General features: G+C 69.5%; 53 protein-coding genes and 2 tRNA genes (1 of these 55 running past the window's edge). 27 read left to right on the top strand and 28 right to left on the bottom strand.

All coding sequences use genetic code 11. The annotated features are described in order from the left end of the window. The 3 genes from ACYVDG_RS16345 to ACYVDG_RS16335 all read right to left on the bottom strand — a co-directional run. A protein-coding gene (locus ACYVDG_RS16345) for a glycosyltransferase family 2 protein (protein ID WP_460752654.1) crosses the window boundary here: on the bottom strand, window positions 1-785 show its beginning. 2,602 nt of this gene lie to the left of the window's left edge; 785 of the gene's 3,387 nt are visible here — the first part of the coding sequence; its start codon is at window positions 783-785; its stop codon lies off the left edge, out of view. 301 nt (window positions 786-1,086) lie between these two features. Then, window positions 1,087-1,374: a WhiB family transcriptional regulator gene (locus ACYVDG_RS16340; protein ID WP_014908913.1), complete on the bottom strand. Its 288-nt coding sequence runs from the start codon at window positions 1,372-1,374 to the stop codon at window positions 1,087-1,089. A gap of 241 nt (window positions 1,375-1,615) precedes the next feature. Further along, window positions 1,616-3,007: an energy-coupling factor transporter transmembrane component T family protein gene (locus tag ACYVDG_RS16335; protein ID WP_460752650.1), complete on the bottom strand. Its 1,392-nt coding sequence runs from the start codon at window positions 3,005-3,007 to the stop codon at window positions 1,616-1,618. A 249-nt stretch (window positions 3,008-3,256) separates the two neighbouring features. Between ACYVDG_RS16335 and cofD the strand changes: the two genes are divergently transcribed. From cofD to ACYVDG_RS16315, 4 genes are all read left to right on the top strand, one after another. Then, window positions 3,257-4,246, top strand: coding sequence for a 2-phospho-L-lactate transferase (gene cofD, locus ACYVDG_RS16330; protein WP_460752645.1), 990 nt, complete (start codon window positions 3,257-3,259; stop codon window positions 4,244-4,246). Next, window positions 4,243-5,538, top strand: coding sequence for a coenzyme F420-0:L-glutamate ligase (locus tag ACYVDG_RS16325; RefSeq protein WP_460752642.1), 1,296 nt, complete (start codon window positions 4,243-4,245; stop codon window positions 5,536-5,538). Before cofD ends, ACYVDG_RS16325 begins: the two co-directional genes overlap by 4 nt. Window positions 5,539-5,664: 126 nt before the next feature. Then, window positions 5,665-7,257 carry a Na+/H+ antiporter gene (locus ACYVDG_RS16320; protein ID WP_460752638.1) on the top strand — a complete coding sequence of 531 codons (1,593 nt, stop codon included), beginning with the start codon at window positions 5,665-5,667 and terminating at the stop codon, window positions 7,255-7,257. A gap of 764 nt (window positions 7,258-8,021) precedes the next feature. Further along, window positions 8,022-9,038 carry a chitinase gene (locus ACYVDG_RS16315; RefSeq protein WP_460752635.1) on the top strand — a complete coding sequence of 339 codons (1,017 nt, stop codon included), beginning with the start codon at window positions 8,022-8,024 and terminating at the stop codon, window positions 9,036-9,038. Window positions 9,039-9,178: 140 nt separating this feature from the next. Here the strand turns inward: ACYVDG_RS16315 and ACYVDG_RS16310 are convergent, their stop codons facing one another. Beyond that, window positions 9,179-11,806: a bifunctional FO biosynthesis protein CofGH gene (locus ACYVDG_RS16310; RefSeq protein WP_460752632.1), complete on the bottom strand. Its 2,628-nt coding sequence runs from the start codon at window positions 11,804-11,806 to the stop codon at window positions 9,179-9,181. A 99-nt stretch (window positions 11,807-11,905) separates the two neighbouring features. On the opposite strand from ACYVDG_RS16310, the gene ACYVDG_RS16305 reads away from it, so the two are divergent. Together ACYVDG_RS16305 and ACYVDG_RS16300 are read left to right on the top strand one after the other, a co-directional pair. Next, window positions 11,906-12,847 (top strand): lysylphosphatidylglycerol synthase domain-containing protein, encoded by a 942-nt coding sequence (locus ACYVDG_RS16305; protein ID WP_460752629.1) that lies wholly within the window; start codon window positions 11,906-11,908, stop codon window positions 12,845-12,847. A gap of 67 nt (window positions 12,848-12,914) precedes the next feature. Beyond that, window positions 12,915-13,655 carry a hypothetical protein gene (locus ACYVDG_RS16300; protein WP_460752626.1) on the top strand — a complete coding sequence of 247 codons (741 nt, stop codon included), beginning with the start codon at window positions 12,915-12,917 and terminating at the stop codon, window positions 13,653-13,655. Here ACYVDG_RS16300 and ACYVDG_RS16295 read toward each other — a convergent pair. From ACYVDG_RS16295 to ACYVDG_RS16285, 3 genes are all read right to left on the bottom strand, one after another. After that, the gene (locus tag ACYVDG_RS16295; protein ID WP_460752622.1) at window positions 13,641-14,756 is read right to left on the bottom strand and encodes a glycosyltransferase family 4 protein; all 1,116 of its coding nucleotides are present in this window, start codon (window positions 14,754-14,756) and stop codon (window positions 13,641-13,643) included. The genes ACYVDG_RS16300 and ACYVDG_RS16295 overlap by 15 nt on opposite strands. Beyond that, on the bottom strand, window positions 14,753-15,673 hold the full coding sequence (locus tag ACYVDG_RS16290) for a glycosyltransferase family 2 protein (protein WP_460752619.1): 921 nt from the start codon (window positions 15,671-15,673) through the stop codon (window positions 14,753-14,755). Before ACYVDG_RS16290 ends, ACYVDG_RS16295 begins: the two co-directional genes overlap by 4 nt. A gap of 75 nt (window positions 15,674-15,748) precedes the next feature. Beyond that, window positions 15,749-17,800: a hypothetical protein gene (locus ACYVDG_RS16285; protein ID WP_460752616.1), complete on the bottom strand. Its 2,052-nt coding sequence runs from the start codon at window positions 17,798-17,800 to the stop codon at window positions 15,749-15,751. A 163-nt stretch (window positions 17,801-17,963) separates the two neighbouring features. Between ACYVDG_RS16285 and ACYVDG_RS16280 the strand changes: the two genes are divergently transcribed. Next, window positions 17,964-18,770 carry a TIGR03089 family protein gene (locus ACYVDG_RS16280; protein WP_460752613.1) on the top strand — a complete coding sequence of 269 codons (807 nt, stop codon included), beginning with the start codon at window positions 17,964-17,966 and terminating at the stop codon, window positions 18,768-18,770. Between the two features lie 48 nt (window positions 18,771-18,818). On the opposite strand, the gene ACYVDG_RS16275 is transcribed toward ACYVDG_RS16280, so the two are convergent. From ACYVDG_RS16275 to ACYVDG_RS16265, 3 genes are all read right to left on the bottom strand, one after another. Continuing rightward, window positions 18,819-19,040, bottom strand: a complete 222-nt coding sequence (locus ACYVDG_RS16275) for a hypothetical protein (RefSeq protein WP_460752608.1) — start codon at window positions 19,038-19,040, stop codon at window positions 18,819-18,821. 209 nt (window positions 19,041-19,249) lie between these two features. Further along, a complete protein-coding gene (locus ACYVDG_RS16270) occupies window positions 19,250-20,464 on the bottom strand; it encodes an amidohydrolase (RefSeq protein WP_460752605.1) in 1,215 nt (404 codons plus the stop codon). A 173-nt stretch (window positions 20,465-20,637) separates the two neighbouring features. Then, window positions 20,638-21,444 carry a helix-turn-helix domain-containing protein gene (locus tag ACYVDG_RS16265; RefSeq protein WP_460752602.1) on the bottom strand — a complete coding sequence of 269 codons (807 nt, stop codon included), beginning with the start codon at window positions 21,442-21,444 and terminating at the stop codon, window positions 20,638-20,640. 205 nt (window positions 21,445-21,649) lie between these two features. On the opposite strand from ACYVDG_RS16265, the gene ACYVDG_RS16260 reads away from it, so the two are divergent. Together ACYVDG_RS16260 and ACYVDG_RS16255 are read left to right on the top strand one after the other, a co-directional pair. Next, complete coding sequence (locus ACYVDG_RS16260; RefSeq protein WP_460752599.1) at window positions 21,650-22,129, top strand: PLD nuclease N-terminal domain-containing protein; 480 nt, start codon at window positions 21,650-21,652, stop codon at window positions 22,127-22,129. Window positions 22,130-22,252: 123 nt separating this feature from the next. Further along, on the top strand, window positions 22,253-22,966 hold the full coding sequence (locus ACYVDG_RS16255; RefSeq protein WP_460752596.1) for a peptidylprolyl isomerase: 714 nt from the start codon (window positions 22,253-22,255) through the stop codon (window positions 22,964-22,966). Between the two features lie 37 nt (window positions 22,967-23,003). Here the strand turns inward: ACYVDG_RS16255 and ACYVDG_RS16250 are convergent, their stop codons facing one another. Next, entirely contained in the window at window positions 23,004-24,176 is a 1,173-nt protein-coding gene (locus ACYVDG_RS16250; RefSeq protein WP_460752593.1) for a cysteine desulfurase family protein, read from the bottom strand. 84 nt (window positions 24,177-24,260) lie between these two features. Here ACYVDG_RS16250 and aroA point away from each other — a divergent pair, with 84 nt between their 5' ends. Next, entirely contained in the window at window positions 24,261-25,601 is a 1,341-nt protein-coding gene (gene aroA / locus ACYVDG_RS16245) for a 3-phosphoshikimate 1-carboxyvinyltransferase (protein ID WP_460752590.1), read from the top strand. Continuing rightward, window positions 25,598-26,629, top strand: a complete 1,032-nt coding sequence (rsgA, locus tag ACYVDG_RS16240; RefSeq protein WP_460752587.1) for a ribosome small subunit-dependent GTPase A — start codon at window positions 25,598-25,600, stop codon at window positions 26,627-26,629. Before aroA ends, rsgA begins: the two co-directional genes overlap by 4 nt. Before the next feature lie 106 nt (window positions 26,630-26,735). On the opposite strand, the gene ACYVDG_RS16235 is transcribed toward rsgA, so the two are convergent. The 3 genes from ACYVDG_RS16235 to ACYVDG_RS16225 form a co-directional block, all read right to left on the bottom strand. Next, window positions 26,736-27,134, bottom strand: a complete 399-nt coding sequence (locus tag ACYVDG_RS16235) for a hypothetical protein (protein WP_460752583.1) — start codon at window positions 27,132-27,134, stop codon at window positions 26,736-26,738. 41 nt (window positions 27,135-27,175) lie between these two features. Next, window positions 27,176-27,478, bottom strand: a complete 303-nt coding sequence (locus ACYVDG_RS16230; protein WP_460752834.1) for a DUF2087 domain-containing protein — start codon at window positions 27,476-27,478, stop codon at window positions 27,176-27,178. A gap of 67 nt (window positions 27,479-27,545) precedes the next feature. Then, on the bottom strand, window positions 27,546-28,154 hold the full coding sequence (locus tag ACYVDG_RS16225; RefSeq protein WP_460752580.1) for a TetR family transcriptional regulator: 609 nt from the start codon (window positions 28,152-28,154) through the stop codon (window positions 27,546-27,548). Window positions 28,155-28,541: 387 nt separating this feature from the next. Here ACYVDG_RS16225 and tnpB point away from each other — a divergent pair, with 387 nt between their 5' ends. From tnpB to ACYVDG_RS16195, 6 genes are all read left to right on the top strand, one after another. Then, window positions 28,542-30,104, top strand: coding sequence for an IS607 family element RNA-guided endonuclease TnpB (gene tnpB, locus ACYVDG_RS16220; RefSeq protein ID WP_460752577.1), 1,563 nt, complete (start codon window positions 28,542-28,544; stop codon window positions 30,102-30,104). A 28-nt stretch (window positions 30,105-30,132) separates the two neighbouring features. Continuing rightward, the gene (gene hisN / locus ACYVDG_RS16215; protein ID WP_460752575.1) at window positions 30,133-30,939 is read left to right on the top strand and encodes a histidinol-phosphatase; all 807 of its coding nucleotides are present in this window, start codon (window positions 30,133-30,135) and stop codon (window positions 30,937-30,939) included. Between the two features lie 117 nt (window positions 30,940-31,056). After that, window positions 31,057-31,602 (top strand): hypothetical protein, encoded by a 546-nt coding sequence (locus tag ACYVDG_RS16210; RefSeq protein WP_460752572.1) that lies wholly within the window; start codon window positions 31,057-31,059, stop codon window positions 31,600-31,602. Window positions 31,603-31,834: 232 nt separating this feature from the next. Next, on the top strand, window positions 31,835-33,076 hold the full coding sequence (locus tag ACYVDG_RS16205) for an ABC transporter permease (RefSeq protein ID WP_460752569.1): 1,242 nt from the start codon (window positions 31,835-31,837) through the stop codon (window positions 33,074-33,076). 10 nt (window positions 33,077-33,086) lie between these two features. After that, window positions 33,087-34,157, top strand: a complete 1,071-nt coding sequence (locus ACYVDG_RS16200) for an HlyD family efflux transporter periplasmic adaptor subunit (protein WP_460752566.1) — start codon at window positions 33,087-33,089, stop codon at window positions 34,155-34,157. Beyond that, the gene (locus ACYVDG_RS16195) at window positions 34,158-34,877 is read left to right on the top strand and encodes an ABC transporter ATP-binding protein (protein WP_460752563.1); all 720 of its coding nucleotides are present in this window, start codon (window positions 34,158-34,160) and stop codon (window positions 34,875-34,877) included. Window positions 34,878-34,998: 121 nt separating this feature from the next. Here ACYVDG_RS16195 and ACYVDG_RS16190 read toward each other — a convergent pair. The 3 genes from ACYVDG_RS16190 to ACYVDG_RS16180 all read right to left on the bottom strand — a co-directional run bounded on the left by ACYVDG_RS16190 (window position 34,999) and on the right by ACYVDG_RS16180 (window position 38,626). Continuing rightward, window positions 34,999-35,075 (bottom strand) — tRNA-Met (locus tag ACYVDG_RS16190). Between the two features lie 262 nt (window positions 35,076-35,337). Next, window positions 35,338-35,414, bottom strand: a tRNA-Met gene (locus tag ACYVDG_RS16185). Between the two features lie 218 nt (window positions 35,415-35,632). Continuing rightward, on the bottom strand, window positions 35,633-38,626 hold the full coding sequence (locus ACYVDG_RS16180) for a UPF0182 family membrane protein (protein ID WP_460752559.1): 2,994 nt from the start codon (window positions 38,624-38,626) through the stop codon (window positions 35,633-35,635). Between the two features lie 254 nt (window positions 38,627-38,880). Between ACYVDG_RS16180 and ACYVDG_RS16175 the strand changes: the two genes are divergently transcribed. Then, complete coding sequence (locus ACYVDG_RS16175; RefSeq protein ID WP_460752556.1) at window positions 38,881-39,408, top strand: PPA1309 family protein; 528 nt, start codon at window positions 38,881-38,883, stop codon at window positions 39,406-39,408. A gap of 91 nt (window positions 39,409-39,499) precedes the next feature. Here the strand turns inward: ACYVDG_RS16175 and ACYVDG_RS16170 are convergent, their stop codons facing one another. The 3 genes from ACYVDG_RS16170 to ACYVDG_RS16160 form a co-directional block, all read right to left on the bottom strand. Then, a complete protein-coding gene (locus tag ACYVDG_RS16170; protein WP_460752830.1) occupies window positions 39,500-40,567 on the bottom strand; it encodes a YlbL family protein in 1,068 nt (355 codons plus the stop codon). 108 nt (window positions 40,568-40,675) lie between these two features. Beyond that, window positions 40,676-41,113: a molybdenum cofactor biosynthesis protein MoaE gene (locus ACYVDG_RS16165; RefSeq protein ID WP_460752553.1), complete on the bottom strand. Its 438-nt coding sequence runs from the start codon at window positions 41,111-41,113 to the stop codon at window positions 40,676-40,678. Window positions 41,114-41,224: 111 nt separating this feature from the next. Next, complete coding sequence (locus ACYVDG_RS16160; RefSeq protein ID WP_460752550.1) at window positions 41,225-42,295, bottom strand: NAD-dependent epimerase/dehydratase family protein; 1,071 nt, start codon at window positions 42,293-42,295, stop codon at window positions 41,225-41,227. 120 nt (window positions 42,296-42,415) lie between these two features. Here ACYVDG_RS16160 and ACYVDG_RS16155 point away from each other — a divergent pair, with 120 nt between their 5' ends. From ACYVDG_RS16155 to ACYVDG_RS16135, 5 genes are all read left to right on the top strand, one after another. Next, a complete protein-coding gene (locus tag ACYVDG_RS16155) occupies window positions 42,416-43,846 on the top strand; it encodes a zinc-dependent metalloprotease (protein ID WP_460752546.1) in 1,431 nt (476 codons plus the stop codon). Then, the gene (locus tag ACYVDG_RS16150) at window positions 43,847-44,422 is read left to right on the top strand and encodes an NUDIX hydrolase (RefSeq protein ID WP_460752543.1); all 576 of its coding nucleotides are present in this window, start codon (window positions 43,847-43,849) and stop codon (window positions 44,420-44,422) included. Further along, window positions 44,413-44,784 (top strand): hypothetical protein, encoded by a 372-nt coding sequence (locus ACYVDG_RS16145; protein ID WP_460752540.1) that lies wholly within the window; start codon window positions 44,413-44,415, stop codon window positions 44,782-44,784. The genes ACYVDG_RS16150 and ACYVDG_RS16145 overlap by 10 nt, the downstream gene beginning before the upstream one ends. Window positions 44,785-44,885: 101 nt before the next feature. After that, window positions 44,886-45,140, top strand: a complete 255-nt coding sequence (locus ACYVDG_RS16140; protein ID WP_460752536.1) for a type II toxin-antitoxin system Phd/YefM family antitoxin — start codon at window positions 44,886-44,888, stop codon at window positions 45,138-45,140. After that, entirely contained in the window at window positions 45,137-45,397 is a 261-nt protein-coding gene (locus ACYVDG_RS16135) for a Txe/YoeB family addiction module toxin (RefSeq protein ID WP_460752533.1), read from the top strand. Before ACYVDG_RS16140 ends, ACYVDG_RS16135 begins: the two co-directional genes overlap by 4 nt. 12 nt (window positions 45,398-45,409) lie before the next feature. On the opposite strand, the gene ACYVDG_RS16130 is transcribed toward ACYVDG_RS16135, so the two are convergent. The 6 genes from ACYVDG_RS16130 to ACYVDG_RS16105 form a co-directional block, all read right to left on the bottom strand. Then, window positions 45,410-45,979 carry a M48 metallopeptidase family protein gene (locus ACYVDG_RS16130; RefSeq protein ID WP_460752528.1) on the bottom strand — a complete coding sequence of 190 codons (570 nt, stop codon included), beginning with the start codon at window positions 45,977-45,979 and terminating at the stop codon, window positions 45,410-45,412. A gap of 348 nt (window positions 45,980-46,327) precedes the next feature. Continuing rightward, window positions 46,328-46,486 (bottom strand): hypothetical protein, encoded by a 159-nt coding sequence (locus ACYVDG_RS16125; protein WP_460752525.1) that lies wholly within the window; start codon window positions 46,484-46,486, stop codon window positions 46,328-46,330. A gap of 57 nt (window positions 46,487-46,543) precedes the next feature. Continuing rightward, window positions 46,544-46,822: a WhiB family transcriptional regulator gene (locus tag ACYVDG_RS16120; RefSeq protein WP_460752522.1), complete on the bottom strand. Its 279-nt coding sequence runs from the start codon at window positions 46,820-46,822 to the stop codon at window positions 46,544-46,546. 205 nt (window positions 46,823-47,027) lie between these two features. Beyond that, the gene (locus ACYVDG_RS16115; protein WP_460752519.1) at window positions 47,028-47,378 is read right to left on the bottom strand and encodes a hypothetical protein; all 351 of its coding nucleotides are present in this window, start codon (window positions 47,376-47,378) and stop codon (window positions 47,028-47,030) included. 260 nt (window positions 47,379-47,638) lie between these two features. Then, the gene (gene tesB / locus ACYVDG_RS16110) at window positions 47,639-48,529 is read right to left on the bottom strand and encodes an acyl-CoA thioesterase II (RefSeq protein ID WP_460752515.1); all 891 of its coding nucleotides are present in this window, start codon (window positions 48,527-48,529) and stop codon (window positions 47,639-47,641) included. Further along, on the bottom strand, window positions 48,522-50,630 hold the full coding sequence (locus tag ACYVDG_RS16105) for an ATP-dependent DNA helicase UvrD2 (protein ID WP_460752512.1): 2,109 nt from the start codon (window positions 50,628-50,630) through the stop codon (window positions 48,522-48,524). Before ACYVDG_RS16105 ends, tesB begins: the two co-directional genes overlap by 8 nt. A gap of 223 nt (window positions 50,631-50,853) precedes the next feature. Here ACYVDG_RS16105 and ACYVDG_RS16100 point away from each other — a divergent pair, with 223 nt between their 5' ends. Beyond that, the gene (locus ACYVDG_RS16100; protein WP_460752507.1) at window positions 50,854-51,144 is read left to right on the top strand and encodes a mycoredoxin; all 291 of its coding nucleotides are present in this window, start codon (window positions 50,854-50,856) and stop codon (window positions 51,142-51,144) included. A gap of 111 nt (window positions 51,145-51,255) precedes the next feature. Continuing rightward, window positions 51,256-51,744, top strand: a complete 489-nt coding sequence (locus ACYVDG_RS16095) for an ANTAR domain-containing response regulator (protein ID WP_460752503.1) — start codon at window positions 51,256-51,258, stop codon at window positions 51,742-51,744. A gap of 55 nt (window positions 51,745-51,799) precedes the next feature. Here the strand turns inward: ACYVDG_RS16095 and nudC are convergent, their stop codons facing one another. Together nudC and ACYVDG_RS16085 are read right to left on the bottom strand one after the other, a co-directional pair. After that, complete coding sequence (nudC, locus tag ACYVDG_RS16090) at window positions 51,800-52,750, bottom strand: NAD(+) diphosphatase (RefSeq protein ID WP_460752500.1); 951 nt, start codon at window positions 52,748-52,750, stop codon at window positions 51,800-51,802. Window positions 52,751-52,870: 120 nt separating this feature from the next. After that, window positions 52,871-54,253: a dipeptidase gene (locus ACYVDG_RS16085; RefSeq protein ID WP_460752497.1), complete on the bottom strand. Its 1,383-nt coding sequence runs from the start codon at window positions 54,251-54,253 to the stop codon at window positions 52,871-52,873. A gap of 84 nt (window positions 54,254-54,337) precedes the next feature. Here ACYVDG_RS16085 and ACYVDG_RS16080 point away from each other — a divergent pair, with 84 nt between their 5' ends. After that, the gene (locus ACYVDG_RS16080) at window positions 54,338-54,826 is read left to right on the top strand and encodes a metalloregulator ArsR/SmtB family transcription factor (RefSeq protein ID WP_460752494.1); all 489 of its coding nucleotides are present in this window, start codon (window positions 54,338-54,340) and stop codon (window positions 54,824-54,826) included. Window positions 54,827-55,004: 178 nt separating this feature from the next. Next, window positions 55,005-55,541 carry an EF-hand domain-containing protein gene (locus tag ACYVDG_RS16075; RefSeq protein ID WP_460752490.1) on the top strand — a complete coding sequence of 179 codons (537 nt, stop codon included), beginning with the start codon at window positions 55,005-55,007 and terminating at the stop codon, window positions 55,539-55,541. Window positions 55,542-56,366 lie beyond the last annotated feature (825 nt).

The following is a 56,366-nucleotide window of genomic DNA, read 5'->3' as shown; positions in this document are numbered from 1 at the left end:
ACGAACACCGCGTGCCTGCGGTCCACCCTGCGGGGGTGGTTGCGCGTGGCGGTGATCTTCCGGCGGCGGCGGGCCGAGGCCTCCGCGTGGTAGGCGATCGCCTCGGTGACCAGGCGCACCCGCAGTCCGGCCCCGCCCACGCGCCAGCAGAAGTCGATGTCGTCCCGGAAGAGCGGAAGCGCCGGGTCGAAGCCGCCGAGGCGCTCCCACACGTCGCGGCGGACCAGCATGCCCGCGCTGGACACGGCGAGGACCTGACGGGTGCCGTCGTGCTGTCCGTGGTCGAACTCCCGCTGTTCCAGGCCGGTCTCGCGCCGGCCGGCACCGTCGATGGTGACGCCGGCCTCGACGAGCAGTCGGCGGTCGAACCAGTCGCGGAGCTTGGGGCCGAGGACGGCGGTTCGCGGTTCCTTGTCGGCGGCGGCCAGCAGCTGTTCGAGGGTGTCCTTCTCCGGAGTGAGGTCGTCATGGATGAGCCAGATCCACTCCGTGGCGTCCTCGTCGAAGCCCCGCACCTCAGTGGTGGAGCGGGGCAGGTCGAGGGCGGCCTTCACCGCGTCGCCGTAGCCGGTCCGTGCGGGAAGACCGATGACGGCATCGCTCGGAAGGTGTTCGTCGAGGACGTCGGGACTGCCGTCGGAGCTGCCGGTGTCCGCGGCCACGACCCTTTGGACGGGCCGTGACTGGCCGCGGAGCGCGGACAGGGTTTCCGGCAGCCATCGTGCGCCGTCGTGGGACACGATGACCGCGGTGACGACGTGGCGGGCGGAATCCAGGTCAAGCACGGCTGTGGTGGGTTCTCTCCAAGAGAAGGGGCGGGCCCGTGTGCGGGCCCGACGTCTGGGCCGGTGCGGCCGGTGGGCGCGTGCGTGCGCCGGGCGGTCGCGGGCGCGAACGCGGGACATCACGATACGCCACCCAGCGTCATTCCGGACCTATTCGGGGCGGGGTGACCCCGGCCGACCATATCGGAGCATTCGGCGGCGGGGACAGGAGCGGCGCAATCCAGCCCAAGGGCCCTAAGGGTGCCGAACATGAAAAAAGCGCGCCCGGGCTCGCAGCCCAGGCGCGCGGCAACGCTCACTCCTAGAGCATGTCCGCCAGGAAATCGAAATCTCCCCCGGCGGCCTTCTTCAGCCTTCGGCGCTCGCGCTCGGAGAGTCCCCCCCAGATACCGAAGCGCTCATCGTGCTCCAGCGCGTACTCCAGGCACTCCGCACGCACCTCGCACGACTGGCAGACCTTCTTGGCCTCCCGTGTCGAGCCGCCCTTCTCGGGGAAGAACGCCTCCGGGTCCGTCTGCGCGCACAGGGCACGCTCCTGCCAGCCCAGATCTTCGTCCGAGCCGTGCGCCAGCGGGATGACCTCGCTCATGCGCACCTCCTGTAGCCCCCCAATAGATGTCCCCGACCCTTTTTCGTCCCCCAGGTCGGGCGGAAATCCCACATTGGAATTACACGCGTGCGCGTCACTGTGAGTCAAGCGCCATGCGTGGTAATCCACTGAATATCATGTAACGAACCGCCAACGGCAGGCCCGCGATGTCCGTTCTGTGGATTACCACGCAATTCACGTACCTTCCGGAGGTGCGGAGAGCGTGGAGCCCCGAGCGCGGTCAGCGCTGGCCGTCGCTGCCGTACCAGTTCTGCTGGTTATCGGCTCCACCCTGTCCTTGCTGGTCAGAGCCGTATCCGTACTGATTTCCGTACGCCCCACCGCTCTGGTCGGACGCCTCAGTACCAGTGTTCTCACCGGAGTTAAAGAATGGTTCAACTCCGGGCTCTGCCGGTGTGTCCTGCGTCTGCTGGGCCTGGTCCTGGTACCAACCGTGCTGAATGGCGTCCTGCGCCTGCTGGTCGGCGGCCGGCTGCTGGGCGTCGTAGGTCTGCGGCGCGTACTGGGCCGGGTCATAGGCTTGGCCGTACTGCTGGCCGTACGCGTCCTGACCGTACGCCTGCTGACCGCCGGTGCCGTACTGCTGGCCGTACGCGGCCTGCTGGCCGTAGGCGTCCTGACCGTAGGCCTGCTGGCCGTAGGCGTCCTGGCCGTAGGCCTGCTGGCCCTCGTAGCCGTACGCCTGCTGGGCACCGGTGCCGTAGGCCTGCTGCGAAGCGTCCTGGCCGTACGCGGCCTGCTGGCCGTAAGCGTCCTGACCGTACGCCTGCTGGGCACCCGTGCCGTAGGCCTGCGCCTGCTGCCCCGCGGCGTCCTGGCCGTACTGCTGGCCGTACGCGTCCTGACCGTAGGCCTGCTGACCACCGGTGCCGTACTGCTGGCCGTACGCGGCCTGCTGGCCGTAAGCGTCCTGACCGTAGGCCTGCTGGCCCTCGTAGCCGTACCCCTGCTGGGCACCCGTGCCGTAGGCCTGCGCCTGCTGCCCCGCGGCGTCCTGACCGTACGCGACCTGCTGGCCGTAGGCCTGCTGCGCCGGGTCCGCCGCCGGGTAGCCCGGCTGGGCGAACGACTGCTGGGCACCGGTCGCGGGCGGGAACTGCTGCGGGTTGTACATCTGCTGCGGCTGCGCGCGCTGGACGACCGCGGGGTCGTTGAAGATCTTGATCAGGTAGAAGCCGAAGATGCCGAGCACCGCACCCTGGGCAACTCTGCCGAGGAAGCTCGCGAACGCGAGGCCCCCGTCATTGACGTCGATGAAACCGCTGATCACGGCGATCAGCAGGAAGAGCAGCCCGACGCCGACCATGATCATCGCGGTCAGGATCACCGGGAACGCGCTGCGCCGCGCGCGCTCACTGGTGAGCACGAGGGCTACCGCGGCGATCAGCAGCAGAGTGATGTTGAAGCCGAAGAAGGACGACCCGGCCCCGGTCATGGCGCTGGCGAAGCTCCCCCCGGTGTCCGGAGCGAACCGTTCGAACTCCGGGTCGACCGATGGCCCGCTAGAGCCCACGATGACCTGGATGAGGCCGGAGAGCATGGTGACGCCCGCGGCCCCCAACAGGACCCAGGCCCCAGGCAGGCGCAGGCGTTCTAGTGTTTCGTTGTTCAAGAGAGGTTCCCCTCTGCTGCTTCGCCGTCGCGTCGGAGGAAGCTTGGCATATCGTCGGGCTGTCGGGTGAATCGGCTCAGCCGCGCCCAGGGAGGAAAAGGGGGCACCTGGCGCGGGCGCCGATGGGGTGGGATGGCGACCGCCGCCCGATGGTTCGCACACCGTTCGCATCGGCAGCGGTCACGTTGGATCGTACCCACGGCGGGGCAGACGACCCATACACGCCTCCAGCCTGCCAGACTTGGGCGCATGCGGATAGTCGTACCGGCCGGCGGTATCGGCGGCGCACGTTTCCTCCGCGGCCTCAAGGCCGCCCTCGGAACCGACGCGACCCCGGGCCCGGACCAGGCCACAGACCACCAGATCACCGTCATCGGCAACACCGGTGACGACATCACCCTCTTCGGCCTTCGGATCTGCCCCGACCTGGACACCGTGATGTACACCCTCGGCGGTGGGATCAACGAGGAACAGGGCTGGGGCAGGACCGACGAGAGCTTCACGGTCAAGGAGGAGCTCGCGGCCTACGGGATGAAACCCACCTGGTTCGGACTGGGTGACCGCGACACTGCCACGCACATCGTGCGGGCACAGATGATCGCCGCGGGCTACCCCCTCTCCGAGATCACCAAGGCACTGTGCGACCGCTGGCAGCCGGGCGTGCGGCTCAAGCCCATGACCGACGACCAGGTCGAGACGCACGTGATCGTCAACGACGAGGACGGCCGACGGGCCATCCACTTCCAGGAGTGGTGGATCAAACACCGCGCCGCGCTGCCCGCCGAGCAGATCCTCAGCATCGGCGCCGACAAGGCCAAGCCCGCCCCCGGTGTGATCCGCGCCATCCAGAACGCCGACGCCGTCATCATCCCGCCGTCCAACCCGGTAGTGAGCGTGGGCTCCATCCTCAACATCGAGGGCATCCGGGAGGCCATGGTCGACAAGACTGTGGTGGGTGTCTCACCGATCATCGGCGGTGCCCCCGTGCGCGGGATGGCCGACGCCTGCCTCAAGGCGATCGGGGTGGAGACCAGCGCCGGAGCGGTCGCCGCACACCTCGGCTCGGACCTGCTGGACGGCTGGCTGGTCGACGAGGCCGACGCCGACACCAAGGTGGACGGGATCGAGGTGCGTTCCCGGCCCCTGTACATGAGCGACGACGACACCACCGAGGCGCTCGCCCAGGCGACCCTGGACCTGGCGGTGGAGCTGTCCGAGCGCAAGGCCGAGGACCGGTGAGCGCCGGGGTGCGGGTGCGCGGGCTTGCCGGGATACCGGAAGTGGGTTCGGGCGACGACCTCGCGGCCCTGATCGCCGACGCCGTGACCGCGTCGGGCGAACCGCTGGGGGACGGGGACGTCCTGGTCGTCACCTCCAAGATCGTCAGCAAGGCCGAGGGCCGCTCCCTGCGTTCGGACCGCGAGGAAGCCATCGACGCGGAGACCGAGCGCGTGGTCGCGCGTATGGGCAGGACCCGGATCGTTCAGACCAGGCAGGGCCTGGTGATGGCGGCGGCCGGGGTCGACGCCTCCAACGTCGAACCCGGCACCGTGCTCCTGCTGCCCGAGGACTCCGACACCTCCGCGCGCGCACTGCGCGCGGGCGTGCGCGAGCGGTTGGGCGTACGCGTGGGAGTGATCGTCTCCGACACGTTCGGCCGCCCCTGGCGGGTGGGCCAGACCGATGTGGCCATCGGAGCGGCCGGACTGCGTGCGGTGGAGGACCTGCGCGGCACCGTCGACACCCACGGCAACCTCATGGAGGCCACGGTCAACGCGGTCGCCGACGAGATCGCGGGCGCGGGCGAGCTGGTCAAGGGCAAGACCGGGGGTGTCCCGGTCGCCGTGGTCTCGGGCCTGGGCGACCTGGTCACCGAGGAGGACGGGCCCGGCGCAGTAGAGCTGGTGCGCCCCGCCGACGCCGACCTGTTCCGCTACGGGTCACGCGACGTGGTCCCGGCCCGCAGGACGGTGCGCTCCTTCACCGACCGGCCGGTCGACCCGGGGCTGGTGCGGCGGGCGGTGGCCACCGCGGTGACTGCGCCCGCCCCGCACCACACGACACCGTGGCGCTTCGTCCTGGTGGAGTCGGCGGACACCCGCAAGCGGTTGCTCGACGCCATGCTCCAGGCCTGGGTGGCCGACCTGCGCGGCGACGGGTTCACCGAGGAGCAGATCGCCAAGCGGACCCGGCGCGGCGACGTACTGCGCGGTGCCCCCTACTTGGTGGTGCCGTTCCTGGTCGCCGACGGAGCCCACCCGTACCCGGACGAGCGCCGCGCCGACGCCGAGCGCTCCATGTTCCTGGTGGCGATGGGCGCCGGGGTGCAGAGCCTGTTGGTGGGCCTGGCCATGGAGGGCCTGGGCTCGGCCTGGATCTCCTCGACCATGTTCTGCGCGGACGTGGTCCGCGAGGTGCTGGACGTACCGGAGGACTGGCGCCCGATGGGCGCCGTGGCCGTGGGCTACGCCGCCGAGGCACCCAGGGACCGGGCGCCCCGGGACCCGGACGACTTCGTGGTGGTTCGGTAACCCGTACCGGGGCGCTGGGGCGGCTGCCCCGGCGGCGCGTCCTCTCCCACCGCCCGTCCCCGCCCCGGCATGCTGGGGCGGGGACGGGTTCGGGAGCACGGGGGTTCGGGAGCACGGGGGGTTCGGGTGTCCGTCGAGGAGTACGTGATCGCCACGCTGGTCGTGGTGATCGCGGTCATCGTGGGGCAATCGGTCGCCGGGCGGGTCCGGATACCCGGCGCGGTGGTCCTGGTGATGCTGGGCATGCTCCTGGGCGTCGTGCCCTGGATGCACTCGCTGTCGGTCACCCCCGAGGTCATCCTCCTGGTGTTCCTGCCACCGCTGATCTACAACGCGGCGTTCTTCTCCTCGCCCAAGGACATGCGCGATCTGATGCGGCCCATCATCGTGATGTCGGTGGGGATGACACTGGCGACCGCGTTCGGGCTGGCCGGCATCGTGTACCTCCTCATGCCGGACGTGGGCTGGCCCGCGGCGATCGCCCTAGGCGCAGCGATCGCGCCGACCGACGCTGTGGCCGCCTCTGCCATCCTCAAGCGCGCGGGGACGCCGCGCCGGGTGCTGACCATCCTGGAGGGTGAGTCCCTCATCAACGACGGGGTGGCCCTGACCCTGTTCAGCTTGGCGGTCACCGCCATGCTGCACCCGCTCACCCCCGGGGACGCCTTCCTGGAGCTGGGCAAGGTGGTCGTGGGCGGACTGCTCTACGGTGCCGTGGTCGCCGTCGCGATCGCCTGGGTGCGCGCCCGGATGCGGGACGCCTCACTCCAGCTGATGACAGCACTGATCACCCCGTTCGTGGCCTACATCCCCGCGGAGATGGCGGGGTTCTCCGGGGTACTGGCCGCCGTGGTGGCCGGTTTCTACCTGGGCACCCGCGGGGAGGGTTTGCTGCCGCCGCGAGTGCGGGTGAGCGGACAGACCATCTGGTCCACACTGGTGAGCCTGCTGGAGGCGATGCTTTTCGTTCTTCTGGGCCTGCAGTTGGACGCGGTGGTGGAGTCCGTGCGGGAGCACTTCGCCTTCCTGAACCTGTTGCTGGTGGCGCTGGCGGTGACCGCGGCCGCCATAGCGCTCCGCATGCTGCTGATGCTGCTGGTGTTCCCGGTGCAGCGCTTCCTGCCTGGGATGCGGTTGGACGTGTCCGCGTTCCGGGAGCGCGTGGCGATCGGTTGGAGCGGCATGCGCGGTGCGGTGTCCTTGGCGATCGCACTGTCGCTGCCGGCGACCTTGGACGGGGATCCGTTCACCGAGAGGGGCGCGCTCGTCTTCGTCGCCGGTGTGGTGGTGATGGGAACCCTGGTCGGGCAGGGGACGACCCTGCCGTGGCTGCTGCGCAGGCTGGGGCTGACCGACGAGGGCACGCGTCATCAGGAGTACTTGCGGGCCGAGTACGAGATGGACTGCGCTGCAGTGCGCAAGGTCGACGAGATGCTCACCGAGGGCGAGATGGACGGTAAGGCCGCGGACGCCATGCGAGAGCGGTACGCGCGGCGGATCGGCGAGCTGAAGGGGCTCCTGAACGCCGAGGACGCGAAGCTGGATCGGGCGCGCGAGGACGTGTCGAGTCGCCGGGCCAGGCTCCAACAGGTCAACCAGGCGCGCAGGGACGCGCTGATGGCGCTGTACCGGTCTGGGGAGATCGACCACGACGTGTTCAGGACCCTCACCCGGGACTTGGACATCAAAGACAGCGGGAGCGGAAAGTACGGCCTCTGAGCAGGGTTCGGAGGGTGTGAGGCGGCCGCAACACCGTTGTCTTAGGGCGGTCGCCCGGAGGCGGTCGCCCGGGGGGTGTCCGGGGGTGGTCGCCCGAGGGTGGTCGCCCGAGGGTGGTTGTCCGACGGCGGTCGGGATTGCTTCGGTGGGTTGGGCTGGCTTGTGTATCGGGGTTTCCTTGCTTGCGCAGGGGCGCAGGGTGGCGGAGTTTGCTTCGGTGGGGGTTGCCTCTCTGGGGTGGGGGTTGCCTTGGTGGCTTGGGGTGTCCTCCTTTCCCGCCGCCCGAAAGGGAACCTCAGCCAACAGGGAAAACCCACTCAACAGAACAGGTCAGGTTCGAAGAGGGGTCCAGCCAAAAAGACATCCCCCAATCCTGAAACACCCACCACCATCCCCCGGCACCATGAAGGCGCACGATCAGCCGCTGGCGTTGAAGCGTTGGCACTGCTTGCAGTTGGTACCGCTTGCAGTTGGTACCGCTTGCAGTTGGCCGCAACCGCGAACGCCGTCCCGAGACCCAGCCCTGATCCCGCACCCCAGGAGCGGCACACCCTAAGACAGCGGCGCCGGGGCGGCCGCAGGCTGCGGACCGGTGCCCGCCTGGTGCCCGTGGGGCATGAGTGGAACCGGGTGCCGAATAAAACTACAAACTTTCCTTACCATTTCCGTTGACGCGCCACCCTGGTAACTCTAAGGTCTCCTAACAATTACCGGCTCACAGAGCACCACCCTTCGTCACCCCGCTCGGCGAAAGGAGCACTCAGATGCTCAGCATCCGGAACACCAGGCTCGCCATGATCGGCGGCCTCGCTGCGGCGGCGACCATGCTGGTCTCCGCCTGCGGCTCACCCACCACCGAACCCACGCAGGCCGAAACCGTGTCCGACGCCGTCGAAGTCCAGCAGGACGGCCAGTGGCTCACCGGTTACTGGCACAACTTCGACAACGACTCCACGGTGATGCCGCTCTCCGACATCCCCAGCGAGTACAACCTGGTGGCCGTCGCCTTCGCCGACAACCACCCCGAACTCGAGGGCGGCATCACCTTCGACCTGGCCAGCGACGAGCTCGACGGGTACACCGACGAGGAGTTCCGGGACGACATCGCCGCCATCCAGGACGAGGGCCGCAAGGTGATCATCTCGGTCGGCGGCGAGATCGGGCACGTGGACGTCACCAACCCCACCGAGGCCCAGAACTTCGCCGACACTACCTACGAGCTCATGCAGGACTACGGGTTCGACGGTGTCGACATCGACCTGGAACACGGCATCGACGCCGAGCACATGACCGACGCGTTGCGCGACCTGAGCGACCAAGCCGGTTCGGACCTGATCATCGCGATGGCCCCGCAGACCATCGACTTCCAGACCCCCGACGAGGACTACTACCAACTGGCCGACAACATCTCCGACATCCTCACCATCGTGAACATGCAGTACTACAACTCCGGTTCCATGGCGGGGTGTGACGGCAACGTCTACGAACAGGGCACGAGCGACTTCGTCGCGGCCCTGGCCTGCATCCAGCTGGAGATGGACCTGGACCCGGAGCAGGTCGGCCTCGGCCTCCCGGCCGTCCCCTCCGCCGCGGGCGGCGGCTACCTGGAGCCGAGCGGCATCGTCGACGCCCTCGACTGCCTGGAGACCGGCGACAACTGCGGGGCCTTCTCCCCCGAGAGCCCGTACGGCCCGATCGGCGGCGTGATGACCTGGTCGATCAACTGGGACGCCACCAACGACTACGAGTTCGCCGACACGATCTCCGCGGCACTCGACTGACCCCACCTCCGCGGGGCCACTCCCGACCCGCGGCAAGGGGCCCGTCGCACCTCCCATCCCCGACGGGCCGCCCAAGAAGAGGGGCGGGACGCCATCCCCCGGCGTCCCGCCCCTCGCCTGTGGCGCACGCTCCGTTCGATTCAGACCACGGGGAGGTTGGGGCGCAGCACGCTGGGGGCGACGCCGTCGCTGGCCTCGGCCACTCGCTGGCGCTCCTCGGGAACCGGGCCGTACGTGGTGGTCCGCTGGCGCAGGGGACGGCCCGTGGGCCCGACGAGTGCCTTGATGTCGCTGATCGTCTTGAACGACCCCTGCCCGGAGCCGGCCATGCGGCTGATGGTCTCCTCCATGAGGGTGCCGCCCACGTCGTTGACCCCGCCGTCGAGGAGCTGTCGGAAGGTGTCCTCGTTGAGCTTGACCCAGGAGCCCTGGATGTTGTCGATGTGTCCGTGCAGCAGCAGGCGGGCCAGGGCGTGCACCGCGCGGTTCTCGCGGACGGTGGGCCCTGTGCGGGCCAGCCCGGCGAGGTAGATCGGCGAGTTGGTGTGCACGAACGGCAGCAGCACGAACTCGGTGAACCCACGCCTGCCGTTGCGCTCCATCGAACGCTCCTGGAGCGAGCGCAGGAGCTTGATGTGCGACACCCAGTGGTGCGGTGAGTCCACGTGCCCGTACATCATCGTGGACGTGGTCGGGATGCCCAGGTCGTGGGCGTTGGTGACGACGTCGATCCACTCTCTGGTGGGCAGTTTGCCCTTGGTGAGGATCCACCGGACCTCGTCGTCGAGGATCTCCGCGGCGGTCCCCGGGATGGAGCCGAGCCCGGCGTCGCGGGCCCGTGTCAGCCACTCGCGCACCGGCAGGTTGGTGCGGGCCGCCCCGTTGACCACCTCCATCGGGCTGAACGCGTGGACGTGCATGTCCGGAACGCGCTCGCGCACGGCGGAGGCGATGTCGAAGTAGGCGGTGCCGGGCAGGTCCGGATGGATTCCCCCCTGCATGCACACCTCGGTGGCCCCGGCCTTCCACGCCTCCTCGGCCCGGTCGGCGACCTGGTCCAGGGAGAGCGTGTACGCGTCGGCGTCGGTGCGGCGCTGGGCGAAGGCACAGAACCGGCAGCCGGTATAGCAGACGTTGGTGAAGTTGATGTTCCTGGTCACGACGTAGGTGATGTCGTCGCCGACGGTGTCGCGGCGGACCCGGTCAGCCAGGCCGGTAAGCGCTTCGAGGGCGTCGCCGTCGGCGTGCAGCAGCGCGAGCGCCTCGGCGTCGGTGAGCCCGGCCGGGTCGCTCTCGGCGCTGCGCAGGGCAGAGGCGATCTCGGGGTCCAGGCGCCTGGGTTCGGCGCCCTTGCGGTCCACGCCCGGGGTGAGTTCGTCCCAGTCGCCGTAGACCGCGTCGAAGTCACTGCGCCGGTCCGACGTGCGGCCCTCGGTGTCGATGTCCGTGTGCAGGTCGGTGCGGCCGGAGGAGACCAGGACCGCGTCGGGCTCCTGCCAGGGGCGGCCCACCAGCGGGGCGTCCTCGACCGCCAGGCCGGTCTCGGGGTCGGCCAGCGCGGCCACGTGCTGGGCCAGGCGCGGGTCCAGCCACGGTTCGCCGGCGCGGATGTACTCCGGGTAGACGGTGAGGCGCTCGCGCAGTGTGAACCCCTGGTCGGCGGTCCGGGCGGCGAGGTCGTCGATCTGGGGCCAGGGCCGCTCGGGGTTGACGTGGTCGGCGGTGAGCGGCGAGACCCCGCCCCAGTCGTCGATACCCGCGCGGAGCATCAGCTCGTACTCGTCCACGCCGCCCTGATCGGCTCCGATGAGGTTGGGCGGGGCCTGGATGTGCGCCTTGGGCCCCATGACGAGGCGGGTGACGGCGATGGTCGCGGCCATCATGTCGCGCTCAGCGTCGGGGCGGTGCATCATCGCGGTGTCCGGTTTGGCCCGGAAGTTCTGGACGATGACCTCCTGGATGCCGCCGTAGCGGCGGGCGACCCCGCGCATCGCGAAGATCGACTCGGCCCGGTCGGCGACCGTCTCACCGATCCCCAGGAGGATGCCGGTGGTGAAGGGGACGCTGGAGCGACCGGCGTCCTCCATCGCGCGCAGCCGCACGGCCGGGTCCTTGTCGGGGCTGCCGTAGTGGGGCTGTCCCTTCTCGGTGAACAGCCGCCGTGACGTGGTCTCCAGCATCATGCCCATGGAGGGCGAGACCGGCTTGAGGCGCTGGAAGTCCGACCAGGTCAGCACCCCGGGGTTGAGGTGCGGGAGCAGCCCGGTCTCCTCCAGGATCATGATGGCCATGGCGCGGACGTAGGACAGGGTGTCGTCGTAGCCGCGGGAGTTGAGCCACTCCTCGGCCTGCTTCCACCGGTCCTCGGGTCGGTCACCGAGCGTGATGAGGACTTCCTTGCAGCCCATGTCGGCGCCTTTTCGGGCGATGTCGAGGACCTCGTCCGGGGACAGGAAGGGGGCGTCCAGGCGGCCGGGGACGGTGGCGAACGTGCAGTAGTGGCAGCGGTCCCGGCACAGCCGGGTCAGCGGGACGAAGACTTTGCGGCTGTAGGTGATGACGCCCTCGCGCCCGGCGGCCGCCAAGCCGACGTCACGTACCCGTCCCGCGTAGTCCAGGAGGCGTTCGAGGTCCTCACCTCGGGCGTGCAGCAGCACCTCCGCTTCGGCGACGTCGAGGGTTTTCCCGTCCCGAGCGCGGGCCAGTGCCCTGCGCGTCGCGGACGCCGTCGGTGTGGGGATGGGGGCTGGGTCGTTCGCACCACTCATACCGGCCCACACTACGCGTCCGGTCCCGGCCGCCGAAGGCCGCCACCCGGGGTCGGGGCTGAGCGGACACAGGCCGGTTTCCGGGAATAAAGTGGGCGCGTGCTGACTCGGCTTCGACGCAACATGTGGGTGCGCCTGGCGCTGCTCGCGCTGGTGTGCGCGTGTGCGGGCGTGGCCCTCCACGCCAACTGGACGCAGGCACGCGACGCCGTCTCCGAACTCCCGCTGTGGGTGCTGCCCGCCACCGTCCTGGCCGGGATGCTGGGGCTGGCCGCGCAGATGCTGGCGTGGCGCTCGCTGCTCGGCGGTCTAGGCTCGCCCCTGCCTCGGGCGGTCGCGGCACGGGTGATGTTCGTCGGACAGCTCGGCAAGTACCTGCCCGGTTCGGTGTGGGCGTTCGTGGCCCAGGTGGAGCTGGCCCGGGACTGGCGGGTGCCGCGGTCGCGCGGCGCGGCCGCGACGCTGCTGGCTATCGCGGTGACGGTGGCGGTGAGCCTGGCGGTCGCCGCGGTGGCGCTGCCCCTCTCGTCCACCGATGCCGCGCGCCGCTGGTGGTGGGCGCTGGCCGCCGCGCCGCTGCTGTTGGCGTGCCTGCACCCGCGCGTGCTGGGCTGGGGGATCCGGCTGGCGGCGCGGCCCTTCGCCCGGTTCCGCGAGGTGGCTGAGGCGGGACCGTTGGCTGTCAGGGAGGGTTCGGTCGCCGCGTCAGTGGGCTGGACGTTGGTGGCCTGGGTGCCGCTGGGCCTCCACGTGTGGCTGCTGACCTGGGCGGTGGGGGGCGACGCGGTGGCTTCGGTCGGACCCGCGGTGGGCGCCTATGCCCTGGCCTGGACCCTGGGGCTGTTGGTGGTGTTCGCCCCCGCGGGGCTGGGGGTGCGCGAGGTCGTTCTGGTGGTGGCGCTGGCACCGGTGGTGGACGCGGGCGCCGCGCTGGTGGTGGCGGTGCTGTCCCGGTTGGTGATGACCGTGGCGGACGTGGGCTGGGCGGGTCTGGCGATCTTGGTGTCGAGGGCACCGGAGCCGGACTCCGAACCCGCATGAGCTCAGGACCCCAAACAAATAGGAAAGAAACCTTTCACTAAGGGCCGATCCGTTCTATGCTCGACCCGTGACTACTTGGGCCCCCCGCTTCCCACGTGTCCTGTCCGCGCTCGCCGCGTCGCTGACCCTCGTACCTCTGGTCACCGGTGCCGCCGACCAACCGCCCGAGGGCTTCCTCGAGCACCCGGACGTCGTACCCGCGACGGTCGAGTGCGATGAGGGCTCAGGCACCGTCTCGGTGGTAGGACAGGTCTTTCCGACCCTGACCCAAACCGGTGGCGGGCAGGCGGACCTCCCCCTGAACGTCGCCGCCTCCCTGCCCGGGAACGACGCAGGAGCCGGCGGCAGCGAGGCCATCGAACTCGAACTCTCCCTGGTGCCGCACCAGGACACCGTCCAGAACGTCACCGCCGACGAGATGGCGGCCGCCTCGGACCGAGCCGGGCGCTTGACCACGGAGCTCACGGGTGAGTCCGGCCACCTCGTGTCAGGGGACGACGACCCACTGCTGACCTGGGACGACTGGGATCCCCCGCTTGGCATCTACGAGGTCCACGTCGAAACCGGCGCGTTCACGCTGTCCGGGCCCGGAGACTGCGAAGTGGTGAGCCCCGGCCCCGTCAGCAGCATCCAGGTGGGCTCTGAGGACGAGTGGTCCGAGGCGGCTTCGGAGGCCGCATCCGCCGATGAGAGCGGGTTGGCCGCCTACCTGCCTTGGGCGGTCGCGGTCATGGGGGTGCTCGGCGCCCTCTGCCTGGCCGTCCCCGCCGTGCTGTACCTGCGGAAGGGGCGCTCAGCTGCCGAGTAGGCGCTCCGTGTACGCCTCCCAGTACGGCTCGGCATCCACCGGACGCGCACCGGCACGGAGCCGCTCCGGCACCCCCGGCCGGTAGAACCCGGCCAGCGCCCGGGCCAGGTCGTCTGCGTCCCCCGGTTCGCACAGCAGGCCGTCCACCCCGTCCGTGACGTGGTCGGCAAGGGTGCCCGCACGCGTGGCGACCACCGGCAGACCGTACTCGTGCGCCAGCCACACGTTCTGGGTCGCGGTGGCCGAGCGGTACGGCAGCACGAGGGCGTCGGCACCGGCGAGGAGTTCGGGGAGTTCCTCCGCGGGCACGTAGCCCTCGCGGAAGCGGACCCGGTCGGCCACGTCCAGCTCCCCCGCCAGCGCGGCCAGGTCGTTGGAACCGCCCCAGAACTCTCCGGCGACGGTCAGGGTGACGTCGTCCGGCGCCCCCTCGGCCAGTGCCCGCAACAGCACGTCCACGCCCTTGTAGGGCCGGACGATCCCGAAGAACAGCAGGTGGCGGCGTTCGGCGGTGTCCTCCTCCGAGCGCACTCCCCCGGTGTCGGGCAGGTGGGGCGGCATCTCCGCGACCACGGGTTTCCCACCGCCGAGAAGGCCTTCGGCGAGATGTCCCTGTTCCTCGGAGTGGGTCAGCACCCCGTCCACCCGGCGCAGCAGCGCGCGGACCAGGGAGACGTCGATCGCCCGGCGCTCGTGGGGCAGGACGTTGTGGCACAGCGCCACGACCCGGGGGCCGCGCCCCGCACCCCTGCTCCCCGCCCTGATTCCGGCGAGGATCCCCAGGTAGGCAGGGACTTGGACCGGAGAGAAGAGGGTGAGCACCACGAGGTCGCTGTTGCGGGCCAACCGCCGCCCCGTCCGCCACCAGCCGTCCGGCCGGTACCAGGCCAGATCGTGCCGCGCCTCGGGAAACGGTTCTCCCTCGGGCTCGGTGATGGTCTGCTCGCCCGGGTACAGGAACGCCGGGTACTGCGCACGCCACGACTCGATCCGCACACCGTGACCGAGTCCGCTCAGCCGGTGAGCGAGCTCGGTGGTGTGGCGGGCACCGCCGCCCTTGTAGGGGTGGACGGGGCCGACGAGGGTGATCCGCTGGGTCACGGGTGCTCCCTGGAACGCACGATGAGGTCGGCCAGGAGCGCTATCGCCGCGATGATCAGCCCGGTCATGAGGATCATGACGGTGTTGTTGGGCATGTAGAGCGGATTGCGGACCTGGTCGTAGACGAACTTGGCCGCACCGATCCCCAGGAGCCACAGCGCAGGCGGCATGAGGACCTTCAGCGGGTTGAAGTACATGACCATGCGCAGCACCTGGAGGATGTACCGGTAGGCGTCGCGCACGAAGTGGAACTTGGACGTGCCCGCGCGCTTGGCGTAATCGATGGGCACGTACTTCACGGGGTGCTGGTTGGAAAGGAACGCCAGCGTGATGGTGGTGACGCAGGAGAACCCGGGCGGCAGCAGGCGCATGTAGGGACGGGCGACGTCTCGGCGGAACACGCGCAGACCGGAGTTGAGGTCGGGGATCCGGGTGTTGGTGAGCCGCTCCGCGATCTTGCGGATCAGCCACTTGGCGGGCACCCGGAAGGCCTTGTGCGTACCCATCTCCTGGGTCCGGGCGCCCACGACCTGGTCGATCTCGGGGTCGGCGTCGAGCATGCCCACGAGCTCGGGGATGCGCTCGTTGGGATAGCTCATGTCCGCGTCGGTCCACACGACGTACTCGCCGCGCGCCCGCTGGCTGCCGATCCGCCGCACGGTGCCCGAACCGCCGTTGTGCCCGAAGGCCACCACGCGCATGTGCGGGAAGAGGTCTGCGACCTCGCGCAGGCGGTCGAGGGTGCCGTCGGTGGAGGAGTCGTCGACCGCGAGCAGTTCGTACGGGTAGCCGGAAGCGTCCATCGCCGAGCAGATGCGTTTGATCTCGTCGACGACGTGCTCCTCCTCGTTGTAACAGGGGAGGACGATGGTGACTCTGGGGTGGTCGGTGCTCACTTCGGCGTCTGCGTGGCTCATACAGTTCTTCTCAGCGGGGTGATCGGAGGGTGTGGGGCCGGGCGGACACGGGTCGGGGCCGCCCATCGTGCCCGGTCACTGGGGTGCGGGCAGGACTGCGGTCCACACGCTTCCGGTGAAGGTCCAGTGTCCGGTCGGGGGTTCCATGAGGGTACTCGGGTCCATTTCCGCCACGACGTGGAAGTGCCTCTCCGGTTCCTCCGAGGCGTCGGTGAACTCGGCGACGTGGTCCCATTCCGACCCCGCGAGTACCGCGTCTCGGCCGCGCTGGTGCACGGCGCTGACCACCCGGCCCACCGATTCCGGGCCGACCTCGTCCAGGGCCGCGGTCGGCACGCCGCACACGTTGCGCAGCAGGGGCATATAGCCACCGGCCATGTCGGAGTCAACCACGATGACCGAGGCATCAGGGGGTAGCGACGCGCAGAGGCGTTCGGTCTCGGCGGCCGACCCCACATCCTGCCGGTACCCCATGGCCCCCGAAGCGGCGGTGACGAGGGTGGGGCCCAGCAGGGAGACGGCGGCGCTGGCGGCGACCACCGCGGGCAGGGACCGGACGAGGGCACCTCCCCGAGCCCGGCGGGAGGCAGCCTCGCAGTAACGGGTCAGCCAGGCCACGAACCAGACGGCGAAGAGGATGAACGCCGGGATCACCAGCACGATCAGCCGTCGGCTGGCCCAAGGGTGGTCCGGGGTGATCGCCGGTCGCAGCAGGATCGTGGCGACCGTCCACACCAGCAGCATGGCGGGCAGCAGCCACTGGAAGTCGCGGCGCTGCGTGAGTCTGCGCAGGACGAGGGCCGCCCCGAGAGAGCCGAGCAGGACCGTGCCCAGCCCCACGTACCAGCCCACCCAGTACAGGCTCATGTCGTAGTAGGTGCGGCTGCCCTCGATGGGCAGGCCCTCCATCTCCTGCACGGCCGCGACCCACTGGTCGGTGAAGTCGCTCCCGTGCCCGTAGTCCGGCCACAAAAGGGGCCGCACCGCGAAACCCACCATGACCAGCAGCGTGATGAGCGCCATCGCGTTGGGGAGCCAACGCACCCGTTCCGTGTGCGGCAGGCCGTACCGCCACAGCGCAGCGGTGAGCACGACCGTGGCGAAGACGACCACGGCGCTGATGATGAGCAGGGGGTGCAGAGAGTCGGACAGGTATTCCAGGTAGGGGTACGAGTAGCCGTATCCCGCGACCAGCCCGTAGACGACACCCACACCGAGCCCGCCGAGCAGGGGCAGCGCCTGGCCGCGGCGGGCGACCAGGAGCAGCCCGATGAACCCCACCACCGGCAGCAGGTCGCGGATGGCGTCGATGCGCACCAGCACACCCAGACCGAACACGACCCCCGCCCCGGCGGCGAGCGCCTGAGGCGCCCCCCATCGCTCAGTGAGTCTCCGGCGCCTGGACAGGGCGTCGAAGGCCAGGACCAGCCCGCCGAGGAGCAGGATCTGGGCGAGTGGCTCGCTGTAGGTGAACCGGCTGACCCACTGCTGCGGCAGGCAGACCGCCAACACTAGGGCGGCCAGCGGGGCCCAGCGGGCACCGACCAGGCGCGCGGTGAGCCCGGCGAAGGTGAGGACGCCCAAGGCCCCCAGGACCGGCGTGGCCACGAGCATCCCGCCAAGGCCGCCCAGCCAGTAGCCGACCGACAGCACCAGCGGCGCCCCGGCCATGAACTGCGGCCAGATGACGTCGTCGCGTTCGTAGTAGGCGAGGCTCTGGTAGCTGAGGGCGGGGTCGTCGCCCGCGATGAGTTCGCGCTGCTGCGGGATGGGCAGGTAGCCGTTCTCCGCGATCCAGGCCGTGTACATGGCGTAGGAGGCCGGGTCCCTGCGGATGACCAGCGCTTCGGCGTGGAAAGCGATCTGCACCGCGGCGAAGGCCACCGTGATCACCAGGACCGCGATCACCGGCCACCAAGGCACGTCCTCCTCGGCGGACGGGTCCGGGACGAGGCGCGGCAGCAGGGCACAGGCCGCGACCACGGCTGGGAGCCCCAGAACCAGACCGGTCAGCGGGGTGAACTGGCCGAGAACCAGGAGGGGGAAGGCGACAAGGAGCCAGGCCGACAGGGCGATCGCGGGGAGCGCGGTCACACGGGCGAGGAGCCGTCCGGGAAGCAGGCGCATGAACGCAACTCTGGCAGCTCACCTGACGGTACGCACACCCCAGTACCCCGCGCTCAGGCCCACAACTCGGGGAACATCGCAGGTAGCGACGTACGTCCGTGCCGGGACCGACAGCCCCGGTGCACCATGCGCGACGGGCAGTATCTACTGCACACGCCCTAGCATGGGCAGCATGTCCGAATCTCCCGCGCAGCTCTGGCGCGCCCTCGTCTCCACCGATCCCTCCCGCCCGTTCGTGACCGCCTACGACGACCTCGGCGACCGGATCGAGCTGTCCCGGGCCACGCTCGACAACTGGGTGTCCAAGACCTCGAACATGCTCGTGGACGGCTTCGGCACGCAGCCCGGCGACCGCGCAGCGCTCGCTCTGCCGCCGCACTGGCAGTCGTTGGCGTGGGTGCTGTCCTGCTGGTCGGTGGGCGCCTCGGTCGTACTCGCGGCCGACGGCATCGCCCCGGACACCGAGGTGGCGGTGGTCGGCCCGGACCTCCTGGAGGCCGCCTTGGACAGCGGGGCCGAGGAGGTCGTGGGAACGTCCCTGGACCCGTTGGGCCTGCCGTTGCCCGAGGTCCCGGCCATGGTCACCGACTACACCGTCGAGGTGCGCGGGCACGGCGACCACTTCTCCCCGTACCCGGTGGACCCCGGTGAACCCGCGGTCGAGGCCGCCGGGCAGACGCTGACCGGCACCGAGGTGGTGGCGGCCGGCCGGGCCCTGGCCGAACGGTGGAACCTGAACGGGGAGGACCGGTTGGCGGTCGTGGTGGACCCTGACGCCCCGCTGACCGACCTGGGCGCGGACCTTTCGGTACTCACCGCGGCGGTCGCCTCGGGGGTCCCCCTCGTGCTGACCCCGCCGCCCGCCGAGGACGGCCTGGACGCCTTCCTCAAGCGGATGGGTACCGAGCGGGTGAGCGTCCTGTACGGAACCCGGCCCGAAGGGGAACTGCCCTTCCGCCGGGTGGGCTGAGGCACACCGCCCCCGGCCCGCACGGCCCCCTCCTTCGAGCAGGGGCGGTCACCCCGGTCCGACCGGATCCGGTTTCCGCGCCCTCTCCGTTTGGGCTCCCTCGTCGGCACCGCGGTCATCCTTGCCCGAACCGCGGTCGGCGCGGTCCCTCTCCTTGGCGTGGGCCCTGGCTTCCTTACGGGCCTGGCGGGCGACACGCTCCATGCGGGCGGCCCGCTCCATCTCGGTGCGGTAGTAGTCGGCGGCCTGGGCGGCCTGGTCCGGGTGCATGGTGTCCCCTCCGGTGCGTCCGTTACCGCCGGAGTTCCTTTCTCCGGCTGCTTACAGACTTCCGGTAAGGCACCAGCCGCCACATCGGGAGAGATCACCAGATACCGGCGCCGGGACCTGCCTTAGTGGGCCGGGTCGCGGCGCCGACGTGCCTTAGACGCGCCTCAGGCCTTCCTAGGAAGGCCATTCCTAGGAAGGCCGTGCGGGGGTCAGGACTCCCGGTAGTAGGGGTCGACCGCCTCGCCCCTGCGCTTCTCTTCGTCGTAGGTGTACACCTCGCGGCCGCCGACGAACACGCGCTGGGCACGGCTCATGATGTCGAGCGGGTCGCCCGACCACACCACCACGTCGGCGTCCAAGCCCGGCCTGAGGGAGCCCACCCGGTCGTCCAGGCCCATGATCTCAGCGGGGTTGACCGTGAGCGCACGGATGGCGGAGTCGCGGTCCATACCCTCCTTGACGCACAGGATGGCCTGGTAGACGAGGAACTCGATCGGGATGACCGGGTGGTCGGTGGTGAGCGCGACCTTGACGCCCGCGCGGTCCAGGATCCCCGGGTTGGCCAGAGTCTTGTTGCCGACCTCGACCTTGGAGCGGCTGGTCATCAGCGGTCCACTGATCACCGGGATGTCGCGGGCGGCGATCTCGTCTGCCAGCAGGTGGCCCTCGGTGCAGTGGTTGATGATCAGCCGGTACCCGAACTCGTCTGCCAGGCGGAGCGCCGTGTGCATGTCGTCTGCGCGGTGGACGTGCTGGCACCAGGGCAGCTCGCGGTCGAGGACCTTGACCAGCACCTCCAGGGTGTTGTCGCGGTCGAAGGGCTGGCCCTCCTCGAAGGCGTGGTCGCGCTTGGCCTTGTAGTCCTGGGCCTTGGTGAAGGCGTCGCGGATGACCGCGGTGACACCCTGGCGGGTCGACGGGAGCGTTTCCTTCTTCCCGTAGATCCGCTTGGGGTTCTCCCCCAGCGCGCTCTTGATGCTCACCGGCTCCCGCATGAGCCGGTCCTCCATGCTGCGCCCCCACGTCTTGATGGCCACGGTCTGACCACCGATGGGGTTACCCGAGCCGGGCTTGATCACGGAGCTGGTGACGCCCCCGGACAGGGCGTCCACAAAGCCCTGGTCGGCGGGGTTGATGGCGTCCAACGCGCGCATGCGCGCCCCGTTGGGGTCGGTCATCTCGTTGGTGTCGTCACCGGCCCAGCCGATGGTCTCCTCGTGGATGCCGATGTGGCCGTGGGCCTCGACGAAACCGGGGAGGACCCACTTGCCCGCAGCGTCGACGATCTCGGCACCCTCGGGAACGGTGACGTCCGCGGCCGGGCCGACGGCGGCGATCCGGCCGTCGGTGATGAGGACCGTCCCACCGTCGATGGGGTCTCCGTCGACGGGAACGACGTATCCGGAAGTGATAGCGATATCCATGGCGGGCAACCTAGCCCATCGGGGGACACGTTCCCAAGGTTCTCCCGCAACCGATGCCCTAACGACCTATCATCCGGTGACCCCGAGGGCAGCAATCCGCCACACAGGGTCACATCCGGGTGACCGGCTTGGTCAGCGGCCTAGGGACGACTCAGCAGCAGCTACCCGGCGGGCTAACGCGCGGTGAGGAGTTCGGACTCCGGGGCCAGGTCGACGCCGGCCTCCTCGATGGAGTCGCGCACCATCCGACAGTGGCCGACGTCCTCGCTGTCCCCCGTGAGGTCGCCGCCCTGCGCCGCGAAGGCGTAGACCATGCTGGGCCGGTCCGCGAACTCCATGATGCGGAAGGCCCCGCCGAGTCCCGGGTGATAGGGGGTCTGCTCGGGGATGACCGCGAGTCTCACGATGCCCGCCATGATGAGGTCGGCGAGGAAGTCGCGCTGACCGTTGAGGACGTCCGCGCCGCCCTGGGGGCGCAGGAGCACGGACTCGTTGAGGACGACCCGGAGAGCGGGCCCGCCCGGCCCGGTCATCGCCGCCCGGACAGCCATCTCCTCCTCGACCATGGCCTCGATGTCCTCCCGCTCCAGGTGGGGGTGGCTGGGCTCCAGGATCGCCCACGAGTACTCGCGGGTGCGCAGGAAGACCGGGACCGCCATCGGCTGGTGCTCCCACAGCCGCGCGGCATGGGTGCCCAGTTCGCTCATGTCGCCGAACTCGTTCGGGAAGGCCTCGGCCTGGAGGGTGATGGCCCAGGCGTCGACCAGCTGGTGCTCGGTGCCGAGGGCGGTGTCGACCCGCTCCACCAGGGAGCGCGCCGGGCGGCACTGCGCGTCCTCGACCTCTCGGAGCTTGTCGTCGCTGACTCCGACGCTCTTGGCGAGCTCGGACCGCGAGAGACCCCGGTCGGAGCGGGCGCGCAGCATCCGCGATCCGAAGGGGAGCCACATCGCCGACGGCAACGCGGTGTTCACGCTCATAACCTCTCCCGTCCTCGCCCAACACCTCCAGGGGTATGCGGTGACGTACCCTCGGATCGACGCCCCAGCCCCTTTGTTCGACCTTCTCCCGCGCCGGGGCGGCTGGTCAAGCGACCGGGCGGGTGCGGCCATCCGTGATAAGTCAGTACATAGAAGGCATTGTCTCCCCGCGCCTGTCGAGTGTTTCCCCCGATTGGAAGGTCCGTTGGTCTACCTCGCCCTCTTCCTCGCAATAGTGTCGATCGGGTTCTGGGTCTACGCGTTGTTCGACTGCGTAGGGTCCGACGCCGAACGGGTCCGGCTGCTGCCCAAGCCGCTGTGGGTCCTGGTCGTCCTGTTCCTGCCGAAGTTCGGCGGGGCGCTCTGGTTCCTTCTGGGCCGTCCGCCACGGGACCCCGCGCTCGCCAGCGGACCGGCCGGTCCGCCCCCGCCCTTCCCCGAGTACGAGCACCCCGGGCGGGCGCGCGCCGCCTCCCCCGAGGAGGACGAGGCGTTCCTGCGGCGCTGCCGTGAGCGCGCCGAGGAGCAGCGCCGCCGGGCACGGGAGATCCAGGAGCGCGAGTCCCGGGAGTACCAGGAGCGGGCCCGAGGCGGGCAGGCGAACCGGGAGACCGAAGAGAACCGCGGTTCGCAGCCGGGAGAGCGGCGCGAACACGAAGGCGACGAGGACCCTGCGGGACCTTAGTCGGGACTTTCGTCCCGATTTGGCCGCAGAGTTTTGGTCACGCGCGCCTCGGGCCCTGGGACTCTCCCATTCCCAGTAGCCTGTGTGCCGCCCCGCCGCGAACCTGATCTCGGAAGTGAACCGATGTACCGCTTGACCCTGCCGGTATCGATCCTTGCCTGCACCGCTCTGCTCGCCACCGCGGCGTGTCAGGCGGACGACCCCGTGGAACCCGACGCGGGCGACGAGCAGACGTCCGAAACCACTGAGGAGAACGCCGACAACGGCACCGCGGAGAACGGTGCCGAAGAGGACGGGGAGGGCCCTCCCGACGTGGACGTCTCCGACGTCGAGGGCGCCACTCTGCACACCAGCGAAGGCGACATCGAGCTGGAGCTCCATGCCGACGTCGCCCCGATGACCGTCGCCAACTTCGTCGGCCTCGCCGAGGGCGAGGGCGTGCCCAACCCGGAGACGGGCGAGGCCGAGTTCTACGACGACACGGTCTTCCACCGGGTGATCCGCGATTTCATGATCCAGGGCGGCGACCCGGAGGGCAGCGGCCGAGGCGGTCCGGGTTACCAGTTCGAGGACGAGCTCGACGGCGATTACACGTTCGAGGAGCCCGGTGTGCTGGCCATGGCCAACTCGGGACCGGGCACCAACGGTTCCCAGTTCTTCGTCACCCTCGAACCGACCCCGCACCTGAACGGGGACCACACCATCTTCGGCCAGGTCGCCGACGAGGACTCGATGGACGTCGTCGACGCGATCGGCGCGGTGGAGACCGACGCCGGCGACCGTCCCAACAGCGACATCGTGCTGGAAACCGTCACCATCGAACGCGCGGACGACTAGGGAGCCTCCTCTCGGGAGAGGGCTACCCTTCGGAGGCTCAGCGCCGCCGTTTGGCCATGGCGGCGCGGGCTCGCTCCACGGCCGGGCCGATCTCCTCGACCAGCCGGTCCACGTCCGCACTGGTCGACGTCCGGCCCAGGGACAGCCGGAGGCTGCTCAGGGCCACGTCGGGTTCGGCGCCCATGGCCAGCAGCACGTGGCTGGGCTGGGCCACCCCCGCGGAACAGGCCGATCCGGTGGAGCACGAGATACCCCGGGCGTCCAACAGCATCAGCAGCGCGTCCCCCTCACAATTCGGGAACGACAGGTGGGCGATCCCCGGGAGCCGCCGGTCCGGGTCACCGTTCACCACCGCGTCGGGCACGACCTCGCGGACCCGGCGCTCCAGTTCGTCCCGGAGCCCGGTCAGGTGCTTCACGTGTTCCTCGCGGCCTTCGACGGCGGCGTGCACGGCGGTGGCGAGGCCGCGGGTGAGCGGCGCCGACAGCGTCCCGGAGCGGATGTCGCGTTCCTGTCCGCCGCCGTGCAGGACGGGCACAGGTGTGAGCCCGCGCTCGACCACCAGTGCGGCGCTTCCCACGGGGCCGCCGAGCTTGTGGCCGCTCAGCGTCAGCGCGCTCACCCCGCTCGCGGCGAACGCCACATCCTCGACACCGACCGCCTGCACGGCGTCCGTGTGGAAGGGCACGCCGTACTCGGCGGCCACTGCGGCCAGCTCACGCACGGGCTGGACGGTACCGACCTCGTTGTTGGCCCACATCACGGACACCAGCGCAACCGATGCGGGGTCGCGCTCGATCGCCGCGCGCAGGGTCTCCGGCCCCACCCGGCCCACGGCGTCCACCGGCAGGGCCTCGCAGAGAGCTCCCTGGTGGTCGGCCATCCAGTGGGCGGGGTCCAGCGCGGCGTGATGCTCCACGGCGCTGACCAGGATCCGCCTGCGCTGGGCGGATTCGGCGTTGCGCGCCCAGTAGAGGCCTTTGATCGCGATGTTGTTCGACTCGGTCCCGCCCGCGGTGAACACCACTTCGTGCGGCGTGGCACCCACCGCCGCGGCGATGCGTTCGCGCGACTCCTCGACGGTCCGCCGGGCGGTCCGTCCGTGGCCGTGCAGGGAGGACGGGTTGCCGAGGGCACCGAGTTCCGCCGCCACATCGGCGATCACCTCGGGGCGGACCTCGGTCGTGGCTGCGTGATCCAGATACACCATGGCGCGTCCCAGGATACGTCCGCCTCACTCGCCCGAGGCCAAGGAGCCCCCACCGCCGTCTCCCACGCCCGATAACCTTGTGTCATGCCTGACTCCGCGTCCACGCAGCCCGACCAGACCGCCGCCACTCCCGCCGGGGAGCACTGGCCCGCGCCCACCGCGGCACAGCCGGTACGCGCCCGGGTCTCCCTGCCCGGGTCCAAGTCCGTCACCAACCGCGCCCTGATCCTGGCGGCCCTGTCCGAGACCCCGTGTGTGGTGCGGCGTCCGCTGGCGAGCCGGGACAGCGAGCTCATGGTCGGCGCCCTGCGTGCGCTCGGCGTCGAGGTCAGCGAGATCGACGCCGACATCCCGGCTTCCGCGCCCGACCTGTCCGTCACACCGGCTGCCCTGCGCGGCCCGGCCGGCGTGGACGTCGGCAACGCCGGGACCGTCATGCGTTTCGTACCGCCGCTGGCCGCCCTCGCCTCCGGTGACGTGCGCTTCGACGGCGACCCGCGCTCCCGCGAGCGGCCCGTCGACGAACTCCTCTCCGCCCTGCGCGCACTCGGCGCGGACATCGACGACGACGGGCGCGGTGCCCTGCCCCTGACTATCCGCGGTTCCGGTGCGGTGCGCGGCGGCGACGTCACCCTGGATGCCTCGGGGTCCTCCCAGTTCGTCTCCGCGCTCCTGCTCAGCGGCGCCCGCTTCACCGAGGGCGTGCACGTCCGGCACGAAGGGCCGCCGGTACCCTCCCAGCCCCACCTGGACATGACCGTCGAGATGCTGCGGTCGGTCGGTGTCACCGTCACCACCGGCGCGAACTCGTGGCGGGTGGAGCCGGGTCCGATCCGGGCCACCGAGATCACCGTCGAGCCCGACCTGTCCAATGCGGCCCCCTTCCTCGCCGCCGCCCTGGTCAGCAAGGGCGAGGTGACCATCGAGGGCTGGCCGGAGCACACCACCCAGGCCGGTGACGCCCTGCGCGGGCTGTTCACCCGCATGGGCGGCGAGGTCTCCCGGTCGGGGGCCGACCGCACGGACCTGACCCTGCGCGGTACCGGTGAGATCCACGGCATCACCGCCGACCTGCGCGACGTGGGTGAGCTCACCCCCACCGTCGCGGCCGTCGCGGCCCTGGCCGACTCCCCCTCGCGGTTGACGGGGATCGCCCACCTGCGCCGCCACGAAACCGACCGCATCGCCGCCCTCGCCACCGAGATCAACCGGCTGGGCGGTGACGCCGAGGAGCTGCCCGACGGGCTGGTGATCCGGCCGCGGCCGCTGCACGGAGGGGTGTTCCATTCCTACGACGACCACCGGATGGCCACGTCCGGCGCGGTCATCGGGCTCGCGGTGCCCGGCGTGGAGGTGGAGAACATCGCCACCACGCGCAAGACCCTGCCCGACTTTCCGGGCCTGTGGTCGGAGGTCCTGTCATGAGCCGCACGCGGGGCGGGGGACGCCACCTGGACGAGGACGACATCCGTGTGCGTGCCCGGGGCGGTTCCAAACCGCGCACCCGCAAGCGGCCCAAGCACGAGAACGCGGTGGAGGGCCTGGTCACCGCCGTCGACCGGGGCCGGTACCGCTGCTTGGTGAACGGCGTACCCGTCGTCGCGATGAAGGCCCGCGAACTCGGCCGGGGCGCCATCGTGGTCGGTGACCGGGTGGACGTGGTCGGTGACCTGTCCGGCAGACCGGACACCCTGGCCCGCGTGGTCCGGGTCAGGCAGCGCGCTTCGGTACTCAGGCGTACCGCGGACGACACCGATCCGGTCGAGCGGGTGGTCGTCGCCAACGCCGACCAGCTCGCCATCGTCTGCTCCCTTGCCGACCCCGCGCCGCAGCCCCGCTTCGTGGACCGGTGCCTGGTCGCCGCCTACGATGCCGGGCTGGAGCCGTTGCTCTGCCTCACCAAGGCGGACCTGGCCGCACCCGACGAGATGCTGAGCACGTACAAACCCCTCGGGCTGCCGTACGAGGTGCTCAGTCCGGACGGCGGCCTCGACCAGTTTCGCAACCGCCTCGCCGAGAAGACCACCGTGTTCGTGGGTTCTTCGGGGGTGGGAAAGTCAACCCTGGTCAACCGCCTCGTCCCGGGCACGGACCGGGCCGTCGGCCACGTGAACTCCGTGACCGGCCGCGGCCGCCACACGTCGACCTCCGCGCTCGCCCTCCCGTTCGAGGGGGGTTGGCTGATCGACACCCCGGGCGTGCGCAGCTTCGGGCTGGCCCACATCTCCCCCGAGGAGATCGTGGCCGGATTCCACGACCTAGCTGAACTCGCCGAGGAGTGCCTGCCCGACTGTTCCCACCAGGCCGACGCGCCCGAGTGCGCGATCGAGGCGGCCATGGAACGGGGCGGGGCCGACCCGGAACGCGTGGCCTCACTCAGGCGCCTCCTGAGTAGCCGTGAGGGCGATGAGGACGCCGAGGTGGAGGCTGCCCCACCCGGCCCCCACACCTGACCGCGCGGGCCGCTCTCCGTGGCCGCTGCCAGCTCCGCATGCGGGGCCGGCTCCGTGGACCGGGGCGGTTCTCAGCGTGCTGCCGGGGCCAGCGGCCCTGGACCGCTCACTCCGAGACGGTCCACTCGCCGTCCTCGCAGATGGGCGGCTCGTGCACGAACCTCTGTCCGTCCTCGGTCTCCGCCAGGACGTACAGGTCGTCTTGGCACTGGGTGTCGGCGAAGATCGAGAACGGCCACCAGCCCCAAGGCGGGTCCGGATCATCCATCGGGGGAGTCATCTGCCGAACCATGCCGGGCTCGACCCCGAAACTGGCGAAGTCCGCCTGCCCCCATTCGGTTTCTGCTTCCGGGTCCTCCTCAGTGGTGACGAGGATCGGCACGTCCAGCCCGTTCCGGACATCGAAGCCAGCTTCCTCGGAAGTACACGACACCAGTGTCAGAGCCAGCAGGGCAGCCGTGGCGGCCGCGGCTGAGCTCTTGGCTCGGGGCGAATAGGCAAGCATCCCTCCACTCTCGCAGCCCGCCACCCGTGCCCCGTACCGGGTCACAGGTCCACCGTCCCGCCGCAGCGCCAGTAGCGGGTGCGGTCGTGCTCCATGAAGCCCTCGTCCATGAGGCTTCGGCGCAGAACCACCAGGTTGGCGCTGAAGCGCCGAAGCACCTCGTTGACCTCGTCCTCGGTGTAGCGCACGCCGGGTTCGAAGGCACGGGCGACCTGGTCGAGTAGGACGAGGCGGGCCGGACGGCGGACCGGGACGGACGTGATCCGCCCTTGGGGCATGTGGATCCGGAGCACCTCGCGGCGCTCGCTCTCGGTCAGCTCTCTCGGTCCCGGCCCTTCCCGCACCGCGGCCTCCACTGGTCGTTTCCTCAGGCACCTCAGCGCATCGAGCCCTTGAGTGCCTCGGAGTCCCTCAGCCGTCTGCCCCGGCTCCCCGACGGCCCACCGGCAGCATGCCGTGCACGACCATCTCGACCCGGCGCGCCGCCTGGTCCGCGTCGATGGGCTGGAGCGAGTACGACACGATCAGCCGCAGGGCGACATCGGCGACGGCCTCGGTGACGGCGGGGTCCACGTCGGGGCAGCGCTCCCCCAGCGTCCACGAGATGCGCTCCCTCAGGGCGTCCAGGAGCGGCGCGGACCTGGTGGTGAGCACGGGCAGGAGCTCGTCGTCCCCGGTGACCACTGCGCGCAGCAGCGGGCTGTCGCGGGCCGCGAGCAGGACCATCCGGGTGGTGCGGCTCACCGCGTGCGCGGGATCGTGGCCGTCGGTCTCCAGGACCCGCACCACGGTGTCCAGCAGCGCGTTGACCTCACGCACCACCACCGCTTGGAGCAGGCCCTCCTTGCTGCCGAAGACGTTGTACAGGGTCTGTCTGGACACCTGGGCGGCTGCGGCGATGTCGACCATCCGGCGCTCGGCCCAGTCCCCCGCCAGCACCTCGGCGTATGCGGCGTCCATCAGCCGCTCGCGTACCCCGGTGCCCTCCCGGGGACGCCTGTGTCCGCTCACGGTTCCCATCCCCCCATCCTCGCATTGGTCCGCCCGAACCGGCTTCCCCGCCGGAGCGCGGGCCCTTCCGGTTCCCTGTTCGTCCCCGTTCCCGGCCGATATGCACGAACGCGCCCTCGCGCAACCTCTAACACTCTGGGCACGCGAGACTGCCACTTTGGGCATGTTCGTGCCGGGGAGGGTTGTGAGCTGTTCCGTGTTCCCTCAGCAACCATCCACTCTTGTCAACACACAGCACTACGGCCACAGGCCACCGTTGAAGAGCCAGGCACTCGGATCGATTCCCCCTTTGAGAAAAAATCAGGGGGAGTTCGCCGATTCCCCCACACCGGCCCGCCCACACCGCTAACGTCTTTCTCGAACGTGTGAACGAGACGCCGGGAGGGGGTGGGACCCGTGGCCGAGACCGCTCTACAGCAGGACGAGCAACAAGCAGAAGGCAAGAACAAGCGCAAGAAGAAGCGGGGGTTCCAGCCCCGCCCCGGGCACGCGGTCCAGGCCTACGTCTTCGCTCTGGACCCGGGGTCTGAGACCGAGCAGCGGCTGCGCTCGCACTGCGGAGGGGCCCGGACGGCCTTCAACTGGGCCCGCAACCACGTCCTGGCCACCTGGGACCAACGCAAGGCCGAGGCCTCCTACGGGGTTGCTGAGTCTGAGCGCACCCCGTGGCGGTCCTGGTCGCTGCCCAGCCTGCGGCGGGCCTTCAACGCCACCAAACGCCAGGATCCCCGGTTCGCCTCCTGGTGGGCCGACAACTCCAAGGAGGCCTACAACACCGGCCTAGCGAACGCGGCGGCCGGCTTCGATGCCTATGCCGCCGCCAAGCGCGGCGATCGCAAAGGTCCGAAGGTGGGGGTGCCGCTGCCCAAGTCCAAGCACCGGGCGCCCCTGTCGTGCCGGTTCACCACCGGGGCGATCCGGTGTGAGGACTCCCGTCGTCATGTCACGTTGCCGGTGGTGGGGCGGGTGCGCACCCATGAGTCCACCCGCAAACTCCACCGCCGCCTGACCAACGGGACCGCACGCATCCTCTCGGCCACGGTCTCGCACCGGCGGGGCCGGTGGCAGGTCTCCTTCCAGGTCGAGATCGAACGCGCTCCCACCACTCCGGCCCGCCCGCAGGGGGTGGCCGGGGTGGACCTGGGGGTCAAGTCCCTGGCGGTGGTCGCCGACTCCGATGGTGGGGTGTGGCAGGTGGCCAACCCCCGCCACCTGGAGGGGGCACTGCAGGAGCTGCGTCGGGCGTGCCGGAGGGTGTCCCGGAGGCAGGGCCCGGACCGGCGCACCGGGCGCGCGCCCTCCAAGCGGTGGGTCAAGGCCAACCAGGCCCGAAACAAGGTGCACCACCGGGTGGCGAATGTGCGCACCAACGCGCTGCACCACCTGACCACTGCGCTGGCGGGCGAGTACGGCACGGTGGTCATCGAAGACCTCAATGTGGCCGGGATGGTCAAGAACCGGCGTCTGGCCCGCCGCATCCAGGATGCGGGGTTCGGGCAGATCCGCCGCCAACTGGCCTACAAAACCGTATGGAACGGCGGGCGCCTGGTGGTGGCCGACCGGTGGTTCGCCAGTAGTAGGACCTGCTCGGGGTGCGGGGCGACGAAAGCCAAGCTGCCGCTGCACATCCGGGTGTTCGACTGCGACGCATGTCCCCTGGTGTTGGATCGGGACGTCAACGCAGCACGCAACCTCGCCGCCCTGGCGGCGCAGGTGGGCAGTACCGGTACCGGAGTGGCCGGAGACCGGGGAGCGAGGGCTCCGAAGGCCCGTGGAGCCGACCGTAAGACCCGCACCACCCGCACCCGCCGCAGAGCGGGTGCGGGGCGGGCCGGTGGCGCAAGACCGCACAGGCGGAAAGAAGCTCCGGCACCGTCGTCAGGACACCCAACTGAGGTTGTGGTGACACCGTCACGGACCTTGCGTGCAGAAATGCACGGGATGCTGATGTTTGCTTAAGACATCAGCAACGGTAGCGTTACCGGCCATGGCGTCCTTTGACGATGATCTGCGGCTGGCCCACGTGCTCGCCGACGCTGCTGACGACATCGCGGTGAAGCGCTTCCGCGCGCTTGACCTGGTGGTCGACACGAAACCGGACCTCACTCCGGTCACCGAAGCCGACCGCATGGTCGAGGAGACCCTGCGCAGCGTGCTCTCCCGCGCCCGCCCCCGCGACGCGGTGGTCGGCGAGGAGTACGGCAAGAGTGGCAACAGCAACCGGGTGTGGGTCATCGACCCCATCGACGGCACCAAGAACTACGTGCGCGGCGTTCCGGTGTGGGCGACCCTCATCGCCCTTCTGGAGGGCGACCGCCCCGTGGTCGGCGTGGTGTCGGCCCCGGCGCTGCACCGTCGCTGGTGGGCCTCGAAGGGGGGCGGCACCTGGACGGGCCGCAGCCTCTCCAAGGCCTCACGCTGCCACGTCTCCAAGGTGACGGAGCTGTCGGACGCCTCGCTGAGCTTCTCCTCCTTGACCGGATGGGAGGAGCAGGGCCGCCTGGAGTCGTTCATCGGGCTGACCAGGTCGGTGTGGCGGACCCGGGCCTACGGCGACTTCTGGTCGCACGTGATGGTCGCCGAGGGGACCGTCGACATCGCCGCCGAACCCGAGCTCTCCCTCTGGGACGCGGCCCCGCTGCCGATCATCCTGGAAGAGGCCGGCGGCCGCGCCACCAACCTGCGCGGCAACGGTTTCGAGGACGGAGGTCCGCTGGTATGCACCAACGGTGTTCTCCACGACCAGGTGCTCACCTGGCTCAACGGCGGCCCCACACCCCTGCACCGCCCCTGAGCCGAGGGGACTCGCCCCCTGCGTCGAGGGGCCCCGCCCCGACCCGGCCCGGATCGCCACAACCAAGCAATCACAAAAAGCACTCGCGCAAGCACGCTAAGTAGTAGCCTGCGGCGTGTGCTGACCACGACCACCCACCGACGGCGCACCGTGCTCCTCTGCGGGGCGGCCCTCCTCCTGGGCACCGCCACCGCCTGCAGCGAAGGCCACGGCCACAGCCCCCAGCAGCTCAGCGAGATGATCGCCGAGACCGTGCGCGACTCCACCGACTCCGCCGATTCTGCCCTGCCCGGCCTCGGGGTACCCGATACCGCCTTCGACCCCGCCCGCTACGCGTGCGCACCCGCGGTCGACCCCGAGATCCCCGGTAGCTGGCGCAGCGAAGCGCCGCGCGCGGAGGTCGAGGCCGCGGACGAGGACACGGTCGAGCTCGGCCTGTCCGATTCCGAAGGGCAGCATTCCGGCGCCGTCCTAGTCACCGTGATCGACCCTGACGGAGGGACCGCCTCGCACGAGGCGGAGCTCGCCGACGGGGAGTGGGCCCGTTTGGACTACCCTGACGACTTCGGCCCCGACGGACTCGCCCCCGGGGTACACACAGTGCTGTGGTCTGACGCCGAGAGCGGGGCGCCCATCACCTGCGACGGCTTCGAGGTCGACTGACACCGGCTGCCCTGGGGCCAGCCTCCGCCGTGCCCGCTCCGCTTCCCCCGCGGCACCGGTTCCTCTTGGTTCCCGTCCGTGACACCGCGTGTCCGGGTTCGGCCACCAGAAATTCCGCCCGCAGGCGAACCGAAATCCGCCGCTCCCGCGATGGATCTGTTGTTACCCCGCACACCGCGGGGCCCCGGCACGGTCGTGTGCCGGAACCGACAGACTCACGGGAAAGGGTTCCATGCTGCGTTCCCTCACCGCCGGGGTCGTACTGGCCTTCGCCGGCTCCCGTGCCAACGTGGCCCGGACGATCCTGTCCTGCGCGGGCATCGTGGTCGGTGTCGGCGCGCTGATCCTGGTGGTCACCGCCGGCGACCTCGGCCAGCGATACGCCACCGCCTACAGCGAGGCCAACGCGGGCCGTGCCGCGACACTCGAGGTGGTCGCCTTCGACGGCCTCACCGACCTCGACGCGTTCGAGGAAGACCTCGGCAGGGCCGGAGCGCTGGAGACCTCGATCCACAACGGGCCGGAGCAGGCCACGCCCCTGCGCCAAGGCGACGACATCATCCGGGGCGTGAACGTCGTCGGGGTGGACGTGGCGCTCGAGGACATCCGCCGGATCAACATGACCGAGGGCCGGTGGTTCACCGAAGCCGACCTGGAATCCCGGGCACCGGTCCTGGTCGTCAACGAGGCCCTTGCCGACCACCTCGGTGATCTGGACGACGTCCACATCGGCGCCGAACAGTGGCTGGACACGCGCATCGTCGGCGTCTCACAAGGTTCCACGTTCGACTCACAGCAGTTCAGCGCCTACCTCCTGCGGTCACCCGCCTCCGGGCAGATGGTCTTCGGCCCTTCGTGGAGCGCCGAGACGGCCGGGGCACCGGACGGCAGCGTCACCTACCTGGCCCGTGTGGACCCCTCCGACCCCGCCGCGGAGAGCATGTTCAACAGCAGCGCGTTCGCCGACCGCCTGGCCTCCGCGAGCTGGCGCTGGGGCTTGACCGACCAAGACGAGCTCATGGTCTTCCGCACCGACTACGCGGAACAGACCAACGAGCTCATCGGCTACCTGTCCCTGGGCCTGGTCGGGGTCGCGGTGATCACCCTCACCACGGGTCTGCTCGGCGTGCTCAACGTGGGTCTGGTGACCGTGCGGGAACGGCGACGCGAACTCGCCACCTACCGGGCGCTGGGCGCGAGCAGGTTCACGCTCTTCGTGGCCGTGGTGATGGAGGCGGTGGTGGTCGCGGTCGTCGCCGGGCTGATCGCTCTGGCCCTTTCCTGGGCGCTCGTCGCCGCGGGTGGGGCAGTCATCGGCAGCCTCGTCTGGCTGCCGCCCGACATCACCATGACGGTGCCGCCGACAGCCGCCCTGGTCGGGCTGGGCAGCGCGGCCCTCGTCGGGCTCTTGGCCGGGATCATCCCCGCGATCCGGGCGCTGCGCGCGTCCGTCGTCGCCGGGCTGCGGGAATAGGAGAGATCACGTGAAGAAGTGGATCATCATCGGCGCGGCCCTCACCCTGGTGCTGGGGCTGGTCGGCTCGGGCTACCTCCTGCTGTCCGGCCTGGGCGGGCCGACCGCCGAAGGGGACGAGCCGCTCGACCGGGCCGCGGCGGACGCGGGCGACGGATCGTTCGAGGTAGAACTCGGCACGATCAGTTCCCTGCTGGTACTCGACGCGACCATGCGCTCGGAACCGGGCGAAGAGGTCAAGACCCGCGAGGGCGGCTCCGTCACCCACCTGTGGCTGGACGACGGCGCCACCGTCGAGGAAGGCGCGCCCATCCTCAACGTTTCCGTGCCCTCGGACGGCGGATCGGCCGACCCCTCGGACGGCGGCCCTGAGGCCGGCGCCGAGGACGGGGGTCCGGACGAGCCCGGCAGCGAGGAGGTCACCCTTCACGCACCCGATTCCGGGGAGGTCAGCGGGTTGGACGGCCTCCGGGTCGGTGACGTCCTAGCACCGGGCGCGACCGTCGCGACGGTGGCACCGGACGAGTTCCGGGCGGTCGCATCGGTCCCCGCGAACGACCTGTACCGGTTCTACGACGAACCGGACGACATCATGCTCCAGATCGACCAGGGTCCCCCGGCGGAGGAGTGCGAGTTCCTCTCCCTCGAAGCCCCGGAAGGGGGTCCGGCTCCGGAGCCCGAGCCAGAGGACGACCCCATGGACTTCGAGGAGCCCCCGGCGGACGTCGAAGGGGGCTCGGAGCTGTCCTGTCGGGTCCCCGCGGACCTCCAGGTCTTCGACGGGGTCCAGGGCCAGCTCTCCGTGAGTACCGGCGAGGCCACGGACGTCGTGGTCGCCCCGGTGGCGTCGATCCGCGGCACCTCCGAGGAGGGCGAAGTGATCGTGGTCGGCGGCGACGGTTCCGAGGAGACCCGCGAGGTCACGCTGGGGCTGTCCGACGGCGAGTTCGCGGAGGTCACCGACGGGCTCAGTGTCGGCGAGAAAATCGTGGACCCGGTGCCGCTCGACCCGCGCTTCGACGTCCCCGGTCAGGTCGAGGACGAGGAAGAACACGACGAGTTCCTCGGGATGGGGGGCTAGATGGCCGTCAACACCCCGTACCCGGCGGCCGTCAACGAGCGGCTGTCCTCTTCCCCGTTGCTGCGGGTGGAGCGCCTGAACCGGCACTTCACGGTCTCGGGAGCCCGCCTCGACGTGTTGCACGACTGCACGTTCGACGTCGCCCGCGGTGAGGTCGTCGCCATCGTCGGGCAGTCGGGGTCGGGCAAGTCCACACTGCTCAACGTCCTGGGCCTGCTCGATCAGCCCAGCGGCGGCGACTACACGTTCGACGGCGTCGACACCACGGTTCTACGGGAGGGCCGCAGGGCACGGCTGCGCGGCGCGGGGATCGGGTTCGTGTTCCAGCAGTTCCACCTGTTGGAACGGCGGACCGCACTGGCCAACGTGGGTGTACCGATGGTGCTCGCCGGTGTGCCTCTGCTCAGCCGCCGCAGACGCGCCAAGGAGCTGCTGGAATCGGTAGGTCTGGGGCATCGGCTCCACTCCCAGCCGCACCAGCTCTCCGGCGGTGAACAGCAGCGTGTGGCCCTGGCGCGCGCCCTGAGCCGGGAACCCGCACTGATCCTCGCCGACGAGCCCACGGGCGCCCTGGACGCCGCCAGCAGCACCATGATCATGGACCAGCTGATCGACCAGTCCCGGGTACGTGACGCCGCCGTCGTGGTGGTGACCCACGACCCCAAGGTGGCGGAGCGGGCCGACCGGGTCGTGGAACTCGTGGAGGGTCGCACGCGCTGATCCGCCCGCCGGGGGAGTCCGTCCTGCGACGGGCTCCCCCGGCCCACCGGGCTTTCCATGGACCGTCCGGGCGCGCAAAAAGGCGCCGGGTGGATTTCTCCACCCGGCGCCTTTTCCTGCTTGGTAGCGGGGACAGGATTTGAACCTGCGACCTCTGGGTTATGAGCCCAGCGAGCTACCGAACTGCTCCACCCCGCGTTGTTGTGATCTCTACTTTAGGGCCTTTCACCCTTGGTGGCAAATCGGTTTCTTGGAGCTAAACCGATCCGGAGATCCACCCGTTTGTCCTGGCCAGTTGCCCGACCCGGCTTTCAGCTACTCTACCAGGCTTTCCCTGCGGTCCGCCCCGGCATTCTCGCCGCGCACGCACACCGTCTCCGATATACGCTTCCCCACTCCCCCGACGATGCGGAAGAACCGGGAAAAATACCGGACCCGGGATTTCTCCCGGGTCCGATCTTGGTAGCGGGGACAGGATTTGAACCTGCGACCTCTGGGTTATGAGCCCAGCGAGCTACCGAACTGCTCCACCCCGCGTTGTTGTGTCTTCAGATTAGCGCGCCTCAGCCGGAAAGCCAAATCGCCCGGCGGAGACGTGGCCCACCCTGCACCCGGCGCGTCCCGCACGGCCGTTCGGGCCCGCTCCGCGTGCGCCGCAGGCCCCGCACGCCCCCGGAGAACAGGAACGGGGCGGGACCCGAAGGATCCCGCCCCGTCGCACTCAGCGCCCCGCAGGGGCACGGTACGGCTACGGACTAGTCGCCCGCGGCCTCCTCAACGGCTTCCAGGGCCTCGCGGAGGCGGTCGTTGGCCTCCTCGCTCGAGTCCTGGGCCTCTTCCCATGCCTCGACGGCCTCGTTGAGGGCGTCCTGGAGGTCGGTGTCGGTACCCCCGTCACCGTCGCCCGCGTCAGCGTCGGCCTCTTCCGGGTCCTCCTCTTCGGTACCTTCCTCGGTACCCTCACCGTCCGGCTCGGGCAGCGGCTCCTCGCCGCCGTCGAACAGGTTGTTCAGGGCGTCCTGGAGGTTGCTGCCGATGGCGACCTCCTCACCGAAGCCGACCATGACCTGCTGGAGCAGCGGGAAGGACGCCGCTCCGCCGCCACCGGCCTGCACGTAGAGGGGCTCCACGTAGAGCAGACCGCCAGCGAACGGCAGGGTCAGCAGGTTGCCTCGGGTCACCTCGGCCTCGGACTGCTCCAGCGGAAGCAGGACCTCACGCACGTCGGCGTCCGAGTCGAACGCGTTCTGGATCTGACCGGGACCGAAGATCACCGTGCTCCGGGGGAGCTCCAGGAGCTTCAGCTGCCCGTAGTCGTCGGACTCGGGGTTGCTGTCCACCGCCATGAACGCGGCCAGGTTCTCACGGTTACGCGGGACGAACGTGGACGTCAGCGAGAAGCTGGCCTCGTCAGCACCAGGGAAGTTGATGGTCTGGCGGTACGGCGGCTCGGGCAGGTCGCCTTCCGTGGTCGGGTCGTCGGGGACCTCCCAGAAGTCCTGACCACCGTAGTAGGCCGCGGCATCCGTGACGTGGTACTCGCGCATGATCTCGCGCTGCACCTTGAACAGGTCGTCCGGGTAGCGCACGTGCTGGACGAGCTCTTCACTCATCTCGTCCTGGCCGACCACCGCACCCGGGAAGGCGTTCTCCCACGTCTGCAGGACGGGGTCCTCCTCGTCCCAGGCGTACAGGGTGACGGTGCCGTCGTAGGCGTCGACGGTGGCCTTCACCGAGTTCCGGATGTAGTTGACCTCGTTGCCCGGAAGGGCACCGACCTGCTGCGCCGAACCATCGGTGAAGGTGTCGGTCACGGCCTGGGTGAAGTCGATCCGGTTGGCGTACGGGTAGCCGTCGGACGTGGTGTACCCGTCGACGATCCACTGAACGCTGCCGTCGACGACCGCCGGGTAGGGGCGGCTGTCCACGGTCAGGAACGGGGCGACCTTCTCCACGCGGTCCAGCGGGTCGCGCTCGTACATGATCCGCGAGTCGCTGGTGATCGCGCTGTTGAGCAGGATGCTCGTTTCCTGGTACTTGATCGCGTACAGGATGCGGTCGAAGAAGTTGTTGAGCGGGACACCGCCCTCGCCGTCGTACCTGTTGTACGCCTGCGAGCCGTCCTCGCCTTCCCCAGCGCCCTCGTCGACGGCCTCGGCGTCCTCTTCCGGCGCCTCATCGGCACCGTTGTCGCCGTCGGTCGGGGCACGGCCCTCGTCCGCGTCCGGGCTCGACTCAACAGCGTCCTCGGGGGTCGGGACCTCTTCGGTCTCCTCCTCGGCGTCGAGCGGGTAGTCGTACTCGTCCTCAGCCTGGACGATGACGTACTCGGCGCCCTCGCGGCCGTAGTAGATCCGCGGCTCGTACTCGCCCGTGACCTCGCTCAGCTCACCCCGCGGCGGGATGTTGAACTCGGTGAAGACCGGGCGGCCCTCGTCGTCGATCAGGTTGCCCGCCGCGGCGACCATTCCGTAACCGTGGGTGTAGATCAGGTGACGGTTCAGCCAGTTGTCCTGGTCGTCGGGCGGACCCTCGAGCTCACGGGCGGCAACGATCGTGTCGACCAGGTTGCCGTCGCTGTCCGCGTAGCGGTCGACCTCCAGCACGTCCGGGAACTGGTAGAACCCACGGACCTGCTGCATCTGCTGGAAGGTCTGCGAGACCACGGAGGGGTCGGCCAGACGGACGCTCGGAATGGTGTCGGCCTCCGCCGCCAGCTCCTGCGGAGTGAGCTCCGTCGTGGCGTCGTAGGTCTCGACTTCCGCGTCCGCGATGCCGTACGCCTCACGCGTGTTCTCGATGTTGCGTTCGATGTACGGGCTCTCCAGGCGCTGCTCGTTCGGGTCGACCTGGAAGTTCTGGACGATTGCCGGGTAAGCCACACCGACGACCAGGCCGGACAGCAGGAGCAGTCCGAGGGACGACACCGGGATCAGCGTGTTCTTGAAGACGATGTTGGCGAAGAAGAGGATCGCGCAGATCACCGAGATGACGGTGAGGATCGTCATCGCGGTCTTCACCGCGTTCACGTCCGTGTAGGACGCACCGAACGTGTACCCGCGGTCGGAGAACACCAGCCCGTAGCGGTCCAGCCAGTAGGACCCGGCGCGCAGCAGCACGAAGAGGCCCAGCAGGACCGAGAGGTGCACCCGGGCGGCGGGGGTGGCGCGCTGACCGGAATCGTTCTGCAGCCGCACACCGCCGTACAGGTAGTGCACGATGACGGCGGCGATGAACGCCAGGATGACGGCCGCGTACAGGTAGCCGAGCAGGACCCGCAGGAACGGGTAGGTGAACGCGAAGAACGCGATGTCCATCCCGAACTCGGGGTCGGCCATCCCGAAGTCGACGCCGTTCACGAACTGCAGGTAGGACCGCCAGTCACCGCTTGCGGCGGCACCGGCCAAGAGTGCCAGGGCACCGACCGCGATCCAGAAGAAGAGCTTGCGGTGCGGGTCGATGGACTCGCGGTAGCGGTCCAAGCCCTGCTGTTCCAGGCTCATGGGACGGATACCGGGCCTGGACCGGTAGGCGAAGTAGATACTCGCGCCGACGACGACCGCCATGACGAGCGCTGCTACGGCGAACAGCAGGACTCGGGTCCACAGCTCGGTCAGGAAGACCGAGGTGTAGCCGACGGAGTTGAACCACTTGTAGTCGGTCCAAAAGTTCGCGGCGAGCATCAACCCCGCGATGATGACGACCACGGTCGCCGCGACTGGCGCGAGCAACCTTGATCGACGAGGCATACGCGCAGGTGGTGCGCCGGGCGATCGGAAGCTCACGCCTCCCCCTCGTTCTGGCTTGGTAGGTGCGGTCGGTGCGCGTGGTGCGCCTTATTAGGGAAAACTTATTTGGTGGCCGCCGGGTTCCCGAAATCGCCCTCGACCCGGTGACAAGGCTGCATCGTTGGTGTATCGGTGACGTATCCGGGCACCACCTTTGCGACCCTACTGGCCGGGAACCGGCACGGCGAGGTTCCCGCATCGGCCACCATGGAAACGTGTCGAACATTCGCGAAGCCGTTATGGACCTGGAACGCCACGCCGCGGAGCAGGGGTGGGACCGCCCGCTGGGGCTCTACGCCCTGGTCCCGACCTCGGAGCTGCTGGCCGCCGAGCCCGCTCTCGCGGGCATGCTGGGGATCGACTCCCCGGCCGACCCCGACGAGCTGACCCCGGTCGAGCAGGAGGCGCTGCCCAAGGACGTTCCCTTGGAGGAGGCGCTGGGCCGCATCCTGTGGCCCGAGGGCGTGGCCGGGTGCGCCCTGGTCATGGAGCGCCTGGTGGTGAAGGGTTCGGACGAGACCCTGGCCGCGGGCGAGGACCCGACCGCCACAGGCAAGGAGACCGAGGAGATCCGGATGGTCGCGGCGGTTCTCCGCGACGGATCGCGCCACTGCGCGATGCGGATGCGCAGTCACGACGCCGAGTCCGAGGTGCTCAACGGCCCGGACCTGATCCCGGCGCTGACCTCGGCGCTCGCCCTCACCCTGGACCTGGAGGAGGAGCCTCCCAAGAACGAGGGCTGACCCTCCCCGGCCGAACCGAAGACCCCGCGAACCACCGGACCCCCACGGCCCGTCCCGGCCGCGGGGGTCCTCTGTCTTCCGGACGTGCCCCCTACTCACAGCGGGGCAGGTCGTCGCCGTCTTCGCGGATGGTGTCCAGCGCGTCCATCGCGTCAGTGAGGGTCTCGATGCTCACCACTTCGAGGTCGTTGCGCGCTGCGGACTGGGAGACCTGGTCACAGCTTTCGGACGCCACGAAGAAGTACTCTGCCCCGTCGCGTTCGGCGCTGACCATCTTCTGCGGGATACCGCTGACCCCGCCGACCTGGCCGTCGGAGGTGACGGTGCCCGAACCCGCGACGCTGACACCGCCGGTGATGCTCTCCTCGCTGAGCCGGTCGATGATCCCGAGGGCGAACATCATGCCTGCGCTCGGGCCGCCGATCTCGCCCACGGCGATGTCGATGTCGACCGGGAAGTCCATGTCGTCGGCGATGAGCACGCCGACCGCCGCGGCGCCGTTCTCGCCCTCGACGGTGTCGAGCTCGACCTCCAGCTCCTCACCGTCGCGGTCCAGGACGAGCTCGACCGGGTCACCGACGTCGCGCTCGGCGACCCGCTCCACCACGTAGGCGCTGCCCACCAGTTCTTCGGGATCGTCTTCGGAGGCGCTCGTGGGCACGGGCCCACCGTCGACCTCGGTGATGAGGTCGCCGGGCTCGACGACGCCGTCGGCGGGCATGTCCTCGATGGTGTCTGCGACCAGCGGGATCGCTTCGTAGGCGAGGTTGATCTGGTTGAGTGCGGCGGCCGTCGCGTCGGTCTGGGAGTCGTTCATCTGGATGGTCTGCCGCTCACTCACCTCCTCGGCCGAACGCCCGGCGGGGAAGAGGAGTTCCTCCGGCAGGACCGCCTGGTCCGGTGACAGCCATGCCGTCACCAGGCTGAGGAGGTCGATCCGGTGTTCGGGGCCGCCCGCGTACTGGACGGTCACCATAGAGAGCGAGCCGTCGTGCTCGTAGTCGTCAGTGCCCTCGACACCGATGATGGGCTGGCCGTCCTCCTGGTCCCCCAGCGTGTCCAGGGTGACCCCGGGTGCGGCCACCAGGTAGGGCATGGGCAGGAAACGGCTGCCGTACCCGAGCCCGGCAAGCAGGACGAGAGCGGCGACAAGGGTCATGACACGACGAACCATGCTGCACACCTTAGAGCCCCCCGGAGACCCGCCGGCGCTAGGGCATGCTCGGCGGACACATACCCTGCTGCGCAGGGGCGCCGCTCCCAGGGCTCAAGGAGAACCTACCCACTCGTTCTCTCCGTTCTCGAAGGCCTGGTTCTTCCAGATGGGCACCTGGGCCTTGAGGTCGTCGATGAGGCGGCGACAGGCGGCGAAGGCCTCTTCGCGGTGTTCGGCTCCGGCCGCTACGACCACGGCGATGTCACCGATCTCCAGGTCGCCGACCCTGTGCACGGCGGCCATCCGCACGACCGGCCGACCCGGGACGGAGGTGTCGGCCAGCACCTTCTCCATGACGGAGCGCAGCCGAGCTTCCACGGTCGGGTGGGCCGAGTAGGACAGGGCGGAGACGTCCCGGCCGTGGTCGTGGTCGCGCACGGTACCGATGAAGACGGCCGTCCCGCCGACTCTGGCGTCGGTCACCGCCGCCAGGACTTCGTCCACGGACAGGGGCGTGTCGCGTACGGCCGCGAGAGTGATCTGTTCCACGTGCAAACCGTACCAAGCGGCCGTTCGCACGACACTCCTGCACTTGAACGGTGCACACGCCGGAACGGGTGCACGCGGGGTCCGCGACGCGCCGTGGACCCCGGACCCGGATCAGCTCTTACCGCGTTTGCGCAGGTGGCGAATGGCTGCCGCGGTTCCGATGGCCGCGGCGGCTGCACCCGCAGCACCCGCGGCGGTGATCGTGACTTCCTTGCGGCCGACGCTGCGCCCGGCGATCGCGTGCTTGCCGCTCTTGGACTCCAGGAGTGCCCCGAGAACGGACTCGTTGTCGTGGGCGGGCTTCCATCCCGCGTCGTGGAGCGCGCGGCAGTCCACGACACACGGGTAGACCAGGAACTTGATCTCGCCCGCGGCGGCCGGGGTGATGCGGGCCTGGTGGAGTCGGCGAACCGCACCGAAGGCCAGGTTGGCGGGGACCTCGAAGTGCTTCATCCCCGCGATGTCCTCCACCTCTCCCTGTGTCAGGGATCCCTCGCTGGCCGCGGCGACCACACCCTTGTCTCCGGTCACGCCATGCAGGGCGCAGAACGCCAGCGCGGAGGCGAGGTCTTCCTCGTGGCAGAACTGCCAGTGCTGTTCGTGGCCCTTGACGGTGAGCAGTCGCGGCGCGGAGAAGTGACGGCTCAGGAGCGTGTCCAGCTCCGGCCCCACCAGCGGGGCGGGGCGCACCACCGTGACGGTGAGCCCGGGGTGGGCCCGGCGGGCGCGCTCGGCCAGTTCCTCGATCTCGGCGAAGTCCCCCACCAGGCCTTCGCTGTTGTCCGAGACACGGCTGGCGTTCTCGGCCAGCGGGACCGGGTTGTCCGGGGCAGCGCCGTAGACCATGGTGCTGGTGATGAGAATGACCCGTGGGACGCCTGAGGCGGCAGCGGCGGTGAGGACGGTCTGGGCCGCACGAACGTTGTGCGCGCGGCGCTCCGCGGGTTTGGTGTCGAGGGATCTGTCGTCAGCCGTGTGCACGAGCACGTCGATCCCGTCCAAGCGGGAGACGAGCCCCGGGTCGCAGATGTCCGCGATACGCCAGGTGACCCCGCGCAGGTCAGCGAACTCTTCGTCGATGGCGACGACCTCGCGGGCAGCGATGGAACCTTCTGGAGTGGCCAGGCGTTGCACGAGGAGTCGGCCCACTCCGGAGGCGGCACCGGTGACCGCCACCGCCATGCCCGCCCTATCCGGTGGGCTGTGCTCTGGGCGAACCTGGTTGCTTTCGGTATTCACTCCGGGCGACTCCCAGCTAACGTGACAGTGGAGACCAAACCTAATCCTGCCTGAGGTCTGATTGTGAGCGACCTGCCTTTCGGTTTCAGCATGCCGAACGATCCCGATGACGAGTCCGGACGCCGCTCTGGCGACTCCGGCTCGGGTGCCGGCAGCGGCCGCCCGGGCGGGGGGGACTCCGGAATGCCGGACGGTTTCCCGTTCGGCGATCCGCAACAGATGGCCAACATGCTCCGCCAGTTCGCGGACATGATGTCGTCCCAGCCCACCCCCGGTGTTCCCGAGGAGGGAAAGACCTCCTCGACGTCCGGCATCAACTGGGACATGGCCAAGAACATCGCGCGGCACACGGTGTCCCAGCAAGGGGACCCGAGTGTGCCGCCCGCCGACTACGCACGGATCGAGGAGGCCCTACGCCTCGCCGACCTGTGGCTCGACCAGGCTACCGACCTGCCCTCGGGGCTCCAGACCGCCCAGGCCTGGAGCCGGTCGGAGTGGATCGAGAAGACGATGGACTCGTGGGCGCAGTTGTGCGACCCGCTGACCGCCAAGACCGTCCAGGCCATGGGGCAGAACCTGCCCGAGGAGATGGCCTCCGTCGCCGGTCCGCTGCTGGGCATGATCCAGCAGATGGGCGGCATGATGGTCGGCCAGCAGGCCGGCCAGGCCATCGGTGAACTCGCCCAGGAAGTGATCGGTACCACCGACATCGGCCTGACCCTCGCCGGAGAGGGCAACGCCGCGCTGCTGCCCTCGGGTGTGGCCCGCTTCAGCGAGGGCTTGGAGATCCCCGACGACGAGGTCCGGTTGTACCTGGCCGCTCGTGAGGCCGCCGTGCACCGCCTCTACTCGCACGTGCCGTGGCTGCGCTCGCACGTGTCCCGGCTCGTCGAGGAGTACGCGGCCGGAATGTCCTTCGACGTCAGCGGACTCGAGGACAAGCTCGGTGAGATCGATATCTCCAACCCCGAGGCGCTGCAGGAGGTCATGTCGGGCGGGATGGGCCCCGAGGGCCTGCTCCAGCCGGAGGACACCCCGCAGCAGAAGGCGGCCCTGGCGCGCCTGGAGACCACCCTCGCCCTGATCGAGGGCTGGGTGGCGACCGTGGTGTCTTCGGCCGTGTCCGACCGCCTGCCGCAGGCCGGGGCGCTCGCGGAGACCACCCGGCGCCGCCGTGCGACCGGTGGCCCCGCCGAACACACCTTCGCCGCCCTGGTCGGCCTGGAGCTGCGCCCGCGCCGCCTGCGCGAGGCCGGTGCGCTGTGGTCCGCTTTGGAGGAGGCCCGTGGCGTGGAGGGCCGGGACGCCGTGTGGCAGCACCCCGACCTGATGCCCACCGGTGACGACCTCGACGACCCGGACGCCTTCGTGCACGGGCGGAGCGAGTTCGAGGGTGCGGACTTCGACATCTCGTCGCTGACCGAACCCGACGGCTCGGAGAAGCCCAAGCCCGGCGAGGAGACCGGCGAGGACGAGGACAAGGACGGCAAGTAGGTGACTCTGCACGCGGACGCCCGGGCGGCGCTCGGCGCGTGGCGCGCGCCCGACGAGGGGCAGGAGCGGCTGCGCGACTCCTATGTGAAGCACCTCGACGCGCACGCCGACGGCATGTGGCGCGAGTGCCTGCCCGGCCACCTGACCGCGAGCTCGGCGATCATCTCGGCCGACGGTTCCAGGGTGGCCCTGGTCCTGCACCGCGTCCACAGGATGTGGTTGCAGACCGGTGGCCACTGCGAGACTGAGGACGCCACGCTGGGCGGTGCCGCGCTGCGCGAGGCCACCGAGGAGTCGGGGATCTCCGGGCTCACCGTGCTCCCCGACCCCGTACGGCTGGACCGCCACGCGGTGCCGTGCGGTGGCGGCAGCTTCCACCTGGACGTGCAGTACGCGGCCCTCGCCCCGGGCGACGCGGTGCTGGTCCGGGACCCGGACGAGTCCGCCGACCTGGGTTGGTTCCCGGTCGACGACCTCCCTGAGCCCACGGACGACTCCGTGCGCGACTTGGTCAGGTCGGCGGCAGCCGCGGTGCGCGCCGCCGGTGTCCCCTCGAGGTCCGCGCCGTGTCCCTGATCACCGTCATCGGCATGCTCGGCGGTCTGGCCGTCGTCCTGGTCGCCCGCCGAGGCAAGAAGGCCATGGAGAAGCTCATCGCCGACGAGCTGGCCGGGCGCGCCGGGCCACGGGAGATCGCCCAGGCGCGCGTGGAACAGAAGCGGCGCTCCGTGCTCTTGGTCCAGGCGATCTGCGGTTTCGTGGCCGTACTGCTGGTGGCGGTGCTGGGGCGGGCCGCGGTCTCCGGCGACTGGGGCGGTATGACGACCTACTACGCCGCCATCTTCGGTGTCGTGCTCGTGGTGAGCGGGATCGCCCTGCGGCAGGTCGGCAAGGACCTCACGCGCGCCCGGGAGAAGCTCGACCAGCTCAACTCCTGACCCCGACCGGTTCACCGGCCCGGAGACACTTGACACGATCGGGCGTACAATTTCTTGTACAGGCAAGGTCGGGTATCCCGATGGCAGCCGCAGGAGGAACCGTGACCAAGACGATCACCTACTCCGAGTCCCGCGCCAACTACGCGGCCACCATGGACGCGGTCGTGAATGACCGCGAGGAGGTCATCATCACCAGAGCCGGACACGAGCCCGTGGTGATGATGGCCCTGTCCGAGTACGAATCCCTCAGAGAGACCGCCTACCTACTCCGCAGCCCGGAGAACGCTCGGCGCCTGGTCGATGCCATCGAGCAGCTCGAGTCCGGCCACGGGGTAGAGCGGGGCCTTTCCGAATGAAGCTCGTCTGGGCGGAGCACGCCTGGGAGGACTACGTCTGGGGGCAGGGGCAGGACCGCAAGGTCCTGAAGCGCATCAACGCACTGCTTAAGGACATCAGCCGACACGGCAACGAGGGCATGGGGAAACCCGAGCCGCTACGCCACGGTTTCCATGGCTACTGGTCGCGGCGGATCACCGATGAGCACCGTCTCGTCTACCGTATCCACGAGGATGAGATCCGCATCGTGGCCTGCCGTTACCACTACGGGAAGTAGGCGCCCGACCGGTCACTCCTCGAAGGCGACCTCGTCGGCCTCGAGCGCCTCGTCCTCTTCCTCGGCGTGGAAGCACGTCTCGGAGCGGCTGCCCGCGCTGAAGCCCTCCAGGTAGCCGCGGGCGCGGTCCGCCTTGGGGTAGCGGCGGACCAGGTCCCAGAAGTCCCGGCCATGGTGCGGGATGTGCAGGTGCGCGAGTTCGTGGACCAGGACGTAGTCCACCACCCAGGCCGGCATTCCGGCGACGCGACGGGAGATCCGGATGCTTCGGGTGTCCGGCGTGCAGGAGCCCCAGCGGGAGTTCTGGTTGTCGACCCAGCGGACGCTGTCGGGGAGGAAGGTGCCGTCCAGGTAGCGCTCGGCCAGTTCGACCGCGCGCTCGTGGAGTTCACGGTCTCCTGGGCGGCGGCGCCCCTCGCGCGCCTCGAGCTTTTGCAGCATCTGATCCACCCAGCGCTTTTCCTCTGCGCGGGAGAACGTCGCGGGCACGAGGACGACCGTGGTGTCCCCGTCCCGGTAAGCCGACACGGTACGCCGACGACGAGGACTGCGTCGTACCTCGATTTTGGTGTTCGAGGGCACGAACTTTACGGTATCCGAGGGAGGCGCATCCGAACAGGTGTGGCTTGACCCGTTATGCCAGCGGTGCGACACGATGTCCGCCTACAGCCTCCGAGTCGCGAATCGCCTGCCCGCGGCGGGTTCAGCTCTGACCAGGGCGACTTTTCGGCCGGTGACAGAAGACACATCACGCCGATTCTCGGAGCCCCCACGCGATTTTGGTTATGAAAATGAGACCGGACAGCGCTCCCATGGGGGAGGCTGCCCGGCCTCGTAGTTCGACCGGCTACGCCCGGATGACAGTTCAGTCGGGTGGGCCACCGGCTCGGCCCTGACCGCTCAGGGCGTTCCGGTCACGCTCACCGGCGGTCAACATAGCCGGGACCACGCGATTTCCATGATCGCCTGCTCCGCACGGCGGTCCTCGCGCTGGCGAGCTCGAAGCTGTCGGGCACCAAGCCTTCTCACCTGGCGCTCCTTCGGCTCGTCCGTCGACCGCTCCACCATCTGCATCAGTTCCTGCATCATCGCTCTAAGAGTCCTTCTCGCTGGTTCGTGTGTGGGAGTGCTCGACCGTGTCGGGGGTCAGGCCGCGACCGGGGCGGGGTGCTTCCGGGGGCGGCCACGGGGGCGCTTGCGCGCCACGACCTGACCGGAGACGAGCAGCTGCCCGCCCCAGACCCCCCACGGCTCACGCCGCTCGAGCGCGTCCGCCAGGCACTGCTCCTTGATCGGGCAGGCTCCGCAGATCGCCTTGGCCTGCTCAACTTCGGCGGGGGCCTCCGCGAAGAACAGGTCCGGCTCCGCACGGCAGGGAATGTCGACCTCGCCCAGGTTGGGCGTTTCCAGGACCGACGCAAGCATCGGTGCCCTCCAAGATCTTTGATCGTTCGTACAACGCGGTCGGTGTTCAGTCACCGGAACCAGTCCGGTGCGGGACCTGGACTTGCGATGCCGCCGCTACTGCCCTCGTCTCTGGGAGACGGGAAGCCAACGGAGATACAAAGAAAGCCGCGGCCCCTTTTCTGGGGTCCGCGGCCACGGTCGGAACTCTCGGCCTAGTGTTGCCCTAGGCCGGAATCTTCCGTGGACACTCCCCCAATGCGCCATACCAGCGCGGGGTTTCGTGCGATGCCTGGTCGAAGCCACCGATGAGCTTGCCTCGATCAAGGGCAGGCTCGGACTCGTGGCGCAGGCCACCGGGAGCACCGGCTTCGGACACACCGCTCCCCATGGCCGACACACCAGCCCTGACGAGCTGGACGGCCTCGGCGGCGGGATTGCCACTTCCGGTGTTCAAACGGTTGCCAACGGTGGCGACCTTGATGGTGCTACCGCTCAGGGCGATGCCCGAAGCGACGCGCGGCGAGAACAGCTGCCAGGCAGCGATACCGGTGGTTTCCGTGTTCTTCGTGGTCATTGGATCGGGCACCTCCTTCAAAGTCGGGCACAGGGTCTTGCACCTGTACCGAGAGCGGTCATTGCGACGGTGTACACACTACGGACCGCCCCACAAGTCGGCAACCTATTTTTGACCTGCGAAAACGTCCGCATCTGGCCAGAACTTCGAGGGAATGACGAAGGGTCCGAGAGCGTTACCGGCACGCTCTCGGACCCCTGTCAGAACCCTCTTTCCGGGTCTTGGCTGGTGAAGGGCGGCGGGCCGCCCCGAGCCTGGGCCTAAACCCAGCCCTCCGCATCGACCACCCGGATCATCCCCTCCTGCATCACGGAGCAGACGAGCTGTCCGTCCCGGGTGTAGACCAGACCGCGGGCCAGTCCCCTGGCGCCCTGAGCGGTCGGGGACTCCTGCGCGTAGAGCAGCCACTCGTCCGCGCGGAACGGGCGGTGGAACCACATGGCGTGGTCGAGGCTGGCCATCGAGATGCCCGCGAAGGAGCGGCCGTGCCGCAGCAGCACCGTGTCCAACAGCGTCATGTCCGATGCGTAGGTCATCAGGCACACCTGGGTCATGCGGTCGTCGGGCAGCTTGCCGTTGACCTTGAACCACACCGGATTGGACGAAGTGCGCAAGTCGGGGTCGCGCTCGGCCTCGAACGACATCGCGCCCACCGGCCGCATCTCGATCGGGTGCCACTGCACGAAGTTGGGCACCTTGCCGAAGGCCTTGTGCAGCCGTTCACGGGTGCTGAGCAGGTCCTCGGGCGGGGGCACGTCCGGCATGGGGATCTGGTGGTCCAGCCCCGGCTCTTCCTTGTGGAAGGAGGCGGACAGGGTGAAGATCGCCTTGCCGTGCTGGATCGCCACGACCCTGCGGGTGGTGAACGAACGACCGTCGCGGACCCGGTCGACCTCGTACACGATCGGCACCGACGGGTCGCCCGGCCTTATGAAGTAGGCGTGCAGGGAGTGCACATGCCGGTCCGAGGGCACGGTCCGGCCCGCCGCGACGAGCGCCTGCCCCGCGACCAACCCGCCGAATACCCGCTGGGGGCCCTCCGTCGGGCTGCTTCCGCGGAAGATGTTGACCTCGATCCGCTCCAGGTCCAAGACCCGCAGCAGATCCTTCAGGGGCTGCCCGCTGGGCCCGGCGTCGACGCGTTCACTCATCCTCTTCCTCTCCGTCACCGGCGGCCGACCCCACCGGTTCACGCCCCGCGACCAGCGCGAGTACCGCCTCACCGTAACGGTCGAGCTTGACCGCTCCGACACCGGACACGGCCGAAAGCTGGGAGACGCTCGAGGGCTCCTGTTCAGCGATGGCCTGGAGGGTTGCGTCGGTGAAGATCACGTAGGCGGGGACCTTCTGCTCCTGCGCCGCCTCCCTGCGCCAGTCGCGCAGACGCTCCAGCAGCGCCTCGTCGTAGGTGGACGGGCAGTCCAGACAGCGGCCGAGCTTGCGCTCGGGGGCGTCGGAGAGCACGTTCGAGCACACACGGCACCGCACGACCCCGCCCTTGCGGCGGTCCCGGCGGTTGGCGGTGGAGGGCGACGCGGGGCGCAGGCCGTCGAGGAACCGCGACGGCTTTCGCGTCTTCCTGCCGCCGGGCGAACGCGACAGGGACCAGGACAGCGCCAGATGGGCGCGGGCACGGGTGACCCCGACATAGAAGAGCCTGCGCTCCTCCTCCACCTGGTCGTCGGTCTCCGCGTAGATAATCGGCATCATGCCCTCTGTGAGGCCGACGAGGAACACCGCGTCCCACTCCAGTCCCTTGGCGGAGTGCAGGGACGCGATGGTGACGCCCTCGAACCCGGGTGCGTGCTCGGTGGCCATGCGCGCGTCGAGCTCGTTGACGAAGTCGGCCATGGTGGCGGCCCGGCCCCCGGTCCCCGCGCCCGCTGCCACGTCTTCGGCCAGCTGGGCCAGCGCGGAGAGCGACTCCCAGCGCTCCCTGGCTTGGCGGCCCTCGGGCGCCCTCTCGGTCAGCCCCATCTGTGAGAGCAGGTGGCGCACGGTCTGCACGAGGGGCTCGGCCTCCTCGTCGGCCGCGCCGTGCCGGGCACCGCGCAGGGTGTGCACGGCCTGCCTGATCTCGGGGCGTTCGAAGAAGCGCGCGGTGCCGCGCACGGTGAAGGGGACGCCCTCGTCGGTCAGAGCCTGTTCGTAGGCGGCGGACTGGGAGTTGGTGCGCAGCAGGACCGCGATCTCGCTCGCGGGAACCCCGTCCTCCAGGAGCACGCTGATCTTCCGTGCGACCCCGGTGGCCTCGGCGGGCTCGTCCTCGTACTCCTGGTAGAGGGGGTCGGGGCCGTCGGGGCGCTGCGCCTGGAGCGTGAGGTGGTTCGCGGAGGCCGTTCCCCGGGCCTGCCCGATGACGTGGTTGGCCACTCGCACGACCTGGGGGGTCGAGCGGTAGTCGCGGACCAGCCGGACGACCGCGGCGTGCGGGTAGCGGTTCCCGAACCCGGTCAGGTAATCCGGAGTCGCCCCGGCGAAGGAGTAGATGGTCTGGCTGGGGTCGCCGACCACGCAGAGGTCGTCGCGGTCGCCGAGCCAGGCGTCCAGGAGGAGCTTCTGCAGCGGGTTGACGTCCTGGAACTCATCCACCACGAAGTAGCGGTACTGGTCGCGGACGCGCTGGGCGATCGCCGGGTACTCGGTGATCATCCCGGCGGTGAGTTCCAACATGGACTCGAAGTCGAGGAGGTTGCGCTCGCTGCGCAGCTCCTCGTAGGCCTCGTAGACCCGCGTGACCTCGCCGGTGGACATCGGCGCCTGCCGGCCAGCCTTGGTCACGGCCTTGTCGTAGTCGCTGGGGCGTACCTGGGTGACCTTGGCCCACTCGATCTCACTGGCGAGGTCGCGCAGCCCGATCCGATCCGGTTGCAGCCCCACCGAGTTGGCCGCGCGCGCCACCGCCTGGATCTTGCTGTCGATCAGGGTGGGTTTCTCACCGCCGACCACTTGTGGCCAAAAGTAGGAGAGCTGACGGAGCGCGGCCGAGTGGAAGGTCCGGGCCTGCACCCTGGGGGCTCCGAGAGAACGGAGCCGGCCGCGCATCTCCCCGGCCGCGCGCGCCGTGAAGGTGACCGCGAGGATCTGCTGTTCGGAGACGATTCCGCTGGCCACAGCATGTGCGATGCGGTGCGTGATGGCCCTGGTCTTCCCCGTTCCAGCACCGGCCAGAATGCACACGGGGCCGCGCAAAGCACGCGCCGCCTCGGTCTGCTCCGGGTCCAGTCCCTCCAGGACGCGGTCGGGGTCCATGGTGCTCCTGAATCGGTTTGGGGCGGTTGTGCGCGCACAGTCTCTCAATTATCGGTTGTCAAGGGGAGCGGATCGACCGACCCTGGTTGTGGAATGGGGTGAACGAGCCAAGCAACACATTCCAGAACCAGTCGCCCTTGTGAGGCGTCCCACGTTGTGTCGTGCGGTCATGGGAAGCGGTTGGGTACCCCTTGGTGTTGGAACGGGGGGATCCATCCCGACCATGACCTTCGACCTGAAAGACGTGAGCGAGATGACGAGTACGGACACCGAGAAGTTCACCATGTACAGCACTCCCTGGTGCGGGTACTGCAGACGGCTCAAGAGCCAGCTCTCCCGCGAGGGGATCACCTTGCACGAGGTGAACATCGAGGACAATCCGGAGGCCGCGGAGTACGTGATGAAGGTGAACGGCGGAAACCAGACGGTTCCCACCGTGGTCTTCAGCGACGACTCCGCCATGACCAACCCGTCACTCGCTCAGGTGAAGAAGAAGTTGGCCGAGCTGTCCTAGGACGAACGGCGCGGGCCGCTGCTGCGGCCCGCGCGACGGGGAGCCCTCCCTCAAGGGCTGACACCCCCGGGTCCGACCGGCGGTCCGGCCGACATCGGAGCTCGGACCATGATGACGGGGAGTGTTGAGTTGGGGGACCAAGTGAGGCCTCATGACATAGCGGTCACCGACACGGTGGACGTCGAAGTGGTGCGCCGCACCCCGAACGGGTGGCGTGTGGGCACAGGCCAGAATGGGCACGAGACGCCCGACCTGGTCAGCGCAATGGTCCTGGCGGACCTTCTCACCTCGGAAGCGGGCACGAACCGCCCTCGTACGTCGGCGCCCGGCCGGGCCCCCGAGGGTGCCACGGAAGTGGAGCGCCTTCGGCACACCATCACGCAGCTGGAACACGCCCTGCACTCGCGCGTCGTGGTGGAGCAGGCGATCGGTGTCCTCGCCGAACGGCACACGATGCCGCCGCGCGAGGCCTTCGAGAGACTGCGCTCCTCTGCCAGGTCCCGCGGACGCAAGGTCGCCGAACTGGCCCGGGACGTGGTGGAGAGCAGCACGAGCCCGCTGACCGTTCTTCCGGACGAGCTCAACACGGAGACTGGCTGACAGCACTCGGTGCGGGCTGCGGACCGTCCGATTCGGGGGGACGGACGGCCCGCGGTCACCAGCCGCCGGGGAGCTCCGCGCCGTACCAGTGCTCGACGAGGGTGCGGGCAATGGAGACCCGTCCGGGCAGGACGACCTCCTCGGCGTACACGGCCTCCGCCAGTTCGGAACGCGTGAACCACCGGGTCTCGGCGATCTCGTCGTCGGTGGCCTCGGTCTCGCCCACGGCGCGGGCGGTGTAGCCCATCATGAGGCTGCGCGGGAACGGCCAGGGCTGCGAGGACACGTAACGGGGCTGCTCGACGACCACGCCCGCCTCTTCGGCGACCTCGCGCACGACCGCCTGCTCCAGAGACTCCCCCGCGTCGACGAACCCGGCCAGCACGGAAAAGCGCCGGGCGTCCCAGTTCGGGTTGTTGCCGAGGAGCGCTTCCTCCTGCCCGTCACGCTCCCGGTGCACCAGCATGATCACCGCAGGGTCCATCCGGGGGAACTGTTCGGTCCCCTCCGTCTCGCAGACCCGGACGTGCCCCGCCTTCTCGATACGGGTGCGCGCGCCGCAGCGCGGACAGAAGCCGTGGCTGGCGTTCCAGTTGGCAAGAGCGATCGCCCGGGTGAACAGGCCCGTGTCGTGGTCGTTCAGGATCGCGCCGACGTCGCGCAGGGAGGCGGGTTCTGCGACAGGGTTCGCGGCCAGGTCCGACTTGGAGCGGACCGCGAAGTAGGCGCGCTCGCCGTCGGTACCCAAAAGGTAGCGCTCGCCGGCCGGGGCGTGCTGGGGGTCGGTGAGGACCAGTTCACGGGTCTGGCCAGTGGTGACCAGCGCTCTGGACTGCTTGGCCATGAGCGCCTTCCAGCCGTAGCTGCCGGGCTCCCCTCCCTCCAGGACCAGGACCCGGGTGCTCGGGTCCTGCCAGGCTGCTGCCAACCATGCGTCGTCTCCGCGCCGGTGCCCGGCGGGGTCGACGGTAGAGCGGGAGAGGAGGGGTGCGGCTTCGGATTCCATACGGCCTTCCGGGTTCGTGGTTCACCTACTAGGTGTAGCGCCTTCGAGGGGATCGCGCACTCCCGTCAGGGAAACCGGTGAGGGAGTGCGGCCACCGCACGGGCGGCGGCCGCACCGGGCTCAGGCGCCCTTCGCGGCGCCCAACTCCTCCCACAGGTAGGCGGCGCTCTCGGCGCCCTTCAGCAGAAGGGGCATCTCGACCTTCTCGTTGGGGGCGTGGATGCGGTCCTCGTTGAGTCCCACGGCCACGAACACCAGCGGAGCGTCGAGGATGTCCGCGATGTCCGCCTCGGGTCCACTGCCGCCTTCACGGGTGAACAGGACCTCCTTGCCGAAGGCGCGGCCCATGGCGGAACGGGCGGCCTTCAGGGCGGTGGAAGACAGGTCGGAGGCGCAGGCACGCACACCCGGACCGCCGAACTCCAGCTCGGCGCTGATGCCGTCGGGGGTCGCCGCCTCGACGTAGGCCCGGACGCGGTCCTGGATCTCCAGGGGCTCCTGTCCAGGTACCAGGCGGAAACTGATCTTGGCATGCGCGGAGCGGGGAACGATGGTCTTGCCGCCCGCGCCGGTGTGGCCGCCCCACATGCCGTTGATCTCCGCTGTGGGTCGCAGCCAGACGCGCTCCAGGGTGCTGTAGCCCTTCTCGCCGCGGGCGGCCGTGGACGCCGCCGTGGCCAGCCAACGCGCCTCGTCGAAGGGCAGGCGGGCGATGAGTTCGCGCTCTTCGTCACTGGCTTCGACGACACCGTCGTAGAAGCCGGGGATCACGACGCGGTTGTCTGCGTCATGCAGGCCGGAGAGCAGGTCGCTCATGACCTTGAGCGGGTTGGGGACGGCACCGCCGAAGGAGCCGCTGTGCAGGTCCCGTTCGGGGCCGTACAGGTTGACCTCCACGTCGGTGACACCGCGCATGCCCACGCACATGGAGGGGGTGTCGGGGGCCCACATGGTGGTGTCGGAGATGACGGCGACGTCGCAGGCCAATCGCTCGCGGTTGGCCTTCATCAGATCGGCGAAGTGCACCGACCCGGACTCTTCCTCGCCCTCGACGAGGAGCTTGACCGTGACCGGAGGGGCGTCGGCGCCAGAGGCGGCCAAGGCGGCGCGCACGCCCAGGGCGTGGAAGAGGACCTGGCCCTTGTCGTCGGAGGCGCCCCGCGCGTAAAGGGAGGTGCCGCGCTCGGTGGGGACGAAGGGCTCGGTCTCCCACTCCTCGACCGGGTCGACCGGCTGCACGTCGTGGTGGCCGTAGACGAGCACGGTGGGCGCCTCGGGATCGGCCGCGGGCCACTCAGCGAACACGGCGGGCAGGCCGGGGGTCTCCCAGACCTCGACCGTGGGGAACCCGCTCTCGGTGAGGTGGTCGGCCAGCCACCCGGCGGAGCGGCGCACGTCCTCGTGGCGCTCGGGGTCTGCGGAGATCGAGGGGATCGCCAGCCACTCTTTGAGCGAAGCGAGGAACCCGTCCCGGTGGGCCTCGATGTAGGCGCGTGCGTCCATGTGCCGTCCTTGTCCTAGACATCCTTGTCGACATCGACCATAGAACCTGGACACACATGACCGGCCACGCCAATCTAAAACCCAATGGTTGTAGATAACGAGTCCAGCGAGCACGCGAGCGTGGACCGGCTGTTCCACGCCCTGTCCGACGGCACCCGCCGTGACATCCTCCACCGCTCAGTGGAGGGCGGCCTCTCGGTGTCACGGCTGGCCGAGTACTACCCGATGAGCTCTGCGGCAGTGCAGAAACACGTCACGGTGCTGGAGCGGGCCGGTCTGGTGAGCAAGGAGCGCCACGGACGGGAGCAGCTCGTGCGCCTCGAACCCGACGCCGTGCACCGGGCTCGAGCGGCCCCCGACCGGATCGAGGGGTTCGGGGAAGAGCCGGGCGAACCCGGGGGCATGCCGAGCGTCACCATCCGATGGGAGATCAGCGAGCACGGCGACGGCGCCCGTATGGTCTTGCGCTCGACCTTCACGTCGGTCGAGGCCATGGAGCAGATGATCGAGATGGGCATGGACGAGGGCATGAGCGCGGCGATCGGACAGATCGACAAGCTGCTCGCCGCCTGAGCCCCGAAGCGGCTCAGGCCCGGGCGGTGTCCTGCGCGGCGTGACGGTCGGCCAGCCGGGCAGGGCCCTCGACCCACCCGACTCCGGGTTTCCGGGGTTTCGGATGGAACCATTTGCGGTGTTCGGGACTCTGACGACACGGGGCGGGAAAGACCCGTCCCGGACCCAGGAGGCCCGTGTGAGCACCAACCCCCAGATCGCCGCCAGGTTCGGCGACCTCTTCGACGTCCTGGACACCGACGATGACAAGACCGTGACCTGGAACGACTACCAAAGACTCGTGGACCGGTACGTGTCCGGCTACGGCTTGGAAGCGTCGGCGCCCCGTGCGCAGGCCATCCAGACGGCATACGAGTCCCTGTGGCAGAAGCTGGCCGGACAGGCCGAGGAAGAAAGCCTGGACCGCGAGCAGTTCGTGGCCGCCATGCACGCGGCCGCGGAGGACCGCAGCCCGTCCAACGCGGCCGAGGCCGTGGCGGAAGCGGTGTTCGACCTGCTCGACGCCGACGGCGACGGCCGGATCAGCGAACAGGAGTTCCTGGTCTACGCCAACACCCTCGGCGCAGAGGAACAGGGCGCCAAGAAGCGGTTCGCGCACGTCGACACCGACGGCGACGGCGACATCAGCCGTGAGGAGTTCGTGCTGTCCGCCCGGCAGTACCTGTTCGGCGACGACATCGACTCCCCTGGCGGCTTCGTTTTCGGCGTGGTCTGATTCGGCACGGACTGATTCGGCACGGTCTGATTCGGCACGGACTGATTCGGCACGGTCTGATTCGGCACGGACTGATTCGGCACGGTCTGATTCGGCACGGACTGACTCTCGCGCGAACCCCCAGCGAGTGAATTCCCAGGGGCAGCAGCACCCATTCTTGCAGCCTGGAGTTCCTCTATGCGACTAGGGCTTCCCTGCCGGTCGGCAGTTTCTCCGATAGCTGGGGCCTGCCCTTGGCAACTGGGAGTGTCCTCCTTTCCCGCCGCCCGATTGTGGCCGTCTCCGCTACGCGCGTCAAGGTAGACGCCATCGAGCGCTTCGCGCATCAAAGGCGCTCCACCTTGACACGCTCCGCTCCGACGGCGGGTTGGCGGCTATCGGGAAAGGGGGACGGGTGGTCGAGGCCCGAGCCATTCCGGGCTACGCCCGAAAAACTGATTCTGTCGGCCTGACGGCCGATGCCTGCCCCTGCGCCGGAGCGTTGACGCCTGGCGGTGTCGCGGCTGGTCATTCGCCCCTGCGAACCCCGAACAGCGCGGCCTGACGGCCGGGTGGGCCCCTGCGCCGGAGCCTACCGGTTGCGGGTGTCGCGGCCGGTCAATGCGCCCAGCGAAAACCCCGATGATCTTGCCCCTGTCTCCACCCTCGGCCGCCGAGAGTGGAGACAGGGGCAAGATCATTCCCATTGTGGTGTGCATTGAGGTTTTCTCAACGAAGATCATTTCCACTGCCCGTTGAGGACAAGCGCGGATCGTGTGATGTCGCCGAACCGGGAGGGACTCAGTGAGACCCGCTTGAGCGCACGCCAGCGCTCCTTGAGCTCGG

It is taken from the genome of Nocardiopsis oceani (assembly GCF_054777395.1).
Note: the sequence above shows the minus strand (reverse complement) of the source record. Positions and strands in the feature narration are given on the sequence as shown.

Coding starts and splice junctions, on each gene's coding strand:
- ACYVDG_RS16340 (WP_014908913.1), bottom strand. CDS start 1,374: ATGAGCGAGGTCATCCCGCTGGCGCACGGCTCGGACGAAGATCTGGGC.
- cofD (WP_460752645.1), top strand. CDS start 3,257: ATGCGGATAGTCGTACCGGCCGGCGGTATCGGCGGCGCACGTTTCCTC.
- ACYVDG_RS16315 (WP_460752635.1), top strand. CDS start 8,022: ATGCTCAGCATCCGGAACACCAGGCTCGCCATGATCGGCGGCCTCGCT.
- ACYVDG_RS16310 (WP_460752632.1), bottom strand. CDS start 11,806: ATGAGTGGTGCGAACGACCCAGCCCCCATCCCCACACCGACGGCGTCC.
- ACYVDG_RS16290 (WP_460752619.1), bottom strand. CDS start 15,673: ATGAGCCACGCAGACGCCGAAGTGAGCACCGACCACCCCAGAGTCACC.
- ACYVDG_RS16285 (WP_460752616.1), bottom strand. CDS start 17,800: ATGCGCCTGCTTCCCGGACGGCTCCTCGCCCGTGTGACCGCGCTCCCC.
- ACYVDG_RS16280 (WP_460752613.1), top strand. CDS start 17,964: ATGGGCAGCATGTCCGAATCTCCCGCGCAGCTCTGGCGCGCCCTCGTC.
- ACYVDG_RS16275 (WP_460752608.1), bottom strand. CDS start 19,040: ATGCACCCGGACCAGGCCGCCCAGGCCGCCGACTACTACCGCACCGAG.
- ACYVDG_RS16270 (WP_460752605.1), bottom strand. CDS start 20,464: ATGGATATCGCTATCACTTCCGGATACGTCGTTCCCGTCGACGGAGAC.
- ACYVDG_RS16265 (WP_460752602.1), bottom strand. CDS start 21,444: ATGAGCGTGAACACCGCGTTGCCGTCGGCGATGTGGCTCCCCTTCGGA.
- ACYVDG_RS16255 (WP_460752596.1), top strand. CDS start 22,253: ATGTACCGCTTGACCCTGCCGGTATCGATCCTTGCCTGCACCGCTCTG.
- ACYVDG_RS16250 (WP_460752593.1), bottom strand. CDS start 24,176: ATGGTGTATCTGGATCACGCAGCCACGACCGAGGTCCGCCCCGAGGTG.
- aroA (WP_460752590.1), top strand. CDS start 24,261: ATGCCTGACTCCGCGTCCACGCAGCCCGACCAGACCGCCGCCACTCCC.
- rsgA (WP_460752587.1), top strand. CDS start 25,598: ATGAGCCGCACGCGGGGCGGGGGACGCCACCTGGACGAGGACGACATC.
- ACYVDG_RS16235 (WP_460752583.1), bottom strand. CDS start 27,134: ATGCTTGCCTATTCGCCCCGAGCCAAGAGCTCAGCCGCGGCCGCCACG.
- ACYVDG_RS16225 (WP_460752580.1), bottom strand. CDS start 28,154: ATGGGAACCGTGAGCGGACACAGGCGTCCCCGGGAGGGCACCGGGGTA.
- hisN (WP_460752575.1), top strand. CDS start 30,133: ATGGCGTCCTTTGACGATGATCTGCGGCTGGCCCACGTGCTCGCCGAC.
- ACYVDG_RS16205 (WP_460752569.1), top strand. CDS start 31,835: ATGCTGCGTTCCCTCACCGCCGGGGTCGTACTGGCCTTCGCCGGCTCC.
- ACYVDG_RS16195 (WP_460752563.1), top strand. CDS start 34,158: ATGGCCGTCAACACCCCGTACCCGGCGGCCGTCAACGAGCGGCTGTCC.
- ACYVDG_RS16180 (WP_460752559.1), bottom strand. CDS start 38,626: ATGCCTCGTCGATCAAGGTTGCTCGCGCCAGTCGCGGCGACCGTGGTC.
- ACYVDG_RS16170 (WP_460752830.1), bottom strand. CDS start 40,567: ATGACCCTTGTCGCCGCTCTCGTCCTGCTTGCCGGGCTCGGGTACGGC.
- ACYVDG_RS16160 (WP_460752550.1), bottom strand. CDS start 42,295: ATGGCGGTGGCGGTCACCGGTGCCGCCTCCGGAGTGGGCCGACTCCTC.
- ACYVDG_RS16135 (WP_460752533.1), top strand. CDS start 45,137: ATGAAGCTCGTCTGGGCGGAGCACGCCTGGGAGGACTACGTCTGGGGG.
- ACYVDG_RS16125 (WP_460752525.1), bottom strand. CDS start 46,486: ATGATGCAGGAACTGATGCAGATGGTGGAGCGGTCGACGGACGAGCCG.
- ACYVDG_RS16120 (WP_460752522.1), bottom strand. CDS start 46,822: ATGCTTGCGTCGGTCCTGGAAACGCCCAACCTGGGCGAGGTCGACATT.
- ACYVDG_RS16115 (WP_460752519.1), bottom strand. CDS start 47,378: ATGACCACGAAGAACACGGAAACCACCGGTATCGCTGCCTGGCAGCTG.
- tesB (WP_460752515.1), bottom strand. CDS start 48,529: ATGAGTGAACGCGTCGACGCCGGGCCCAGCGGGCAGCCCCTGAAGGAT.
- ACYVDG_RS16105 (WP_460752512.1), bottom strand. CDS start 50,630: ATGGACCCCGACCGCGTCCTGGAGGGACTGGACCCGGAGCAGACCGAG.
- ACYVDG_RS16100 (WP_460752507.1), top strand. CDS start 50,854: ATGACCTTCGACCTGAAAGACGTGAGCGAGATGACGAGTACGGACACC.
- ACYVDG_RS16095 (WP_460752503.1), top strand. CDS start 51,256: ATGACGGGGAGTGTTGAGTTGGGGGACCAAGTGAGGCCTCATGACATA.
- nudC (WP_460752500.1), bottom strand. CDS start 52,750: ATGGAATCCGAAGCCGCACCCCTCCTCTCCCGCTCTACCGTCGACCCC.
- ACYVDG_RS16085 (WP_460752497.1), bottom strand. CDS start 54,253: ATGGACGCACGCGCCTACATCGAGGCCCACCGGGACGGGTTCCTCGCT.
- ACYVDG_RS16080 (WP_460752494.1), top strand. CDS start 54,338: ATGGTTGTAGATAACGAGTCCAGCGAGCACGCGAGCGTGGACCGGCTG.